Here is a 54,577-nt window from a genome sequence, read left to right on the forward strand (position 1 = left end):
GTCCATGGGCGCCCGGGGGGCGGGGGGTGCGCCGCCGGGGGCGACGACCACCGCACCGCCGCCGCGGCGCTGGAGGGCGGCCGCCCGCTCCACCTCCCGGCCGGTCGCGCTGCGCTCGTGGGCCTTGGCCTCGGCGTCGTGCTCGGCCTGGCGTGCCTCGGCCCGGGCCCGGACGGCGGAGCTCCGATCGCGCCGGGCCGACGTGGTGAAGACGAAGAGCGCCCCCAACACCACCACCACCACGGTGGCGATCAGGACGACGGTGCTGCTGTCCATGACGGTGCGCGCTCCCTACAGGTCGAAGATGTCGTGGACGCCCTGGCGCCAGGGGAGGATGAAGTTGAAGCCCTCGCCCCGGAAGAACGACCCGATGATCACCAGGACGGCCCAGAACATGAGGAACAGCGTCATGAGCCCGATGGCGAACTTCCGGTCCTCGGGCTTGTTGCTCGGGTTCTTGTCGATGTAGCCGGCCGTGCCCAGGACGAACAGGCCCATGCCGGGGATGGTGACGCCCGCCACCATGGGGTGGAACATCGTGAGCAGCTCCTGGAGGCCGAGGAAGTACCACGGCGCCTTGGACGGGTTGGGCGTGCGGTTCGGGTTCGCCATGCCCAGGAGGGGAGCGTTGACGACGGCCGAGAACACCAGCAGGAAGGCGGTCATGGCCATGGACGCCACGAACTCGCCGATCAGCAGGTGCGGCCACGTGTGCACCTTGTCGGTGGGCGTGGCCTTCACGTCCTGGATCGACCCCGCCTTGACGACGGTGAGCAGCCGTTGGGTGTGCCCGGCGGGGCCGGCCGCCGCCGGGGCGGGACGGGCTCCCGCGGGCGGAGCGGCAGCGGGCGCCGCCGTGCTGCGCTCGAGCAGGGCGGTGGGGATCTTGTCGCCGGGCTCGGCCGCGGCCGCAGCGCCGCCGCCGCCGCCACCACCCCCGGCCCCGCCGCCCGAGGCGGCGAGGAAGGCGCGACGGTCCCGCGACCGCTGGAGCAGGTGCTCGGGAACCTCAGGCACGGTGCCCTCCCGTGGAGCTCGACGCGGCGTGCATCACAGCGGCCCGGAGATGCCGCCGTCCTTGCGGACACGCCAGAAGTGGACGGCCATGAAGATGACGATGACGAATGGCAACATCAACACGTGGAGCACGTACCACCGCAGCAGGGTGTCCGTGCCGATCTCGACGCCACCCAGCAGCACGAAGCGGACCTGGTTCCCGAACACCGGCGTGTAGCCCATCATGTTCGTCCCCACGGTCACCGCCCACAGCGCCAGCTGGTCCCACGGCAGCAGGTAGCCGGTGAAGGACAGCAGCAGGGTGAGGGTGAGCAGGACCACGCCGATGATCCAGTTGAACTCCCGGGGCGGCTTGTAGGCGCCGTGGTAGAAGACGCGCGCCATGTGCAGGAACACCGTGAGCACCATCAGGTGGGCGGCCCATCGGTGCATGTTCCTCACCAGGAGCCCGAACGCCACCGACGTGTGGAGGGTGGCGATGTCGTTCCACGCCTGGGCCGCCGTCGGCCGGTAGAAGAACATGAGGAAGATGCCGGTGACGGTGAGGATGATGAAGAGGAAGAACGAGAGCCCGCCCAGGCAGAGCGTGTAGCTGACCTTGACGGCGTGGCGCTTCACCTTCACCGGGTGCAGGTGGTACAGCACCGAGTTCATGATCACGTAGGACCGGTTCCTCGGGCTGTCGGTGTAGCCCTTGCGGAAGATGGACCCCGGCCGGAACACCGACGACCAGAACTGCGACCCCTGGACCTTCTCCATCCGCTCCGAGAGCTTCCTGGAGAACTCGCCCTTCGAGGCGATGCGCTTCGCCACCCGTCTCCCCTTCTAGAACCGCATGCCGTAGGAATAGCCGTACTTGTTGTCCCGCTGGTGCGGGTCGCCCTCGCGGGGCGCCACCCCGGTCTTGCCCATGATGATCACGCCGGTGGGGCAGCGGTCCACACAGAGGCCGCAGCGGGTGCACACGTCCTCGTCGACCACGAACACCACGTGGTCGTCGGGGTCCAGCCCCGGCTGCGTCGTGTTGGGCGCCTCGGCGATCGACTCGGTGGAGAGCATGTGGATGCACTTCCACGGGCAGATGTCGACGCAGCCCTCGCACATGATGCACTCGGACTGGTCGATGTGGAGGAACTGCTTCGGCTTCACCGACTTGGACAGGTCGGCGGGCGCCACCTCGGTGAGGACGTACTCACCGGGGAAGGCCGGCATCGGGGGGTTCGCTTCCGTCTTGGCCATGTCGCCTCCTAGACCTTCCTGACGAGAGGCCGGCCGAACGCCGACGTCTCGATCGCCGGGGGTGGCGCGGTCTTCTTGCCCCGCTTCTGCCACCACAGCCACCCCACGATCTGGCCCACGAACGCCACGATGTAGATGAGCGTGGCGATGAGGTCCCGGATCACCTGGGCGGTGATCTCGAGGCGGCCCCTCCCGAAGAAGGTGACCCCGTCCGGCCACAGCCGTCCGAACGGCGTGGGGACGCCGATGGAGTCGCTCCGCCATCCGAGCTCGTTGTCGGCCCACGCCAGCCACTGGTTGGGGACGATGCCGTAGACCATCAGCATCCAGGCGAACACGAACGTGGCCGCCAGGTAGCCCTCACCCCACGTCATCGGCGTGCCCGGCGCGCGGCGCTTGGCCACCACCACGATGATGGCGATCTGGATGAGGGTGACGATCACGGATGCCAGAAAGGCGACCATCCACTCTCCCGACGGCGGCTGCTCGTGAAATAGATCACAATCGTACCCCACGGGCCGGGAGGCCCGTCGCGGTCGACCGGATCGGTTCTAGCACGACCCCTTTCGTTTCTTCACATCGCCGCCCGGGCCGGTCGCGCACCCGCTTGGTGCTCCGCCGCCGGGGGCGCGTACAGTCGTCGGGTCGGCCCTCGCCCGTCCGGAGGTTCCTGCGTGACCGAAGTCCCCGAGCACCTCCTGGCCCGCTCCCGCGAGCGGCGCAAGGCGCTCGGCCTGGCCGGTGGCTCCGATGCGGGGTCGTCGGCGGAGGCCTCCCCCGCGCCCGCCGAGGCGGCACCGGCGGCGGGGTCGGCGGCGCCCGCCACCGTGGCCCCGGCCGGGGCCCCCGCGCCGGCGGGCGCCCCGGCGCCACCGCCCGCGCCGGTCGAGGAGAAGCCGGTCCCCACCTATCTCCGGCCCGAGGCGAAGAAGGGCCGCATGCCCGTGTGGGTGATGCCCGTGCTGGCCGCCCTGCCGTTCTGGGGCATCCTCTACATCGGCGCCTTCGGTGACCGCTCCCACGAGGAGGCGCTGACCGGCGCCGCCCTGGGCGCCCAGGTGTACCGGGCCCAGGGCTGCGGGTCGTGCCACGGCGGCGCCGGCGAGGGCGGCGTCGGGCCGGCCGTGGCCGGAGGCGAGGCGGCGCTGACCTTCCCCGAGGAGGCGGACCACGCCGAGTGGATCAGGACGGGTTCGGCGCCGTTCCGCGGCCAGCCTTACGGCGCCGAGGACCGGCCCGGTGGGCAGCGCACGGCGACGGGCGGCATGCCCGGCTTCCCCAGCCTCTCCGACGAGGAGATCCAGGCCGTCGTCCTCTACGAGCGCGAGGAGCTCTAGCCCCGCCCGCGCGGCCGGGCAGGAGCTAAGTCGAGGATGGATCGGTGACCACCAGCCACGACGTGCTGGTCGTGGGCGGCGGCCCGGCGGGCGCGTCGTGCGCCTACTGGCTGGCCGAGGCGGGCCACGACGTGCTGCTCGTGGAGAAGAAGCGGTACCCCCGGGAGAAGACGTGCGGCGACGGGCTCACGCCGCGTTCGGTGAAGCAGCTCAACGACATGGGGCTGGCCGGCGCCCTGGCCGGCCACCACCGCTTCGACGGGCTGCGGTCGATCGCGTTCGGCCGGACGCTGGAGCTGCGCTGGCCCGACCACCCCGACTTCCCCACCTACGGCTACGTCGTCACCCGCAAGGACCTCGACCAGCTGGTGGCCGAGCGGGCCGCGAAGGCGGGCGCCACCATCTGGCAGGAGTCCGAGGCGGTGTCGCCGGTGCTGGACGGCGCCGCCGTGCGAGGCGCGGTGGTGCGGCGCAAGGACGCCGGCGGCTCCCTGACCGAGGAGGTGGCCGCCCGCTATGTGATCGTGGCCGACGGGGCCAACTCCAGATTCGGCCGGGCCCTGGGCACCAGCCGCGACCGGTCGCGGCCGATGGGGCTGGCCATCCGGGGGTACTACGAGTCGCCCCGCCACGACGAGCCGTGGATCGAGAGCCACCTCGACATCCGTGACGCGTCGGGCACCGTCCTGCCCGGCTACGGATGGATCTTTCCCGTGGGCGACGGGCGGGTCAACGTGGGCGTCGGGCTCCTCTCCACGTCGAAGCGGTGGAAGTCGGTGAACACCAGCCACCTGATGGAGTCGTTCGCCGCCTACGCGCCGCCGTCGTGGGGGATCCGCCCGGAGACGTCGTGCGGGCCGCCCACCGGCGGCAAGCTCCCCATGGCGTTCTCGCTGTCGCCCACCAGCGGCCCCTCCCACCTGGTGATCGGCGACGCCGGCGGCGCCATCAACCCGTTCAACGGCGAGGGCATCTGCTACGCCTACGAGACGGGGCGCATGGCCGCCGAGGCGGTGGGCCGGGCCCTCGCCACCGGCGACACCACGGCGCTGGAGGACTACCCCCGGCGGGCCCGGGAGGAGTACGAGCTCTACTACAAGGTCGCCTCCGCCTTCGTCCGCATCATCGGCCACCCCACGGCCATGCGCGCCCTGGTCAGCACCGGCATGCGGTCGCGCACGCTCATGGAGTGGGTCCTGCGCATCATGGCCAACCTGCTGCGCCCGGACGAGCTCGGTCCCGCCGAGGCGGTCTACAAGGCCGTGGCCGCCATCGCCCGCCTCGCCCCCGACGGGCGGCCGTCGCACACCGCGCCGTGAGTGCCCCGGCGGGGCGCCGGCGTGGTTGACAGTCGGTTCGCCGGGGAGTCAACTTGACGCGACCCTCGTCAAGAAGGACGAAATGGTGCTGAGCCGGCGACCGGGGCGGGTCGGTGTGGCAGCCCGCGACCGTGCCCACCGCGAGCCGAGGCCGGGGGTGTCGTGACCGCTCCCGTCCGCCGCCCGCGGGCCCGTCGCGGCGAGGGCGACCGGCTGCGCGCCGAGATCCTCGACGCCGCCTCGCAGCTCCTCCTCCGCACCGCCGACCGGGAGGCCGTCTCCATTCGGGCCGTCGCCGACGCCGTCGGCGTGACGCCGCCGTCGATCTACCTGCACTTCGCCGACAAGGCCGAGCTGATCAACGCCGTCTGCCTCCGCCACTTCGTCGACCTGGACCAGTACATCAAGGCGGCGGTCGAGGGCATCGAGGACCCCCTGGAGGAGCTGCTCCATCGGGGGAAGGCGTACGTCCGGTTCGGCCGTGAGCATCCCGAGCAGTACCGGATCCTGTTCATGTCGAGACCGGACCCGAGCGAGCAGCCGCCCGACGAGCAGTTCCTCGCCGCGTGCGGCTTCAACGCCCTGATGGAGACGGTGGACCGGGCCATGACCGGCGGCGCCATCGCCCGCCAGGACCCGGTCCTCGTCGCCACCGGCCTGTGGACCGTCGTCCACGGCATCACCTCGCTCGCCATCTCGATGGCCCACTACCCACTGGTGCCGCTTGAGAGACTGGTCGACCACCTGCTGGAGACGCACGGGCGGGGGCTGCGCGCCTGACCGTCCCCGTGGGCGCGTGGCGGGTGACCGCCCGGTGGGCCGGTAGCATCGGGGCCGTGGTCGCCCCCCTGCAGCCCGGTGTGGCCGAGGTGTTGGAGACCCGCCCGGCCGACGAGCCGCGCACGGGCGAGCCCGAGGCCGCCCACATCGTGAAGGCCGACGGCGGCAACGCGGCGGCCAAGGTCCTCGAGGCCCGGGTCTACGGCACGCCCCTGGAGGCCCTGTGCGGCGTGGTGTTCGTGCCGCAGCGGGACCCCACCAAGCTGCCGCTGTGCGCCACGTGCAAGGACATCTACGAGACCTACCGGGCCTTCAACGACGGCCTCCCCGACAACCCCGAGCCCTGAGGGCTTCGCCCTCACTCGCTCGCTGCGCTCGCTCCGTTCGGGCGAGGCCGACCGGGCTCCGGGTGCTCGGCGGAGCCGAGCACCCTCCGCACTCCGAGGCTCGTCGGCCGGCATCCGGGGAGGCCGCCTGCGGCGGCGTCGGGGCGGCCGCCGGCGGACTGGCGACTGCCGAACTGGCGGGACTTCAGGTCGTTCTCACGTCGGGGGTGGGAGCGCGGCGGCGGCGGCCCTCGCCTGGTCGACGGTGCGCTCGAGGTCGCCCTGGGTGTGGGCCAGGCTCGGGAACATGACCTCGTAGGGGCCGGGCGCCAGGGCCACGCCGCGGTCGAGCAGGGCCCGGAAGAAGCGGGCGTACAGGCCGTTGGAGCAGGCCGCCCGGGCGGCGTCGTAGTCGGTCACCGGCGCGTCGGCGAAGAAGAGGCCGACCAGCGGGCCGACCACCGGCACCTGGACGGGAAGGCCGGCCTCGGCGACCACCTCGGCCAGGGCCGGGCCCAGCTCGGCGGCCCGCCCGGCCAGCATCGTGTAGGCGGCGTCGTCGAGCAGGTCGAGGACGGCGAGGCCGGCGGCGGTCGCCAGCGGGTTCCCCGACAGGGTGCCGGCCTGGTACACGTCGCCGAGGGGGGCGAGCACCTCCATGACGTCGCGACGCCCGCCGAACGCCGCCAGCGGGAGGCCGCCGCCGATCACCTTGCCGAACACCGACAGGTCGGGGCGCACGCCGAAGCGCTCCTGGGCGCCGCCCGGGCCCAGGCGGAAGCCGGAGATCACCTCGTCGAAGACCAACAGGGCGCCGGCCCGGTCGCACGCCGCCCGCAACCCTTCGAGGAAGCCGGCCACGGGCGGGACGAGGCCCATGTTGGCGGCGACGGGCTCCACGATGACGCACGCCACGTCCTCGCCGATCTCGGGGACGACGTTGTAGGGGACCACGACGGTGTCGGCCACGGCGCCGGCGGGCACGCCGGCCGAGGCGGGCAGGCCCAGCGTCGCCACCCCGCTCCCGCCCGACGCCAGCAGCGTGTCGCTGTGGCCGTGGTAGCAGCCGGCGAACATCACCACCCGGTCGCGACCGGTGAAGCCCCGGGCCACCCGCACCGCCGTCATGGCCGCCTCGGTCCCGCTGCTCACCAGCCGGACCAGGTCGCACCCGGGCACCCGGGAGCGGATGGCCTCGGCCAGCAGCACCTCCCGCTCGGTGGGCGCGCCGTAGCTGGTGCCCTCGCCGGCCGCCCGGCGGACCGCCTCGACCACGGCCGGGTGGGCGTGGCCCAGGATCGACGCCCCGTACGACTGCACGTAGTCGAGGTAGCGGCGGCCCTCGACGTCCCAAATCGACGCGCCCTCGGCCCGGGCCACGAAGTACGGCGTGCCGCCGACCGAGCGGAACGACCGCACCGGCGAGCTGACCCCGCCGGGGATGGCCTCGCAGGCCCGCTCGTAGAGCGCCTCGTTCCCCTCAGCCATGCAGGGTCTCGGCCAGCTCCCGGGCCAGGTAGGTGAGGATCACGTCGGCGCCGGCCCGCTTGATGGCGAGAGTGGTCTCCAGGGCGACGGCGGGACCGTCGACCCAGCCCCGCTCGGCGGCCGCCTTGAGCATGGCGTACTCCCCGCTGACCGCGTAGGCGGCCACGGGGACGTCCACGGCGGCCCGCACGGCGGCGATGACGTCGAGGTAGGCCAGCGCCGGCTTCACCATGACGATGTCGGCGCCCTCGGCCACGTCGGCGGCCACCTCGGCCAGCGCCTCGCGGGCGTTGCGGGGGTCCTGCTGGTAGCCCCGGCGGTCGCCCTCGCCGCCGCTGATGGTGACGTCCACCGCGTCGCGGAACGGGCCGTAGAGGGCGGAGGCGTACTTGGCGGCGTAGGCGAGGATGGCGGTGGCCGGGTGGCCCGCGGCGTCGAGGGCGGCCCGGATGGCGGCGACCTGCCCGTCCATCATCCCGCTGGGCGCCACCACGTCGGCCCCCGCATCGGCCTGGCACACCGCCACCCGGGCGTAGAGGTCCACGGTGGCGTCGTTGTCCGGCTGGCCGGTGGCGTCGAGCACGCCGCAGTGCCCGTGGTCGGTGTACTCGTCGAGGCAGAGGTCGGTGACGAGCACCATCCGGTCCCCCACCTCTTCCCGCAGGTCGCGCAGGGCCAACTGCACGATGCCGTCGAGGTCCCACGCCGCCGAGCCGACGGGGTCCTTCTGCGCCGGGACGCCGAACAGCACGACGGCCGGGACGCCCAGCCCGGCCAGCTCGCGCACCTCCTTCACCAGCGATTCGCGGCTGTGCTGGACGACGCCGGGAAGCGAGGCGATCGGCACCGGCGCGGTGGCGCCCTCCCGCACGAACAGCGGGGCGACCAGGTCGTCGACCGCCAGGGTGGTCTCGGCGACCATCCGGCGCAGGGCCGGCGTGCGCCGCAGCCGGCGCAGGCGGCGTTCGGGGAAGGCCATCGGTGGTCAGCGTACGGGGCGGAGGGCGGCCACCACGGCGTCGACCAGCGCGTCGAGCGTGGCCCGGGCGGCGACGGCGGTGACGGGAACGCCGGCCCGGCGCGCCGCGTCGGCGGTGACCGGCCCGATGCAGACGACCACCGGCGGGACGCAGCCGGCACCGGCGGCGGCGGCGAAGCTGGTCACCGACGAGCCCGACGCGAACGCCACCGCGTCGGCCGCCGCCACCTCGGCGAGGACGCTGCCGGGCGGCGTGACCGGCTGGGTGCGGTACGCCTCCACCACCTCCACCTCCCACCGGCGGGCCCGCAGGCCGTCCGGAAGGGCGTCGCGCGCCACGGCGGCCCGGGGCAGCAGCACGGCCCCGCCGCCGTCGGGCGGGTCGGGGAACACCTCCAGCAGGCCCTCGGCGTTGGAGCGCGATGGCACCAGGTCGGCGACCACGCCGAAGCGGGCCAGCGCCTCCGCCGTCCCCGGGCCGATGGCCGCCACATGGGCGGAGCCGAAGGCCCGGGCGTCCCTCAACCGGGGGAGGAAGCGCTCGACGGCGTTGGTGGACGTGAAGACCACCCACGAGTAGCGGTGCAGGCGGGCGGCCGCCCGGTCGAGGGCGGCGCCGCCGTCGGACGGCCCGGCGACGGCGATGGTGGGCACGACGAGGACCTCGGCGCCCGCCGCTTCCAGGCGTCGCACCAGCTCGGGGGCCTGGTGGCGGGCCCGGGTGACGACGACGGTCCGGCCGAACAGCGGGCGCCGGTCGAACCAGCCCACGTCGAGGCCGGCGACGCGGCCCACGACGATGGTGACGGGCGGCTCGAGGTCGACCTCGGGCAGCCGGGCGAGCGTGGTGCGCACCGAACGCTGGTCGGGCCGCGTCCCCCAGCGCACGGCGACCACCGGGGTGTCGGGGGACAGCCCGCCGGCGATGAGGCGGGGCACGAACTCGTCGCGGTGGGCGACCCCCATGAGGATCACGATGGTGCCACCGGCCCGCCCCAGCGCCTCCCAGTCGGTGGGCTGGTCGTCGCCGTGGCGGCTGTGGCCGGTGAGCACCGTGAACGAGGTGGAGAGCCCCCGGTGGGTGATCGGGACGCCGGCGTAGGCGGGCACGGCGACGGCCGACGTGACGCCGGGGACGACCTCGAACGCCACGCCGGCGTCCATCAGGGCCAGCGCCTCCTCGCCGCCCCGCCCGAACACGAAGGGGTCGCCGCCCTTGAGCCGCACCACCTCCAGTCCCGCCCCGCCCCGCTCGACCAGCAGGTCGTTGATCGACGCCTGGTCGACCGGGCCGCCCGGGCGCTTGCCCACGTCGATGCGTTCGGCGCCCGGCGGCGCCAGGTCCAGCAGCGAGGCGTTGGCCAGCCGGTCGTGCACCACCACGTCGGCGCGGGCCAGCACCTCGGCCCCCCGCACGGTGAGCAGCCCGGGGTCGCCCGGCCCGGCCCCGACGAGGTAGACGGTCACGCCGGCATTCTTGTGGCCGGGACCGGCCCTCCACCGCCCGTTCGTGCTACCGGAACGTGAAACCCGCCGGTCAGGCCAGGCCCCGGAGGCTCTCGAGCAGCCACGCCCCGCCCGACTCGTCCACCAGGCGGTCGGCCAGGGCGGTGCCGAGCGCCTCGGGGTCGTCGCCCGAGCCGGTGGCGGAGAGCACGATGTGGCCGTCGAGCGTGGCGAGCATGGCGGAGAGGGTGATGCGGCCGTCGCCCGCCACCCGGGCGTGGCCGGCGACGGGGAGGTCGCACCCGCCGCCCAGGCGGCGGAGGTACGCCCGCTCGGCGTCGACGGCCAGGCGGGTGGGGCGGTGCTCCAGGCGGGCCAGCGCCGCAAGGACGCGCTCGTCGTCCTCCCGCGCCTCCACCGCGATCGCCCCCTGCCCGACCTGGGGCAGCACCACGCCCGGGTCGAGGAGCTCGGCGGCCGCGCCGGTCAGCCCGAGGCGCACGAGGGCGGCGGCGGCCACCACCACGGCGTCGAAGTCGGCCGCCTTCTCCAGCCGGGTCCCGATGTTGCCCCGCAGCCCGGCGAAGGTGAGGTCGGGGCGCAGCGACGCCAGCTGGGCCCGGCGGCGCACCGACCCGGTGGCGACGTGGGCGCCGGGGGGCAGGTCGGCCAGCGCCGTGCCCACGAGGGCGTCGCGAGGGTCGCCGCGCTCGAGCACGGCGGCGATGACGAGCCCGGGCGGGGACGACGACGGCAGGTCCTTGGCCGAGTGGACGGCGAAGTCGGCCCGTCCGTCCAGGACGGCGGCCTGCACCTCCTTCACGAACACGCCCCGCCCGCCCAGCTCCCAGATGGGGACGTCCGGGCGGCGGTCGCCGACGGTCGAGACCACGACCTCCTCGGCCGGCTCGCCCAGCGCGGCGGTGACCCGGCGCGTCTGGGCGAGCGCCAGCTCGCTCCCCCGGGTGGCGGCCCGGAGCGGGCGCACTACAGGTCGAACAGGGCCCGCAGCGCCGAGGAGAGGCGCTCGCCGGAGACGGAGCCGGCGGCCGCCTTGACCCGCACCGTCGGCTCGTGGAGCACCTTGGCCAGCAGCGACCGGGTCAGGGCCTCGACGGCCTCTCGCTCGGCCGGCTCCAGCGACTCGAGGCGGGCGGCGTACCGCTCCAGCTCGGCCACCCGCAGGTCGTCGGCCCGCCGGCGCAGGGCCACGACGAGGGGGGCCACCTGGCGGGCGGTCGCCACCGCCGTGTACCGCTCGACCTCCTCGTCGACGATCTCCTGCACCCGGTCGATCTCGCGCCGGCGGCCGGCCAGGCCCTCGTCGGCGAACGCCCGCAGGTCGTCCATGTCCAGCAGGGTGACCCCGGCGACGCCGCCCACGTCGGCGGCCACGTCGCGCGGCACGGCGATGTCGACGATGAGCAGGGGGCGGTCGGGGCGGGCCGCCATCACCGGCTCGAGGTCCTCGGCGTTGAGCAGCACTTCGGGGGAGGCGGTGGAGGTGAGCAGGAGGTCGGCCTCCTCCAGGGCGGCGCCCAGGGCGCCCAGGGACACGGGCCGGCCGCCCACCTTGGTGGCCAGGGCGACGGCGCCCGCCCAGCTGCGGTTGGCGACCATCACGTCGGAGAGGCCGGGCGTGGCCGCCAGGGCGACGGCCATGCCCTCGCCCATGTCGCCGGCGCCGAGGACCAGGATGCGCCGGGCCTCCAGGGAGCCCAGCCGCTGGGCCGCCATGGCGACGGCCGCCTGGGACACCGACGTCGTGCCGCGGGCGATGGCCGTCTGCGACCGGGCCCGCTTGCCCACCTCGACGGCGTGGCGGAACAGCCCGCCGAGGACCGGCCCGGCGGCGCCCTCGGCCGCCGCCCGCTCCCACGCGCCGCGGACCTGGCCCTGGACCTCGCTCTCGCCCACCACCGCCGAGTCGAGGCCCGACACCACCCGGAACAGGTGGGCGGTGGCGGCGTCCTCCCAGTAGGCGTAGAGGTGGTCCGAGAAGTCCTCGGGCGGGGTGAAGCCGATCTCCGACAAGAAGTTGCGCACGTCCACCACCGCCCCGTGGAAGCGCTCGGTGGTGGCGTACACCTCGGTGCGCATGCAGGTGGACAGGACGACGACCTCGCCCAGGTTCTCGCGGGACGTCAGGTCGGCCAGCGCCTTGGGCAGGCGGGCGTCGTTCACCGTCATCCGCTCGAGGACCTCGAGCGGGACGCTGCGGTGGTTCAGGCCTACGACGAGGACAGACACGCCTGGAGGCGCTCCTTCGCTTGCTGGACGTGGCCGGAGCGGATCAGTTCGAGCATGTCGGACTCCAGGGCCTTCCGCCAGTCCACGTCCTCGGTGGACCGGCCGGCGGCCCTCACAGCATCGCGCTCCTCGGACAGCAGAGCGGCGAGCACCTCGTACTCCGGCCCGATCTCGGCGGCCAGCCGCTCCTTCAGCCACGACGCCAGGGCCGGGCTGTGCCCGCCGGTGGACACGGTGAGCATCACCGGGCCCCGCCGCACGACGGCGGGCAGGGTGAACGAGCAGCGGGCGGGGTCGTCGGCGCTGTTGACCCACACGCCGGCCGCCTCCCCGTCGGCGAAGACGGCGCCGTCCACCTCGGGGACGCCGGTGGCGGTGACGGCCAGCCGGTAGCCGGCGACCTCGCCCGCCCGGTAGGGGCGCTGCTCCCACGTCGCCCCGGCTGCCTCCAGGGCCCGCACCTCGGAGCCGACCTCCGACGCCACGACGTGCACGGCGGCGCCGCACGCCAGCAGCCCCTCGGCCTTGCGGGCGGCCACCCGCCCGCCCCCGACCACCAGGCAGCGCCGGCCGGCGACGACCAGGTTGACGGGGTAGAGGGGGGCGTCGACGGGCACGGCTACGACGCGGTCGTGGTGGCGCCGTCGGCCCCCTGGACCGGGCGGCGCTGCTGGTAGAACGACAGGATCTGGAGCTCGATCGACAGGTCGACCTTGCGGACGGACACGTGCGCCGGCACGGTGAGCACGACGGGGGCGAAGTTGAGGATGGAGCCGATGCCGGCGGCGACCAGGCGGTCGGCCACGTCCTGGGCGGCGCCGGCCGGCGTGGCGATCACGCCGATGGCCAGCTCCTCGGCCTTGGCGACGTCCGCCAGCTCGTCGATGTGCCGCACGATGAGGTCGCCCACCCGCTCCCCCACCTTCGACACGTCGGCGTCGAACAGGGCGACGATGCGGAACCCCCGCGCCATGAAGCCGCGGTAGTTCGCCAGGGCGTGGCCCAGGTTGCCGAGCCCGAGGATGGCGACCGGCCAGTCCTGGGTGAGCCCCAGCTCGCGGCTGATCTGGTAGAGCAGGAACTCGACCTCGTAGCCGACGCCGCGCGTGCCGTAGGAGCCGAGGTACGACAGGTCCTTGCGCACCTTGGCGGCGTTGACCCCGGACATCTCGGCCAGCCGCTCCGACGAGATGGTCCCCGGCCCGTCGGCCAGCTCGTACAGGCTGCGCAGGTAGATGGGCAGCCGGGCGACCGTGGCCTCTGGTACCCGCCGTCGGCCCCGGTCAGCCACGGGGTCATGTAACCACTTCGTGCTCGCATTCACAAAGCCGGCGGCGCGGGCCGAGCGGGCGGCGCCGCCAAGCGTCGGAGTCAGGCCAGGACGAAGAACTGGACCAGGGCGGCGCCCAGGATCAGCGCCAGCAGGATGACGACCACGATGGTGGTCCCGGGTCTCATGCGGCCTCCAGGGTGACGGCGTCGCCGGGCCGCAGGCGCAGCTCCTCGGCCGCCGACCGGCGGTCGAGGGCGACCGACACCAGCCCGTAGGAATCGACCACCAGGCCGATCTCGCCCGTCTTCAGCGCCCCGTAGGTGGGGGCGCGGCGGGCGGTGCGGACCTGCTCGGTGCCCCAGCGCAGGGTGACGCGGTCGCCCATGGCCACGATCTCCTCGGGGGCGACGTTGAGCTGGACGTTGCCGAACCCGTCCACCCACAGCACCTCGCCGACCAGGCGGCCCTCCTCCTCCCGGGTCAGGGGGAGGATGCCGGGCCTGAGGGTGATGGCGTCGACCTCGGGGCCGAGCTCGCCCAGGTCCACCCCGTTGCACAGGTGGGCGGCGGCGGGGGCGAAGACGTCGCGCCCGGCGAAGGTGGGCCCGGGGGCGGGGAGGTGGTACTCGGCGTTGGTGAGCTCGACGGCGCGGGTGGCCCCTCCCGCCATGGCGACGGCCGGCGCCAGCAGCCCGTTGTCGGGCCCGAGGAACGCCGTGGCGCCGTCCCCCACCTCGACCGCCACCGCCCGCCGGTCGGTGCCCACGCCGGGGTCGACCACGGCCATCACGACGCCCGGCGCCAGGTACTGGGCGCTGCGCACGAGGGCGAGCGACCCGGCCCGCACGTCGTGGCGGGGGACGCCGTGGGTGACGTCGACCACCGTGACGTGGGGGGCCAGAAGGCGCACGACGGAGTGCACCACGCCGACGAACTCGTCGACGAGGCCGTAGTCCGAGAGGAACGAGACGGTGTCGTGCCGGCGTCCCACCGACGGCTACGGCCCGGTCCTGCGTGCGCTGCCGAGGGGTATCAGCCCGCCTCGGTGTAGCGGTCGCCGAGGTACTTGTCCACGTCGTCCTCCCGCAGGCGGTACGACTTGCCCACCCGCACGGCGGGGAGCTGGCCGGCGCCGATCAGGCGGTACACGGTCATGTTCGACACCCGAAGCAGGGCCGCCACCTCCGCGACCGTGAGGAACCGGGCCTTCGCATGGTCTTCCCGAGCCAGTGGAATCACCCCTCTCCGCGGCCCGCACTGTACGTCACTGTGGCTGCTGAGGGAAGTGGGACGGATGGGGCGGACGCCGGCCCCGCCAGGGGCGGTGCCGGCCGGTCAGGCCGGGCCCTGCCCGAGCTGGCGCGAGCGCTCGGTGGCCGCCGCGACCGCCTCCAGGAAGGCGGCCCGCACGGCGCGGGACTCGAGGGCCCGCAGGCCGGCCGCCGTGGTGCCGCCGGGCGACGTCACCGCGGCGCGCAGCGCCTCGGGCCCCTGGCCCGACTCGGCCAGCAGCCGGGCCGACCCCAGCAGGGTCTGCACCGCCAGCGCCGAGGCGGTGCCCCGGGGAAGGCCGGCCAGCACGCCCGCCTCGATCAGCGCCTCGGCGACCAGGAACACGTAGGCGGGGCCCGACCCCGACAGGCCGGTCACGGCGTCCAGGAGGTGCTCGGGCACCCGCACGACCGTGCCGACGGCCGACAGCAGGCCCTCGGCCCACCCCAGGTCGTCGTCGGTGGCCGCCGAGCCGCCGGCGATCGCCGACGCGCCCGCCCCGACCAGCGCCGGCGTGTTGGGCATCGCCCGCACCACCCGCACGTCGGGCCCGAGCCACCGCTCGAGGGAGGCGAGCCCGACCCCGGCGGCGATGGACAGGGCACGGGGCGTGCCGGTGGCGGCGACCGCCCGGCACGCCTCCTCGACGTCACCGGGCTTGACGGCGACCACGGCGCCGTCGGCGGCGGCCGGCTCGGCGGCGACGGCGAGGCCCGGGAAGCGCTCCTGGAGCTCGCGGCGGCGGGCGCCGAGCTTCTCCACCACCGCCATCTCGCCCGTCTCGGCCCAGCCGGCGGCGACGAGCCCGGCCACCAGGGCCTCGCCCATGCGCCCACCGCCCACGACCGTCAGCCGGAGTCCCACGCCCGAACGGTGCTCCACGAGCGGCCCGTCCGCAACTCGATCCGCCCCGGCTCCCGTGACGGGACCTACGGCAGGTAGCGCCTCGGGTTCTGGGGCGAGCCGCCGACGCGGGTCTCGAAGTGGAGGTGGGGCCCCGTCGAGTGGCCGGTGGACCCGACGTAGCCGATGACGTCGCCCTGCCCCACGTCGGCGCCGTCGCTCGTCCCGAGGCGGCTCTGGTGGGCGTAGAGGGTGGTGAGCCCGCCACCGTGGTCGATGATCACGCAGTTGCCGTAGCCGCTCATGGAGCCGGCGAAGATCACCTGGCCGCCCTTGGCCGCCCGGATGGGCGTGCCGGTGCCGCCGCTGATGTCGAGGCCGGCGTGCAGGCGGCCCCACCGGGGCCCGAACGGCGAGGTCACCGTCCCCCGCAGCGGCCACACCAGGCCGGCGCCGGAGATGCGCCCGTCCAGGCCGGGGTCGGCCGCGCTCCGCGAGGCACGGGCCTGCGTGCGGGTCTGGATCAGGGCGGTGAGGCCCGACTCCTGGGCGGCCACCGCGTCGGCCTCCGCCTGGTACTGGCGGATCCGGGCGTCCAGAGCGGCGGACAGGCGCTGCTTCTCCTTGCGGGCCTTCTGCAGCTCGCTCAGGCGCGCCAGGACCGCCTCCCGCCGCTCGGCCGCCACGTCCCGTGCGGCGGCCGCCTTCGCCTGCTCGTCGCCCAGGTCCTCCCGCAGGGCGCGCAGGCGGTCCAGCACGTCGCGGTCCTTGTTCGTGACCTGGGCCAGCAGCGAGCTGCGGCGGCTGGCCTCGCCCAGGTCCTTGGCGCCGATGACGCCGACGATGGCGTTGTCCTTGGGACGGACGTAGACGGAGACGGCCCGGTTGATGACCGCGTTGTGCATGGTGGCCATCTCGGTCTCCGTGGCCTTGATCCTGGCCTCCGACTCGGCCACCGCGGCCAGCGCCGCCTGGACCGCCTGGCGGGCCGCGTCGGCACCCGCCTGCTGGGCCGCCACCTGCTGGTCGAGGGTCTTGACCGCCTTGGTGAGCTGGGCGTCGGAGGCGCGGAGGTGGTTCAGCTCCGCCGCCAGCTTGGCCCGCTTCTGGCGGGCCGCCTCACGCTTCTCCCGCATGGCGGCGACCGATTCGCGGGCCTCGGCGGGCGTGGCGAGGCTCAGCAGGAGCAGGGCGACGACCGCGGTCAGGAATGCATGCGCTGCGTTGCCGTGCCTTCGACGCACCCAGCATCTCCCCGCGGGTTCCCGGTTGGAACTCGGGAAACGGTAGTGACCTTCGTCACCTACGCGCAACCATCATCGACCGCAACAGGCGCGCGGCGGCTCCCGCAGAGGAGCACCCGATGGCCCGCCGCCAGCACGGCGGCGGCCGCCGAGGCGGCCCCGAGAGTCCACCGGGCGCCCGCCGCCAGGCCCATCCCGGCCAGTACCGGGCCCGCCGTCTGGCCGGCGCGGGCGAAGCCGACCCAGGTGGCGACCACCGCCCCGCGGCTGCCCGGCGGCGCCTCGCCCGCCACCTTCTCCTGGAGCGTGGCCACCAGCAGGCCCTCGCCCGAGCCGTACAGGAGGAGGCCGGCCGCCACCGCCACGAGCGACGGGACGGCAGCGACCACCGCCAGGCCGGCGGCGACGCCGAGCAGCCCGGTCATCACCACCGTCGCCGTCCCCGTGCGCGCCGTGAGCCGCCCGATGGAGAGCGCCCCTAGGGTGGACGTGGCCGCCGGCAGGGCCAGCACCGCACCGCGTCCTCCGGCGGAGAGGCCGAACTGCTCGTCGAGGTAGACGGGCAGGACGGTGAGGAGCAGGAAGATCAGCACGAAGACGGCGGCGCCGAGGACCATGGGCCCGAGCACCGACCACGACCGCAGGGCCGGTGCCGTCGCCGCCAGCTGGCCGCGCAGCGTGCCCGGGCCGGGCGCCGACGCCGGCAGCCACACCATCACGGCGGCGGCCGTCGCCAGCGCGATCCAGTACGGCGCGAAGGTGGCCCGCCACCCGCCCACCTCGGCGAGCAGCCCGCCGATCGGGGGCAGGACGACGAGGGAGGCGGTGAGCGTCGCCGCGTTGCGCCCGATCCGCCGCGCCCGCTCGACGCCGTCCCAGTGGTCGCCGATGATGACGACAGCCAGGTTGATGAGCCCGGCCGAGCCGATCCCCTGGAGCGCCCGCAGCCCGACCAGCACCTCGAAGCTCGGGGCGAAGGCGGCCACGCCGCCCGAGACGCCGAAGAGGGCGAGGCACGGCGTGAGCACGCGCCGCCGCCCGAACCGGTCGGCCAGCACGCCGATGACGGGCGCCAGGACGATCCCGGGGGCGGTCGTCGCGGCCAGGAGCAGCCCCACCCGGTCCCTGGCCACGCCGAGGTCGGCGGCCACGTCGGGCAGGGCGGGGATGAGCAGGACGTGGCCCATGATCCCCGTGAGGGTGACGGCCAGGACCAGCGCGAACGGCGGCGGCCCCGCCCGCCGGGCCCGTCCCGTCGCGGACGCGCCGAGGCCCGAGGAACCTGCGGGCGTCATTCGCACTTCCCCGAACGAATGGCGCCGTTCCGCCCCTCGGGCCCTGCGGCGCCGATCAACGTAGCGCCCGGCGGCGGGGCCGACAAGGGGGAAACGGAGGCGCCGGCGGGCGCCGGCGGCACCTACCGACCGGCCGTCACCGGCACGCCACGAGGGTGCCGGCGGTGAGGTCGTCGCACAGCCGGTGCAGGCGGCCGGCCGCCTCCGACCACGTGTAGTCGAGGGCACGCACGGCGGCCCGGCCGGCCAAGTCGCCGGCCAGCCTGGGGTGGTGGAGCAGCTCGGCCGTGAAGGCCGCGAAGTCGCCCGGGTCGCGGCCGTCGACCAGGAAGCCGGTGCGGCCGTGGTCGACGAGGGTGCGCAGGCCGCCCACCGCCGACGCGACCACGGGGGTCCCGCACGCCGCCGCCTCCAGCGCCACCAGCCCGAACGACTCGGAGCGGCTCGGCACCAGGCACACGTCGGCGGCCCGGTAGTACGTGGACAGGAGCTCGTGGGGCTGCGGTGCGACCGTCCTGACCCTCCCCTCCAGGCCCAGGTCGGCCGCCAGCGCGGCGATGCGCTGCACCTCGGCGGCGCCCGCGCGCCCGCTGGGCCCGCCGACGACGACCAGGAACGAGTCGGGGAACGACGGCCTCAGCTGGGCCAGGGCCCGCACCGCGACGTCGAGACCCTTGAGGGGCTGGATGCGGCCCACGAACAGCAGCATGGGGCCGCCCCCCTCCAGGCCGAGGGCCCGGCGGGCCTGGGGCCGGTGGCCGGGCGAGAAGAAGGCGTGGTCCACCCCGGGCGCCACGATCTCGATGCGGTCGGGGTCGGCGTGGTAGAGGGAGGCGATCTGCTCGGCCTCGACGGTGCAGGAGGCGAGGACGGCGTCGGAACAGCCCATGACCTCGAGCTCGGCCTTGGCCCGCCGGGCCGGGTCCTGGTCGCCCTCCGCCTTGACCCGCGAGAGCGTGTGGAACGTCGACACCAACGGGAGGTCGAGCCGGTGCTTCAGGGCGTGGCCCACCAGCCCCGACAGCCAGTAGTTGGCGGAGATGGCGTCGGCCGGGTGGCCCCGCCGGACGCGGGTGAGGACCCCGTCGGTGAACTCCTCGACCAGGCCGGGCAGGTCCTCCTTGGGCACGGCGGCGAGCGGGCCGGCGGCGACGTGGTGCACGCGCAGCCCGGGCTCCACGTCGACGACGGCCGGTTGGGCCGGCCCCTCGGCGCGCGTGTACACGTCGCACTCCACGTCCTGGCGGGCCAGCGCGGCGGAGAGCTGGCGCACGTAGACGTTCATGCCGCCGCCGTCGCCCGTGCCCGCCTGGGCCAGCGGCGAGGTGTGCATGGAGAGGACGGCGAGTCGACGCATGGATCAGCGTCAACCCTAGGCGGGGCCCGCCTCTTCCCTCACCCCGGCCCCACCGCCGCCGGTCCTGCTATTCGAGCAGGGACTCCGGGCTGGCCTCACCGGTCTTGTAGCGGCGGACCACCTCGGCCTGGATGAGGTCCAGGCGCTCGTGGAGGGCCCGGCGGTCGCTCGACACGCGGCGCTCGAGGGCCTCCAATCGCTCGGCCAGCCGGCGGACCTCGGACTCGTCCATCTCGGCCAGCAGGGCGGCGCGGCCGACGTCGAAGATCCTGTCCAGATCGGCGGTGAGCATGCGGTGGTTGACGTCGGGCAGATCGACGCTGACCAGGCGACCGGTGGTCGTGCGGGCCCCGCCCTCGGCCAGGATCTCGGGCAGGTGCTCGATGATCTCCGACAGCTCGCCGGTGCCACCATCGGCCCGGCGGGCGAGCTCGGTGCGCACGATGTCGAGGCGGACGCCCACCAGGCGGCGCAGGTACGACAGCGCGCCCTCGGCCCGGCTGCACTCCGCCTTCTTGGCCCGGACCTCCGCCATGGGCATGGTGGACAGCCCCTCCAGGTAATCGTCCGCCACCAGGCGTTCGAGGTCGAGCCCGTCCATGGGAGGCATGGTAACCCCGGCACCCGCCGTCCTCACCGAAGGCGGCCGGCCCGCTCCCGCGGGCCGTAGCGGTACACCACCCGGCCCCACACCGACGGCACCGGCCCGAACGTGCGGCTGTCGGTGCTGGCGTCGGGCGCGTCACCGACCACGCTCACCGCGCCGGGCGCCACCGCGGCGACCCGCTTCACGAGTGTGCGCGCCGCCAGCCGGGGGTCGGCCAGCACGACGAGGTCGCCCGGCCGGGGGCGGCGGCAGCGCACGGCCACGACGCGATCTCCCGGGACGAGCGTCGGCCGCATACTGTCGCCCTCGACCACCACCCGCCGGAACGCGCCGAGCCCAGCGAGGGCGCCCACCAGGCAACCCGCTGTTGCAGCAAGAACCGTTCGGGTAGGAACGGCAGAGTTCCGTCGCCCACGAAGGAGGAGCATCGTCATGCCCATTCTCGTCCGCCTGCTCGAGTTGGCCGACCGGGCCCGGCCGCCGCGCACGGCGTCGGCGCACTGTGACGTCCCGTGCGGCGTCTACGACCCCGCCCAGGCGCGCATCGAGGCGGAGTCGGTCCAGAAGATCATCGAGAAGTACCACGCGTCGGACGACGAGGCCTTCCGGACGCGGTGCCTGTTCATCAAGGAGCAGCGGGCCGATCTCGCCAAGCACCACCTGTGGGTGCTGTGGACCGACTACTTCAAGCCGGAGCACCTCCAGGAGCACCCCGACCTGCACGACCTGTTCTGGAACGCCACCAAGCTGGCCGGCCAGGCCAAGCAGACCAGCGACCCGGCGGTCGCCGAGAAGCTGCTCGCCGCCATCGAGGAGATCGCCGCGATCTTCTGGAAGACCAAGGGCAAGTAGCGCTCGCACCTCCGGCCTGCGAGGTAGGTTGCGCCCGACACGGGTGAGCGTGGGGGTGCGACGATGGAGATCTTCTCGCAGGCCGGGGGCGAGATGCTGTCCCGCTGGGGGCACTACCTCTCCGGGGTGACCTGGATCGGCCTCCTCTACTACTTCAACTTCGTGCAGGTCCCGTCGTTCGCCGAGTTCGAGGCGGCCGGGCGCACCGAGGCCATTCGCAAGCTGGTCCCCCGGGCCCTGTGGTGGTTCCGGTTCGGGGCCATGTTCACCCTCCTCACCGGCGTCATGATCCTGGGCTTCCAGGACAACCTCACCGGCGGCGAGTACTTCAAGACCGCACCCGGCATCGCCATCTCGACCGGGATCCTCCTGGCCCTGGTCATGTTCGGCAACGTCTTCGGCGTCATCTGGCCGAACCAGAAGAGGGTCATCGCCAACGCCGAGCGGGTGGCCGCCGGCGGGGAGACCGACCCGGCGGCCGCGGTCGCCGGGCGCAGGGCCCTGCTCGCCTCGCGCACCAACGCCTTCCTGTCCATCCCGATGCTGTGGTTCATGGGCGTGACGTCGCACCTGGCCGCCCGCGAGTACGAGATCACCCCGGCCGGCGGCGAGCGGGGCCTGTACTGGCTGATCACGCTGGCCCTGGTCGTGGCGTTCGAGCTGAACGGCCTCGGCAAGATCGGCGGCCCGGGGCCCGGGCCCACCAAGGTGTACCTGGAGGAGCACCCGAAGACGATCATGGCCGGGTTCGGCCTGTGGCTGGTCTTCGTGGTCCTCTGGGAGGTGCTCTTCTAGGGCTTCGACGTCATTCGTTCGCTTCGCTCACTCCATTCGTCGAGTTGGATCGTGCTCCGGCGGGCCCGCGGAGCTGGCGCCGTCGGACCTTGCCGCGGCGAACGTTCTGCCCAGGGCACGAGGCGGAACTGACTAGCCCCGGGTGGGCGACTCGAGCACCACGGCGGCGACGAGCGACCACACCGGCGCGAGCACCAGCAGCGAGTCGAGCCGGCGCAGGGCCGGGACGCGCGCCCCGCGGTGGCCGAGCAGGGCCGACCCGACGTACGGGCCGATCGGGGCCAGCACGATGGCGAGCCCGCCGAGGACCCACGGGCTGGCTCCCCGGAACGGCGGCACCAGGACGGCAGCCACGCCCAGGGTGACCGCCGCGATGCTGGCCGCGCCGGCGGCCGGTCCCTCCCACGCGTTGCGGGCGCCGGTACCGACGACGTAGGCGCTGGCGTCGTGGACGGCGGCGAACACGAGGAGCACGAACACGGCGGCGGCGCCGCGGTGGAGCAGGAGCACGGGGGAGGCGGCTGCCAGACCGACCGTCCCCGCGATCGCCAGCGTGAGGACGGGGTCGGCCCGCCGCTCGCCCGCCGCCGCCGCGCCGGCCACCACGAGGCCGACCACCACCACCGCGGTGCCGCCCACCGCCACCGGTCCGGCGGCGGCGGCCAGGACGAGGGCGGCGGCGGCGCCACCGGACACGGGCACGGCGGGCCGGGGCCGCACCCGCCAGGAGCGGGCGGCCTGCACGGCGGCCAGGCCGGCGCAACCGGCCATCAGGACGGCGAACGGCAGTCGTCCGGCGGCCAGCGCCAGCATCGACACCGCGAACCACACCACGCCGAGCCGGGCGTGGGGGCCGACCACCCGGGGCCGCACCTCCAGGGCGCGGACGCGCGCCAGCACGCCGGCGGCGCCGCCCGCCGGGTCGCCGTCGCGCGCCCGGAGGCGCCGCCGGGCGCCGGTGGCGCCGAGGGACCGCAGGCGCACGGTGCGGTCCGCCGTCAACGGGAGCCGCCCGACACCGGCGGCAGCACCGCCACCTCGTCGCCGTCGGCGACGGCGTCGTCCTCGCCGGCGGGTGCCCCGTTCAGCCAGACCCGGCTGGCGGCCAGCACCTCGGCGAAGCGCTGGCCGTGGCGCGCCCTGGCCCGGGCGAGCACCTCGCCCACGGTGGCGCCCTCGACGTCCTCCCGCCCCGTGCCGGCGGCCTCCCGGGCGGCGGCGAACAGCCTCAGCACGGGCACCGCCGGCCCCGCTCTCAGGCCGGGATCTCGGCCCGGCCGTTGGAGATGACCAGTTGGCCGCCGCTGTGGGCCTCGAAGGCGAACACCCGCCGGTTGCCGTCGACGCCCGCGTCGTAGACCGTCGTCGTCACGTCGGCGCCCGGGAAGACGGGCCGGGAGAAGCGCACGGCCAGGCGGCGCAGCCTGGTGGGGTCGCCCTCCGCACCCAGCGCGATCACGGCCTGTCCCGTCATGGCCATGGTGCACAGGCCGTGCAGGATGATCCCCGGCAGCCCGACGGCGGTGGCGGCGGCGGGATCGGTGTGGATCGGGTTGTGGTCGCCCGACGCCTCGGCGTAGCGCAGCGTCTGGTCGTCGTCGACGTGGACGGTGTAGGTGCCGACCGGGCGTTCGCGCGCCTCCTTGGGGAACCCGTGCTCCGGCTTGTCGGGGCCGGCGCTGTCACCGTCGCTCATGCCGCGGATGAACATCGTCCCGTACTGCTCCAGCACGAGCGTCCCGCTGTGGTTGTCGCTGCTGAGGACCCGCACCGTGTACCGGGTGCCCGACCGGCTGACCCGCACGGCGTAGGCCTCCGCCGTGGTCACCAGCTCCTGGCCGGGCACGAGGGGCTGGTGGAAGTGCATGTCGTGCTCACCGTGGACGATGCGGGCATACCACTCGGGCGACACGAGGTCGTGCAGCGGAGCGCTCATCGACTCCCACGACGGGACGACGCCGAACACGGGCGGGGCGACCAGCCCCGACGCGTACACGGGGTTGGCATCGTTCGTGGCCTCCGCGTAGGCCAGGGCGCGCACCGGGTCGACCTTCTCGACCCGCTCGCCGTAGGTCGTCCCCAGCTTCTCGACGGCCAGTGCCATGGCGGCCACCGTACCGTGCGCCCTCTCTCCCGGGCGGGGCCCCATCCCCGCCCTCCTCGCCGAGGCGGGGCCCCCAACCCCAGCTGCCGCCGGCGGCGCCGGCCGTAGGCTGGCGGAATGGGCCGGCTGCTGCTGATCCGCCACGCGCGCTCGACGTGGAACGCCGAGGGGCGCTGGCAGGGATGGGCCGACGCGCCGCTCCACCCCGGCGGCGAGGCCCAGGCCCGTGCCCTCGGCGCCGCGCTGGCCGCCACCGGCGAGCGCTTCGCGGGAGCCGTGTCGTCCGACCTGGAGCGCTCGGCGGCGACGGCGCGCATCGTCGCCGGCATGCTCGGTCTGAGCGAGGTGGAGGTGGAGCCGGACCTGCGGGAGCGGGACGTGGGCGACTGGAGCGGCCGCACCACCGAGGAGATCGAGCTGATCTGGCCGGGCGCCATCGACGCCTGGCGGGCCGGCCGCCTGGACCGGCCCCCCGGCGGGGAGCACGAGCCGTCGTTCCGGGCCCGGGTGGTGGGGGCCGTCGAACGGCTGGCGGCCCGGCCCGACGAGCCGCTCCTGGTCGTCACCCACGGCGGCGTGATCCGGGCCGTCGAGCGCCACCTCGGTGGCGACCCCCGGTCGACCGCCAACCTCTCGGGTCGCTGGCTCGACGCGGTCGACGGCGTCCTCACCCCCGGGGACGTGGTCTCGCTTCCCGTGGGCGAGGACGAGACCATCACCACGGCCCTGTAGTCGGGCCGCGACCGTCGCCCCCGGTGTCGCCGGGCGGCGCTACCTTTCCGGCCCGTGGAGGTCGAGGTCATCCGCAGTCCGCGCCGGCGCAAGACGGTGCAGGCCCGGCAGGTGGGCGGCGTGCTCCAGGTGTCCATCCCGGCCACCATGTCGACGGCCGACGAGCAGCGCCACGTGGCCGAGATGGTCCGCCGCATGCGCCGGCGCACCGAGTCGTCGGTCGTCGACCTGGCGGGGCGCGCCGCCGCCCTGGGAGCCGCCCACGGGCTGGAGCGGCCGGCCTCGATCCGCTGGGTCGACAACCAGCTGTGGCGGTGGGGATCGTGCACCCCGGCCGACGGCACCATCCGCATCTCCACCCGGCTCGCCGCCGAGCCCCCGTGGGTGCTCGACTACGTGATCGTGCACGAGCTCGCCCACCTCACCGTGGCCGGCCACGGCCCGAGGTTCTGGGCGCTGGTCGGGCGCTACCCGCTCGCCGAGCGGGCCCGCGGCTTCCTCATGGCCCGCGGCCTCGAGCACTCGGGGTGAGCCAGCGGTGACCACGAACAACGGCGACGGCAGCGGGCCGGTGCCGACCGAGCAGCCTGGCCCACCCGTCCCGCTGGTGCTGTCGATCGCCTTCGGCGTGCTCGGCTCCGTGCTGCTGGTCGCCGGCCTGGTCGGCGGGAGCCCCGGCCTGGCCGTCGGAGGGTTCGCCGCCGGGTCGCTGTCCCTCGGCGCCGCCCTCTACTGGCGCTCGCTGCTGATCAGCTCGTGGGCGGCGCAGAAGCGGGGCCGCCCTCCGGGCTGACGCCGGGCGCCAGCCGCCGCTCCAGCTCGCCCAGCAACCGGGCGGCGAGCTCGGGCGTGAGCAGGTCACCGCCATGGCCGCCGCCGTGGTACCACCACAGCGCCTTGGGCTGCTCGGCCCAGTCGTGGATGGCCTGGGCGTGCTCGGGGCCGAAGTACCAGTCGTCGGGGTCGTGCACCACGAGGGTGAACGCGGGGGCGATGTTGGCGACCACCGACTGCGCCTCGGGCAGGTAGATGCAGTCGGGCCCCACCCGGGTGCGGAGGGCCGCCGCCAGGAACACCCGCCCGGTGCGGCCGCTCACCCAGCGGCGCACGCGGTGGGTGCCCATGCGGTCCAGCTCCCCGTGGGCGGGGGCGCTGATGCCGACCACGCCGGCCACCCCGCCGAAGGTGCCGGCGTGCATGAACACGGCGGCGCCGCCCAGGCTGGTGCCCACGGTGACGACCGGGGCCCCCGGCGTGGCGGCGGCGACGGCGGCGTCCACGTCGAGGGGCTCGTGGCGCCCCATCGAGCACCGCCCCGCCGACCGGCCGTGGCCCCGCAGGTCGGGGACGATGACCTCGGCCCGGGATGCCAGCAGGTGGGCGAAGCGGTGGATGCCGGGCGAGCGGGACGAGTTCACGAAGCCGTGCACGAGCACGATGGTGCACAGCGGGTCGGGCGGGCCAGTGACCCGCCAGGCGTTCAGGCGCACGCCGTCGGCGGTGGTGAGCGCGAGGCGCTGCTCCTCCCGGTACCGGGGAGGAGCGAGGTACATGCGGTAATAGCGGGCTAGCGCCTGCCCGCCGACGCCCGGCGCCATTCCGCCTCGATGCGGCCCAGCTCGGTGGCCGGCGGCGTCCCCTTGCGGTACTCGAAGAGGATGCCGCGCCACGAGTTCGACGCCTCCAACCGGCTGAGAAGGGCGCTCACGCCCCAGACCACGCGGTCGAGGATCACGTACGACGTCGGCATGTTGAGCTTCTTGATCAGCTCGCCGTACCGGCCCTGCACGTCCACCACCGTCTGGAGGGCCTTTGCCGTCGAGTCCCGCGTGTAGGTGAAGTGGTCCACCATGAACGGCTCGTACGGCCCCCGCACGTACTCGAGCACGAACTTGGGTTCGAACCCGTGGTCGGGCGGGAGGAAGCGGGCCGCCACCGACCGGTCGACCAGGGCCTGGGCGTCCTCGTCGAGCACGGCGTCCAGCAGCGGCGCCAGGCGCTCGAACTCGCCCGGTGTCCAGCGCTTCACCAGCCCGAAGTCGAGGAACGTCACCGAGCCGTCGTCGTGGAAGCGGTAGTTGCCGGGATGGGGGTCCCCGTTGAACATCCCGTGCAGGTGGATCGAGCCCTGGGCGAACCGGCAGATCACCTCGCCGGCGTGGTCGCGCGCCGCCTGGTCGGAGCGCTCCAGGAACTCGTCCCAGCGCATGCCGTCGACCCACTCGCTGGTGAGGACCCGGCGGCTGCTCCGCTCGGGCACCACCCGGGGGATGCGGATGAAGGGGTGGCCCTCGTACAACCCGGCGAACTCGGCCTGGCGGGCCGCCTCGTGCCGGTAGTCCAGCTCCTCGGCCATCCGGGCCCGCAGCTCGTCGACCAGCGCCCGCACCTCGAGGTTCTTGAGGGCGAACTGGGCGAACAGGCCGTAGAGCATCTCGGCGTTGTCGAGGTCGCTCTTGATGGCGCGGTCCACGCCGGGGTACTGCACCTTCACGGCGACGATGCGGCCGTCGTGGAGGACGGCCCGGTGGACCTGGCCGATGGATGCGGCGGCCACCGGCACCAGCTCGAAGTCGAGGAACAGGCGCTCGGGGTCGTCGCCCAGCTCCTCCCGGATGACGCCCTCGGCCAGGCTGGGGGCCATGGGCGGCACGTCGGCCTGGAGGGTGGCCAGTGCCGCCTTCGCCTCGGGCGGCAGGCCGTCGGCGATGAACGACAGCATCTGGCCCGCCTTCATGATGGCGCCCTTCATGCCCCCGAGGACCTTGGCCACGTCCTCGGCCGAGCGGATGGCGAAGTGCTCCTCCAGCCGGGCCCGCTCGGCCTCGTCGGCGCCGCGGCCCTTGATCCGCATGTGGGCGTAGTGCACGAACCGGCGGGTGGTCAGCCGCCACACGCGCAGCTGCCGCTCGAGGTGCACCCGCCGTCCCTCGTCGCGCAGGGCGGTGGCCACGCCCGCCCCCGCGGCCGCCGCACCGGCGGCCGCACCCACGGCGACCGCCCGGCGGCGCGTGCTACGAGCGGCCACCGGGCAGACGGACCTCCCGCTCGGCGCGGGCCTGGTCGTCCAGGCAGAACCGGGCTGCGGGCACCGCCTCCAGGCGGCCCTCGTCGATCGGCTTGCCGCACGCCTCGCACGTGCCGTACCCGCCGTCGTCGAGGCGGTTCAGCGCGTGCTCCACGTCCGCCAGCTCGGCCTGCACCTGCTCGAGGAGCGACAGGTCGGCCTCCCGGTGGAACGTCTCGGTGCCGACGTCCGCCTGGTGCTGGTCCATGGAGGACAGCTCGCCGAGGCTGTCGTTCTCCGACTCCGAGGTCAGGCCCTGTTCCACGAAGTCGTCCCGCAGCTTCGAGAGTCGGGACCGCTCTTCCTCGAGGCGGTTGCGCGCGGCGTCGGTGTCCATCGCGCCGATCGTACCGGCGTTCGGCGCGCTACCCGCTGGTCGGGCGCCCGGTCTCGTGGGGGCGGGGAGGATCGAACTCCCGGCGCCGGGATTAAAAGTCCCGCGGTCTACCACTGACCTACGCCCCCAGGGAGACGGCACCGGACCAGGGACCATCGGCGAGACCTCCCAGAGGCCGCCACCGTACCGGGCGGCCCGGGGGCGTGCCCCCGCAGCCGGTCGCCGATGGCCCGCTCCCGCGGAGAGCGGCGGTGCACCGGTGCCGGGCAGTCGTCCCGACCTCGCCCGGCCGGGTCGAACGGGACGGTGCGGCAGGGCAAGCGACGAGGTGTGCGGTGCGCGAAGCCGGCCCCGCCGCCCGCCCTCGGTGTCGGCGCCGTTCTCGCGGGCACCACCGCGACCCGTCGAGCCGCCCCCCGTCGCTGCCGCCGTCGCCACCGCGCCCGCGCCCGCCGCCCCCCTGGGGCGCGTCGTCGGCTAGGTGAGGAGAAGGATCAGGATGATGATGAGGATCAGGGTTCCCAGGCCGATGTACACGTCGTCTCCTTTGCCGTGGATCGCTCGACGAGCAGACCGTGCCCGGTCGCTCCTGGCGGCAAACCTGGCACCACAGCACGGTTTCCGGCCCGCGGAGCGCGGGAACAGAGCCGGCATGATCACGTTCTTCATCATCCTGGCGGTCCTGATGGTGCTCGTCGTGGCGGCCGGGCAGTGGTCCGCCGCCGGCCCGCGGCGCCGCGTGCTCTACGACCGCGACGTGGTGGTGGACCGGCGGCCCGACGTCATCGAGGAGGAGATCGTCGAGGACCCCTACCCGGTAGCTACCCGGTCGCGCCGGGTCGTCCGCCGGCGCCGCGGCTACTGATCCTCCCGCTGATCGCTGCCGCGGCGCGCCGTTCCCGTCCCGGCGGCGCGACTGGTGCCTGGGGAAAGAACTCGGCGATCAGCTCGGCGCAGTTGGCCCAGGGGTGGGCTCCGGCCGCGGATTGGGGCGCTATGCGCCCGTTCTTGCCGCCGGAACCGCCGGAACGGTTGCTGGCCCGGGCCCACACGACGCCCGGCGTACGGGCGACAGAGATGCTCTAGACGGCGAACGAGAGCGACAGTGCGAAGTCGCCCCGGGCGTCGGTCCACCACGCGGCGGGCTCCAGTCCCGCCCCGGCCAGCTCCGACTCGACGCCCGGCCGCCGGAACTTGGCGCTGATCTCGGTACGGATGACCTCGCCGTCGTCCAGGCTGATCGACAGGCCCGGGTCCGGGATCGTCACCAGCTGGGCGCGCCGGGAGCGCAGGCCCAGGTCGACCCACTCGTCGTCCTCGTCGAAGCGCGCCACGTGGGCGAACTGTGCCGGGTCGAAGTCGGCGCCCAGCTCGCGGTTGAGCACGGTGAGGACGTTCTTGTTGAACTCGGCGGTGACGCCCGCCGAGTCGTCGTAGGCCGCCTCCAGGCGCGCTCGCGACTTCACCAGGTCGGTGCCGAGGAGCAGCGAGTCGCCCGGCTCCATCCCGGCGGCCACGTCGGCGAGGAAGCGCTTGCGCTCCGCCGGCCGCAGGTTCCCGATGGTGCTGCCGAGGAAGGCGACCATGCGCCGCCCGCCGCCCGGCAGGCGGTCGAGGTGGTGGTCGAAGTCGCCCACCACGCCGTGCACCGAGGTACCCGGGTACTCCCGGGCCAGGGCGGCGGTGGCGGACCGGATGGTCGGCTCGCTGACGTCGAAGGCCACGATGCGCCGGAGGGAACCCGTGGCGGCCATGGCGTCGAGGAGGAGCCGCGTCTTCTCGGACGTCCCCGAACCCAGCTCGACCAGCGTGTCGGCGCCGGCGCGATCGGCGATGGTGGCCGCCTCGCGCGCCAGGATCTCCCGCTCGCGGCGGGTCGGGTAGTACTCGGGAAGGCGGGTGATCCGGTCGAACAGCTCGCAGCCCCGTTCGTCGTAGAACCACTTCGGCGGCAGCTCGCGGGGCGGCGCGCCCAGGCCGGCACGGACGTCGTCGCGGAGGGCGGAGGCGATGGCCTCGGGCCCCAGGTGGACGTCGACGCGCACGGGCTCGGGTCCGGTCACAGAGCGGTCCTCCCCACGCCCGCCGCGGCCGACGCCTCGATGACGGTGGCGTCGGGCAGCCGCTCCCACCCGCCCTCCTCGTCGAACGGCTCCGACGCCACGACGACGGCGCCTCCGCCCGCCCGCACGAACAGCGAGTCGCCGCACGCCGTGGCGGCGATGCGCTCGCCGTCGGAGAGGACGAGGTTGAGCCGGCTGGGCCCGGCGCCGCCGGTGGCGGCGGCGACCGCTTCCACCGCGCCGGCCAGGGCGGTGGCGGGCGCGGCGCCGGCGTCGAGGCGGTCGAGGACGTGGGCGAAGACCACCTCGCTGTCGGTCGGCCCCAGGATGCCGGCCTCCCGCCGTTCGGTCAGCGCCCGGCGCAGGCGGGCGGCGGCCCCGTCGTGGAAGCCGGCGACGGCGCCGTTGTGGGCGAACAGCCACGGGCCGTCGGCGAACGGCGGTGTGGCGCTAGCCTCGGTGGGCAGGGGCGGCGTGGCGCTGCGGACGGCAGCGAGCACCGACCCGGCCGCCACCAGTCCGGCCATGCTCAGGAACGACCGGTCAGCCCACAAGGGCAGCGTCGAGCGGTAGAGGGCTGGCTCGGGGCGCCGGTCGCGGTCGTGCCAGCCGACGCCGAAGCCGTCGGCGTTCACGACGCCGCTCACCTGGTGGTGTGGCTCCCAGCACTGGCGCAGCAGCGAGTGGCCGGGCTCCACGAGCAGTGACTCCAGGGTGCGCGGCGCGCCGAGGTACGCCAGGAACCGGCACACCGCTCAGGACCGCCGACCGTCGTCGCGGGCGCAGCGGAAGCCGGAGAAGATCTGGCGGCGGACCGGGAGGTCCCAGTTGCGGAACGTCCCGCGCACGGCGGAAGGCGCCGTCGCCCATGACCCTCCCCGCAGCACCTTGTGGTCGCTCCCGAAGAACACCTCGGAGTACTCGCGGTACGGGAACGGGGCGAAGCCGGGGTAGGCGGCGAAGTCCGACGACGTCCACTCCCACACGTCGCCCATCATCTGGTGGCAGCCCCACCCGCTGGCGCCCTCGGGGTAGGCGCCCACCGGCGACGGGCCGTCGTGGCGCTGGCCCAGGTTGGCGTGCGCCGGGGTGGCTGCGGCCTCGCCCCACGGCCACCACCGCTTGGCGCCGCCGGGGCCGGTGGTGGCCGCCACCTCCCACTCCACCTCGGTGGGGAGCCGCTTGCCCATCCAACGGGCGCAGGCGTCGGCCTCGTACCAGCACACGTGCTGCACGGGCTCGGTCGGGGGCAGGTCGAGGCGGCGGCCGAACCGCAGCACGCTCCATGCACCGTCGCCCTCTCGACGCCAGAACTCCGGGTGCTCGAGACCCGCCTCCATGCGCCACACCCAGCCGTCCGGCGTCCACCACCGGGGGTCGTCGTAGCCACCGGCCGCCAAGAACTCGGCGTAGCGCTCGTTCGTGACGGGAGTGGTGTCGATCCGGAACGGGCCGACGGTGACCTCGTGGGCGGGCCGCTCGTTGTCGTAGGCCCACGGCTCCAGGTCGGTGCCGAGGACGTAGGTGCCGCCGTCGACCGCCACCTCGGCGGGCAGCGTCCCGGCCGGCGCGCCCGTCGCCGGGGGGAGGAGGACATCCAACGGGGCGGCCGCCTCGCCCATGAGCTGGCGGGTGGCGAGCATCGTCTCGTCGTGCTGGTGCTCGTGCTGGATCACCATGCCGTAGACGAAGGCCCGGTCCAGCAGGGCGACCGAGGGGTCGAGCTCCGTCCGGTCCAGCACGGCCAGCACCTCGTCGCGCACCCGAGCGGCGTAGGCGCGCGCCTCGCCGGGCGGGAGGAGCGGCAGGGCGGGGCGGTTGGCGCGGGGGTGGCGGAACGCGTCGTAGAGGTGGTCGACGTCCCGGCGGACGCCCGGGTGGGCGGCGGCGGCCCGCAGCAGCCACAGCTCCTCGTAGTTGGCGACGTGGGCCAGGTCCCACACCAGCGGTGACATGAGGCGGGAGTGCTGGCGGCTCAGGTCGTCGTCGTCGAGGGGGTCGAGGATCGCCAGCGAACGGCGACGGGCGGCGCCCAGCTCGGCGGCGACCAGCGTCTTGACGCCGTCGCTCATGGCGGGCCGATCCCGGTCACTCGTCGTCGGCGAGGCGCTTCCCCACCCAGGTGCGGGCATCGTCGACCTCCTGGTCGCACAGCTCGTGCCCGGCGTCGTACCAGTGCAGCTCCACATCGGCTCCCGCGGTGACCAGTCCCTCGACCAGCTCCTCGTAGTCGTCCATGGTGACCGTCTCGTCGTTACGCCCGGTGGCGCAGAAGATCTCGCGCTTGTCGAGGATGCGGCCCCGGGGAGGCCTGAACGGCTGGCGGGCGCTCAACACGATGGCGGCCCGCAGGACCTTCGGGTGGTCGTAGAACAGGGCGACGGCCGCCGTGGCACCCTCCGAGAAACCCAGGGCGCAGACGTTGTCGGCGTCGAAGCCGAGGCCGTCGGCGGCGGCAGCCAGGAAGGCGGCCAGGCCCGGCGTGCAGTCGTGGACGGCCTGCTCGTGCGGCGTGGGCAGGTCGGGGTCGTGGACGACGCCCTCCTCCTCGACGGGCGGCGGCGGCAGGTGCCGGTACCCGCCGCCCTCGTTCTCCAGCGTGCCTCGGGGGCTCAGGATCCCAGCACCGGGGGCGATGCGCCGGGCGGTGTCGACCAGGGAGCTCTCGCCGCCGCCGGCCTCGTGGAGGACCAGCAAGGTGAGCCCGGCGGTGGGGCCGCCGTCGGCTGCGGCCGGCTCGTACCGGTACGGCACACCGAGGTCGGGGAGGTCGGCCATAGGGATCCGACGCTACCCCTCGAACGTCACGATGGTCAGCGTGCCCAGGCCCAGCAGCCCGAACGACAGGGAGTACAGCACGGCCTTCACCACCGCCCGGCGGGCGGGCGTGCGCACGTAGTCGTCGATGATCCACCGCAGCCCGTTCAGCCCGTGGAGCAGCGCCAGCACCAGCAGGGCCCAGTCGAACAGCCGCCACAGCGGGTTGTCCCAGCGCTGGGCGACGAAGCGGTGATCGGTCTCCACGACGTCGTTGACGATGTGGGTGAGGGCGAAGTGGACGAGGGCCAGGAACAGCAGGGCCAGGCCCGATATCCGCATGAAGAACCACGACCACGTCTCGAAGTTCGGCCGCGGCCGCCGCCCGAACGGCTGGCCCCGGGTCCCGCCCTCGGGTGCCTGCGGCGGCCGCTCGGTGGTGGGCGCGGTCACAGGATCCGCCCGTCGATGAACGGCTTCAGGATGACGTAGCCGCCGACGACGGTGAGGAGGACGCTCAGCACGACGACGGCCCTGAGCATGCGCCTCTCGTTGCGGATGCTGCCCGGGAAGAAGTCGAGCATCACCACCCGCAGCCCGTTCAGGGAGTGGTACACGAGGGCGAACAGCAGCCCGACCTCGAACAGCCGCAGCATCACGTTGCCGTACAGCTCGTGCACCTCGTCGTACAGGTGCGGCCGGGCGACCAGGGCCACGTCGACGATGTGCAGGAGGAGGAAGAAGAAGACGAGGAACCCGGTGATGCGATGGGTGAGGAACGCCCACTGGCCCGAACGGCCCTGGTAGACGCTGCCCCGCTGGTCGGTCACCGTCGCCTCCTCCTGCGCAGCCAACGCCCCGACCACATGGTCGACGACACCACGTACACGGCGAAGGCGGTGATCAGCAACGTGACGGCGCCCAGGGCGATGGCGAACACCGTCTGCGCCGTCGTCATCGACGGTCGACGCTAGCGCCCCACGGGGCCCGGGCGGTCCGTGCCGTCGCTACCGTTCTCGGGACGGACCAGGCCCTCCAGCCACAGCGGCAGGTCGTCCTGGTGGACGCCGAGGCTGACGCCGGTGGCCGCCAGGTCGGCGGGGGGACCGTCGAAGTACACGTGGCCGCGGCGCATGACCACCACGCGGTCGAGGTCGTCGGCCACCGCGCCCAGCTCGTGGGACACCAGCAGCACGGCGGCCGCGTGCTCCTCCACCAGGTGGACCAGCGAGTCGCGGAACCGGTGCTGCGACTCGGCGTCGATGCCGGCGACCGGCTCGTCCAGCACCAGCAGCTCGGGCTGGCCGGCCAGCGCCTTGGCGATGAACGCCCGCTGGAGCTGCCCGCCCGAGAGCTCGCTGACCCGACGGCCCCGGTGCTCGAGCAGGGCGACGGCCGACATGGCGTGCTCGATCTCGGCCCGGTCCTCCTCCCGGAAGCGCCGGCGCCAGCCCGACCTCGCCAGCCGCCCGGCGCCGACGACCTCCTCGACGGTCGCCGGCAGCTCGCGCGCCACCGCCGCCGTCTGGGGGACGTAGCCGAGCCGCCAGCGGTCGGTGAGCCGGCCCGGCTCGGCCCCGAACAGGCGGACCGCCCCCGACGAGGGCGCCAGCAGCCCGAGCAGGCAGCGCAGGAGCGTCGACTTGCCCGATCCGTTGGGCCCCACCAGGGCCACGAACTCGCCGGGCGCCACGGCCAGGTCGACCCCGTCGAGGACCGCCTCGGGGCCGTAGGCGAACGAAAGGGCCTCGGCCTCGAGGACGGGCTGGGAGGAGCCGTTCATGGGAATCGTTCCCATTATGCCGGAGGCTCGAGGGCGTCGGCGGCCGGTGGTCGGTGCCAGGGGCCGCCGCCGGCGACGAGCGCCGCCAGCGCGGTGGTGATGGGCACCGACGCCACGAGCCCGACGCTGCCGACGAGCGTGCGCACGATCTCGGCGGCGACCACCTCGCCGGTGAGGACGTCGGCCACCCGGCGGTTGGCCTCGACCAGGAGGATGAGGAGCGGGAGGGAGGCGCCGGCGTAGGCGAGGACCAGCGTGTTGACCGTCGACGCCACGTGGTCGCGCCCGATGCGCAGCGCCGAACGGTACAGGCCGGCCGGGCCCAGGGTGGGGTTGGCGGCGTGCAGCTCCCAGACCGCCGACGCCTGGGTGACGGTGACGTCGTCGAGCACGCCGAGGGAGCCGATGATGATGCCGCCGAGGAGCAGCCCCTCCAGGTTCACCCGCCCCGACGCGGCCTGGAGGAACGAGGCCTCCTCCGAGCCCATGCCGGTCAGGTGGGTGGCGCCGACGAAGGCGACGGCCAGCAGGCCGATGAGCGCCAGGCTCGCCAACGTCCCCACCACGGCCGTCGTGGTGGCCAGGCTCGGGCCGTGGGCCAGGTACAGGTTGACCAGCAGGATCGCCGACGCCGCCACCACGGCCACCGCCACCGGGCTCTCCCCCTCGAGGACGGCCGGGATGAGGAACGTCACCAGCAGCACGAGGGTGAAGCCCAGGCCCAGCAGCGCCCGCAGGCCCCGCATGCGGCCGAGGACGACCACGGCGACGGCGAAGAGGAGGACCAGGAGGACCATCGGCGTCTTCCGTTGGAAGTCGGCCAGGTAGTACTGGCTCCCCGGCGGGGCGTCGGCCGTGAACCCCAGGACGACCCGGTCCCCTTCCTCGACGGGCGGCGACCCCGGCCCCTCCGCCACCTGGAGGACGACGGCCGTCCCCTCGTCGGGCCCCTCCGACGGCACGACCGTCACCTCCCGGCACCGCACGCCCTCGGCGGCGCCGGTGCCGAAGCACGGCTTCACCTCGACCTGCTCGGCGGTGGCGGACACGAGGTCGGCGGCGGGCCCGAGGAAGCGGGCCACGCCGGTGTCCCGCCCGCTCGGCCACAGGACCGCCGCCGCCACGAAGGTCACCACGGCGGCCACGGCGACGACGCCGAGGAGCACCCGGTGGCTGAGCAGCAGGGGGCCCTCGGGAGGCGGGACGTCGTGCACGTGCGCCACCGGACGGACGCTACCGGAGCCGCCCCGGCGTTCCCGGGACGGGGGCCGCCGCGATCAGCCGGGCGCGGGGATCACCTGCTGGCCGCGCAGGTAGGGCGCCAGCACGTCGGGGAGGCGGACCGAGCCGTCGGGCCTGCGGTTGGTCTCCACCACGGCCGCCCAGACCCGGGGGACGGCCAGCGCCGAGCCGTTCAGCGTGTGGACGAAGGCGGTCCCCCGGCCGTCGGCCGGGCGGAACCGGATGTTCGCCCTCCGGGCCTGGTAGTCGCTGAACCACGAGACCGACGACACCTCCAGCCACTGGTCGACGCCCGGTGAGTACACCTCCAGGTCGAAGGCGCGGGCGTGCGACTGGCCCAGGTCGCCGGTGCAGATGTCGACCACCCGGTAGCCGAGGCCGAGCTCCTGGAGCACCCGCTCCGCCCGGGACAGCAGCTCCAGGTGGACGGCCTCGGCCTGCTCGGGCGTGGAGAAGGCGAGGATCTCCACCTTGTCGAACTCGTGGACGCGAAGCAGGCCGCGGGTGTCCCGGCCTGCCGAACCCGCCTCCCGCCGGTAGCAGGTGGTGTGGGCCATCAGCCGCACGGGCAGGGCCGACTGGTCGAACAACTCGTCGCGGCCGAGCGACGTGAGCGGCACCTCGGCCGTGGGGATGGCCCACAGGTCGTCGCGCTCGAGGTGGTACGCCTCGTCGGCGAACCTGGGCAGCTGGCCGGTGGCCGTCAGCGTGTCGGTGCGGACGAGCGTGGGCGGGCGGATCTCCTCGAAGGCGTCGGCGTTGCGGTCCAGGCCGAGCTGGCACAGGGCCCGCACGAGCGTGGCCCCGGCGCCCCGGTAGACGACGAACATCGACCCCGAGATGCGGGCGCCCCGCTCCAGGTCGAGGATGCCGAGGTGGGCGCCGATCTCCCAGTGGGGGACGCGCTGGTGGGGCTGGAAGCGGTCGGGGTCGTGGCCCTCGACCCGCACCACCACGTTGTCCTCGGCCGAGGCGCCGTCGGGCGCATCGGGCGCCGGCGTGTTCGGGATGCGCAGGAGCAGGTCGTGCAACTCCGCCTCGACGGCGCTCGTCTCCGCCTCGAGGGCGCCCGCCTCCTCGCCCAGCGCCCGGCTCTCGGCGGCCGCCTTGTCGGCCGCGCCGGCGTCACCGTCCCGCCGGGCGCGGCCCACCTGGTGCGAGAGCGCCTTGACGGCGGCCCGCACCTCGTCGCGACGACCGGCCAGCTGGCGGCGGCGCACGTCGAGGGCGGCGGCCCGGTCCACCTCCGCGGCGTCGACGCCCTTGCGGGCCAGTGCCGCCTTCACCTCGTCGAGCTCGGTGCGCAGCCGGCGGACGTCGATCATGAGGGCCGAACGGTAGCGTGCGCCGCCATGCCGGCCGTCGACGTTTCCGACCTGGTGGTCCGGTACGGCGACCTGGTGGCGGTCGACGGCGTGTCCTTCACGGCGTCGGCGGGCGAGGTGGTCGCCCTGCTCGGGCCCAACGGCGCCGGCAAGACGTCCACCATCGAGGCGCTCGAAGGGTACCGCCGGCCGGCGTCGGGACGGGTGCGCGTCCTCGGCCTCGACCCGCGGTCGCAGCGGGCGGCACTCGCCCCGTCCATCGGCGTGATGCTCCAGCGGGGCGGCGTCTACCCCGCCATGGGAGCGCTGGACGTCGTCCGCCTGTTCGCGTCGTACCACGCCGACCCCGAGGGCCCGGAGGCCCTGCTGGAGCGGGTCGGCCTGACCTCGGTGGCGCGGACCCGTTGGCGGCGACTGTCGGGAGGCGAGCAGCAGCGGCTCTCGCTCGCTCTCGCCCTGGTCGGGAAGCCGTCGGTCGCCTTCCTCGACGAGCCCACCGCCGGCGTCGACCCGGCCGGCCGCCGGGCCATCAGGGCGGTGATCGCCGGCCTCCGGGACCGGGGCGCCTGCGTCCTGCTCGCCACCCACGAGCTGGACGAGGCGGAGCGCCTGGCCGATCGGGTGGTGATCGTCGATGGCGGCCGGGTGGTGGCGGCGGGCACCCCCGCCCAGCTCGCCTCCTCGATGGGCGACCGGCGGGTCATCCGCTTCGCCGCCCCCGCCGGGCTCGACGCGGCGTCCCTCGGCGCCGCCCTCGGCGCGCCGGTGACGGAGGAGCGGCCGGGCGACTACCGGGCCGACGCCGAGCCCACCCCGGCCGCCGTCGCCCGCCTCACCGCCTGGCTGGCCGAGCACGACCTGGCCCTGGGCGAGCTGCACACCGGTCGCCCGACGCTCGAGGAGGTGTTCCTCGGCCTCACCGGGCCCGGCGCGTCGCCGGCGGTGCCGGCACCGGAAGCGGTGGCGGCCGCGCCGGTGGACGGGGCGGCGACCGACGACGTCCCGCCGCCGCCGGAGCAGGGCGGCACGCTCCGGCGGCTGGCCGCCCACGCTCGGGCCGAGCTGGTGATGACCCTGCGCCGGGGCGAGTCCGTCCTGCTCGCCCTCGGCATCCCCGTGCTGCTGCTCGTGTTCTTCTCGGTCGTCGACGTGCTCCCGACGGGCACCGACGACCCCGTTGACTTCCTCGCCCCCGGCATCCTGGCCCTGGCCGTGATGTCGACCGCCATGGTCGGGCTGGCCATCGCCACCGGCTTCGAGCGCGAGTACCTCGTGCTCAAGCGCCTGGGCACCACGCCGCTGCGGCGGGGCGAGCTGCTGGCCGCCAAGACGGCAGCCGTCCTGGCCGTCGAGGCCGTCCAGGTCGCCGTCCTGCTCCCCGTCGCCCTCGCCCTCGGATGGAGCCCCGGGGGCGACGCCCTGCTCGCACTGGTGGCCGTGCTCCTCGCCACGGTCGGGTTCGCCGGTGCCGGGCTCCTGATGGCGGGGACGCTGCCGGCCATGACGACCCTGGCCGCGGCCAACGGCGCCTACCTCGTGCTGCTGCTCCTCGGGGGCATGGTCGTGCCCGTCGACCGCCTCCCCGCCGCGCTCGGGGTCGTCGCCCGGGCCCTGCCCGCCGCCGCCCTGTCCGACGCCCTGCACGGGGCCCTGGCCGCCGGCGCGTCGGTGCCGGGAAGGGCGTGGGCGGTGCTGGCGGCGTGGGCGGTGGCCGCGCCGGCGGCCGCGGCGGCCACCTTCCGCTGGGAGTGAGGACCCGGAGCGCCGGTCGCCCTGGACCGTTCCGCTCCCCGCCAGACGGCGCGCCCTCGCCACTGCGTACCCCGCGACGCTCGGGTCCAGGTGATCCACTCCGGGTCGAGCGACTCGCCCGACGGCGGGTCCCACCGGGCCCGCGGAAGGCCGAGGGCAGCGGCCGCCTCCGGCAGTGGCGCCCCCCGCTCTACGAATGCAGCGTGGGCCCGGCCGGTGCGGGCGCGTGGTCCGGCATGGCGGCGCGGCGGCGGCCCCGCGGGCCGGTGACCGCGAACACCACCGCGAACACGGCGGCGCCCACCAGCACGATGGTGGGCCCGGACTGGATGTCGAGGTGATAGCTGAGGTTCATCCCGACGAACCCGCACGTCGCCCCGATGGCCGTCGACAGGACGAGCATCCGGGAGAACGAGTTGGTGAGCATCCGGGCCACCGTCGGCGGGATCACCAGCGTGGCGGCGATCAGGGTGACGCCCAGCACCTGCATGGTGGCCACGATGGCGAGGGCGAGCACGAGCATGAGCAGGGCGTCGAGGCGGGCCGTGCGCACGCCCGACGCCTCGGCCACCTCGGGGTCGAACGTGGTGAACAGCAGGGGCCGGTAGGCGAAGAACACCACCCCGGCGGCGAAGGCGGTGACGAGGCCGACCACCACGACGTCGGCCACGGAGACGCCGAGGATGCTCCCGAACAGCGCGGCGTCGAAGCTGCGCCCCCGGCGCCCGAACACCGCGAACAGGGCCAGTCCGAGGGCGAACGAGGCGGTCGTGACCACACCGATGGCGGCGTCGGAGCCGATGACCCGCCGCCGGGTGACCCCGTTGATCATCAGGGCCGACGCCACGCCCCACGCCCCCGCCCCGAGCAGGAGGTTCACCCCCAGCAGGGCGCTCGCCGCGAACCCCCCGAAGATGGCGTGCGACAGGCCGTGGCCGATGTAGCTCATCCCCTTCAGCACCACGTACACGCCGACCAGCCCGCACAGGGCGCCGGCGAGCACGGCGACGGCCAGGCCGTTGCGGAAGAACTCGAACTCGAACGGCCGGAGCAGGTCGCCCATCAGGCCGTCACGATCCCGACGCCCGCCGCATGCGGAGGACGTCGGCGCCCCGGAGCTGGTCGACGACGACGGGCATGCCGCCGTGCTCGAGCACGTCCAGACCGGCGCCGTAGGTCCGTTCCAGGATGGGGCGGGTGAGCACCTCTCGGGGGGGACCGGCGCCCACCACCTCCCGGTTCAGGCACACCAGGTGGGGCAGGTGGGCGGCGATGCCGTTGAGGTCGTGGGTCGTGAGGACGACGGCTAGGCCGTCGCCGTTGAGCTCGTCGAGGAGGTGGAGGACCTCGTGGCGGGTCCGCACGTCCACACCCGAGGTCGGCTCGTCCAGCAGGAGCAGCTCCGGCCGCTGGACCAGGGCCCGGGCGACGAACATGCGCTGCTGCTGGCCGCCGGAGAGGGCGCCGATGTGACGGTCGGCCAGCCCGTCGAGCTCCAGCCGTTCGAGGACCCGGGCCACCTCGGCCCGCTCCGGGGCACTGGGCCACGGCAGGGGCCGGCCCGACGTACGGCCCATCAGCACGCACTCCCGCACCGTCACCGGGAAGCGCCAGCTCACCGTGTCGACCTGGGGCACGTAGGCGACGCGCAGGCCCGGGCGGCGGACGACGGTGCCGGAGACGGGCGCCACCGAGCCGAGGACGGCGCGCAGGAGCGTGGTCTTGCCCGAGCCGGACGGCCCCACCACCCCCGTGAACTGGCCTTGGGCCACCGACAGGTCGACGTCGACCAGCACCGGCTCGTGCCCGTACCGGCAGGAGACGCGGCGCAGCTCGACGAGGGGCGGGGCGGCGGCGGCGGTCATTGAGGGTAGGTCGCCCGGTCGGGAGCGACGTCGGAGACGTCGAGGGCCTCCAGCGGGGCGGGGTCGCCGCCGAGGGCCCGGGTGACGGTCACGTAGTCGAAGCGCAGCAGCCCCAGCCACGAGTGGCCGGGATCGCCCGGCTCGCCGGGCAGGTCGTCGTCGCGCAGGGTGTCGACGTAGGCGACGCCCGTCTCCTTCCCGATCTGCTCGAGGACGGTGCTGGGGAACACCTCGCTCCCGAAGACGGCGGGCACGCCCGAGGACCGGACCTGGTCGATCAACCGCGCCACCTCCCTCGGCGAGGGGTCCTCGAAGTCCGAGACCTGGATGGCACCGATCACCTCCCACCCGTAGGTCCGGGCGAAATGGGCGTAGGCGTCGTGGTAGGTCAGCAGTCTGCGCCGTTCGGGCGCCACGGTGGCGAATGCCTCCCGCATGGCCTCGTCGAGGCGGTCGACGGCGGCCGTGAAGGCGGCCACGTTGCGCCGGTAGTAGTCGGCGTTGGCCGGGTCGCGGCCGGCCAGGGTGTCCCCCACGAGGGCCGCGTACTCCGCCCCGTACCGGGGATCGGTCCACAGGTGGGGGTTGGGCCGGCCCTCCTCGGCGGGGAACGAGAAGTCGAAGATGTAGTCCTCCTCGGGGAGCACCCGCGTGCCCAGCTCGACCACCTCGGCGCCTTCGCGCACCGACGACTCGGCCAACCGGCGCAGGGGCTCCTCGAGGGACAGGCCGTTGAGGAACACCACGTCGGCGGTCGCCAGGAGCTCGGCCGCGCTGGGCTTCGGTTCGAACGTGTGCGAGTCGGCGCCCTCCGGCACGATGCCGGTGACGTCGGCGCGGTCGCCGGCGACGTTGGCCACGATGCTGGTGATCGGGGCCACCGAGGTCGCGATCTTCAGGCGCCCGCCCGCTCCGGCCCCGCCGGCGGCCGTCCCGTCGCCTCCGCACGCGACGAGGGCGGCCAGGCAGACCACGGCTGCGGTGGTGGAAATCCGCCGCAGGCGTCGGCGACGAATCGTTCCCGGCACGGGTTCCCATGGTACCGGCAACCAGCTCGTACCTGCGTGCAGCTCGCAAGAATTTCTCCGGTAGCCTGGCACGGTGGAGGATCGGCTGGGCGCCCTGTTGCACGTCCTGCGCGCCAACGGCGTCCGCATCACCGTGCCGCGCCGGGCCATCGTGGAGTCGCTGGTGGCCAACGGGCCCCACGTGACCGCCGAGGAGCTGGCCGCCCTCGTACGGGCGAGGCACCCCGAGGTCCACGAGTCGACCGTGTACCGGACGCTCGACCGGCTGAGCACGCTCGGCGTCGTCGACCATGTCCACCTCGGCCACGGCCGGGCCGTGTACCACGTCCCCGGCGACGCCCACCAGCACCTCCACTGCGACGCCTGCGGCGCCGTCGTCGAGGCGCCCGACGAGCTGTTCGCCGGGCTGGTCGCCGCCGTCGACGAGCGCTACGGCTTCGAGCTCGACCTCGACCACTTCGCCCTGGGCGGCCGCTGCCGCACCTGCCGGGAGGCGGGAGTCCCGGCCGGTACCGGGCATCGCCGGCGGTCAGGCCGGCGGTCGGCTCACCAGCCCTCGGAGCCCGGCGCGCCCTTGAACGGCCCCACCACGTCGGGGGTCACCCAGCCGCCGTAGAACCGGCCCGGCTGGGGCTCCACCGGCTGGAGCTCGACGAGGCAGACGTCGACCCGGGCCGGGTAGAACGCCACGTACCCGGCCAGCGCCTCGTAGCCGGGCGACGGGTCGAGGTACGTCCAGGCCGCATCGGCCGACGTCCGGCCCTTCCAGCGGGCGTCGAGGTACGACGCCGTGCCCTTGAACTCGCACCAGCTCGTCCGGCCGTTGGGGACGACGGCCCCCGGGAACACGGAATCGGGCGGCAGGTAGTACACGGGCGGGTGGCTCGTCTCCAGCACGCGCAGGGCGGCCAGCGTCACCGCGATGGTCTCCCCGGCGAAGATCACCTCGACCTGGCGGGAGAACGGCTCGACCCGGGGCGGGCGCGGGTAGTCCCACACCGACTCCTGGCCGGGGCCGGCGGGCAGGGGCTCGGGACGGGGCAGCACGGCCGCCGATCCTACGGGTGGCGGCTGTGCCGGCGGCCGCGGCCCCCGCCCAGGACGGCGCCGGCCGGCGCCCCGAACGCCACGTGGTCGGCCCACTGCGGGGCCTGGGGGAGGGCGCGCACGGCGGGCAACCGACGGGCCACCACGCCGAGGTCGAGGGCGGCGATCCCGAGCCCGGCGGCGGCGCCGCCCAGGGCGCCGGCCAGGCGGCCCCGGGGGCGCAGGACGACGGCCAGGACGGCCGTCCAGAACGCCGACACGGCCAGGTGGACGACCAGGCCGGCGGCGCACTCGTTCAGTTCGCGCCGGCGCGCCAGGTGCTGGCGCGTGATCGCGACCAGAGGAGCGCCGGCGGCCCGGGCCGCCTCCAGCGGGTCGCGTCCCGTCGCCACGGCCCAGGCGGTGGACGGTGCCCCGCTGAGCGCCGACGCCACCGCCCACGCCACGGCCACCCGGGCGACACGACGGCGGGGAGACCGGCTCAGCCGTCGGCCGCCTTGGACGAGTCGTGGAGGCGGTCGTGGAGACCCTCGGCGGTCGTGGGGCTGACGGCCGGCGGCACGTCCAGCCCGTGGACCACGGCGAGGTGCTCGGCCAGCGTGCCGTCCTCGGCGGTGATGCCCCGGTGGTCGTGGCCGGACGACGCCGGGTCGTGCTCGGCCTGCGCGATCTCCTCGTCGGGGACCTCGTCCACGGCCCGTCCCTACCCGCCCGACGCCGCTCGCACCAGCCGGTCCACGTCCTCGCGCCGCAGCTCGCCGACGTGGCGCTCCACCAGCACGCCGGCGCGGTCGACCGCCACGGTCACCGGCAGGCCGGGCCGGAACCCGACGTCGTACGACTCGGCGATGCGCCCGCCCGGGTCCTCGAGGGCGGGCCACGTCGCCCCCTGGTCGCGCATGAAGTCCCGCGCCGCGTCGGCCGTGTCCTCGAAGACCACCCCGAGGAGGGTCGCCCCCCTGCCGTGCACCGCCTTGAGCAGGGGGAACTCCTTGCGGCACGGGACGCACCACGACGCCCAGAAGTTGACGAGGACGGGCTCGCCCCGGTGGTCGGACAGGCGGACGGTCCGCCCCTCCAGGTCGACCGTCTCGAACGCCGGCGCGGCGCCGGCCGGCGCCGGGTCGTCGCCCGCCGGGCGCAGGGCGAGCAGCGCCAGCACCACCACCGCGAGCGCCCCGGCGGCGACGAGGGCCGCCCGCCGGCGCCCGGTCACGGGCCCGGGGCGGGAGGTGCCGGCTCGACCGGGGCCGGCTCGGTGCGGGCCAGCTCGCGCTCGACGTCGGCCCACGTGAGCACGCCGTCACCCGCCTCCCTCTGGTCCCGCGCGTACCAGCGGAAGAAGATCACGACGATCACCGACCACAGCAGCAGCCCGGCGTAGATCTTCATCATGGCGCCGGCCAGGCGCTGGTCCTCGAGGGCGGACATGGCGAACGGCCGGGGCGCCTCGCCGTAGAACGGGTAGAGCAGGCCCTCGCCGAAGGTGAGGAAGGACGCCGGGATGGTGGGGATGACCGACTGGAGGAAGACGTAGACCATCCGTGCCCCGGGCGAGAGCCGGGGGAACTCGGGGAGCGAGTTGAGCACCGGGAACCACATGAGCAGTGCGCTGGTGAAGATCACCACGTGCACGAGGAAGTGCAGGGGGTGGTTGCGCACGGACGCCTCGACGACCACCGGCCAGTGGGTGAGGACCGTCACCACGTTGAAGGTCACCGCCGCCGGCAGCGGCCGGGCCAGCCTGGTCATCAAGAAGCGCACGGCGGCGCCACGGGCCATCCACCGCAGCAGCCACGACGGGAGGCCGAGGATCAGCAGCGGCGCCGCCACCAGGGTGAAGCCGATGTGCTGGAACATGTGCACGCTGAACAGGTAGTGCTCGCCGATGTCGTGGATCGGCCAGTCGGCGTGGAGCCACAGGGCGCCGAGGCCGAGGCAGAACTGGGTGACCTGGCGGCGGGAGGCGACCGGCCGGCCCGGCCCGACGTGCCTGGGCCCGAGGCGGGTGAGCGCCAGCCAGTACAGCGTGCCCAGCCCGGCCACCAGAGCCCACACGTCGGCGTGGGCGTGCCACTCCCACCCCGAGAGCCCGGCATGGGCCAGCATGATCAGAGGAAGACCCCGAGGGTCAGCAGGTAGGCGATGTAGCAGAACGCCGCCAGGACGAACCCGGTGATGAACAGGCGGCGCAGGAGCTTGTTGTCGAACTTGAGGTGCATGAAGTAGGCGGCCACGATGACGAACTTGACGGCCGCCAGCACGAGCAGGACGGCGTTGTTCGCCGCCTCGTTGGAGAAGCTCCAGTAGAAGAGGGCGACCTCGACGGCGGTGACGGCGGCGAGGATCAGGGCGATCTTGATGTACTTCGCCTCGTCGGGGTGCCCGGCGTGGTCGTCGTGGTCGCCCGCCGGCTCCACCTCGTGGTCGGCCTGCGCCGCACCGGTGCTCATGACGCGCTCCTCATCCGGTTCCTAGCTCGGGATCAGGTAGATGACGGTGAAGATCACGATCCACACCACGTCGACGAAGTGCCAGTAGAGGCCGGCGATCTCGACGACCTCGGACCGGGACTGGGGCAGCTTGCCCCGCATCGACAGGTTCCACAGGGACAGCAGCATGACGATGCCGAGGGTGACGTGGACGCCGTGGAACCCGGTCAGCACGTAGAAGCTGCTTCCGAACAGGTTGGTGCGGATGGTGAGCCCCTCACGGATGAACGAGGTGAACTCGTAGACCTGGCCGGCGATGAAGCTGGCGCCCAGCAGGGCGGTGGCCATGAGCCACACCCGCAGCCGCCGGTGGTCGCCCCGCTGGATGGCGGCGAGGGCCAGCACCATGGTGAGCGAGCTCATGAGCAGGACGAACGAGCTCACGGACGTGTAGGGGATGTCGTAGATGTCCTCGGGGGTGGGGCCCGAGGCGCTGCGGCCGCGGTAGAGGAAGTACGCCGAGATGAGGGCGCCGAAGAGCAGGCACTCGGACCCGAGGAACGCCCACATGGCGAGCTTCTCGTTGGAGAGACCCGTGTTGGTGACGTGGGCGTGCCCGTCGCCGTGACCCTCGCCGGCAGCCGGCGGGTGGGCGGCGGAGACCTCCGCGGTCGCCATCAGCCCTCCTTCCCGTCGCCGTCGCCGGCGCCGCTCCCGGAGGACGTCGCGTCACCGTCACCGTTGCCGGCGCCGGTGCCGTTCCCGGAGCGCGGCTCCCCGCCGTCGGCCGGCGCGTCGGCGCCCGCCTCGAGCTCGGCCGCACCGCCGCCGACGAGCACCGGCTGCTGGTCGTCACCGTGGTCGTCGTGGTCGTCGTGGGGCTCGGCCGACGGCTCCAGCCCCCATGCGTAGATGGCGCCCAGGAAGAGGAGGGCCCCGAGGACGGCGACGGCGTAGTTGCTGCCGGAGTCGCGCCCGTAGACCATCCCGTAGCAGATGACCGGGATGGCGAGGGCGGCGATGATCGGGTAGTAGCTGGGCGACGGCATGTGGATGCCGAGCTCGGCGGCGGTGGGGACGCGAGCGGGCGCGGCGCGGTCGCCGCCCTCGCCGTCGGCGACCGCCACCGCCGTGGAGGCCGTCTCCCGTTCGGCCGGCGTGCGCCGCACGGGCCGGCCCTCCTCGTCCTCCGCGTACTTCTCGTGCCACAGCGTGTCCACGGCGTGGGCGACCGGCTGCGTGGCGAAGTTGTAGTCGGGCGGCGGCGACGTCGTCGCCCACTCGAGGGTTCGGGCGTCCCACGGGTCGTCGGGGGCCGTGAGCCCGGTCCGGTGCTTGGCCGACCAGCGGATGTTGTAGATGAAGACCAGCGTCGAGAAGGCGATCACGAACGACCCGACCGTCGCCAGCATGTTGAGGAAGTCGAGGCCCAGGCTCTCGTCGTAGGTGTAGATGCGCCGGGGCATGCCCTGGAGCCCCATCCAGTGCATCGGCGCGAAGGTGAGGTTGAAGCCGACGAACCACGTCCAGAAGTTGAGCTTCCCGAGCCGCTCGTTCAGCTGGAAGCCGAAGACCTTGGGCCACCAGTAGTAGATGCCGCCCATGATCCCGAACAGGGCGCCGCCGAACAGCACGTAGTGGAAGTGGGCGACCACGTAGTACGTGTCGGTCTGCTGGCGGTCGTGTGGAGAGACGGAGTGGGTGACGCCCGAGAGGCCGCCGATGGTGAACATGGCCACGAAGCCCATGGCGAAGAGCATCGGGGTGGAGAACTTGAGCGAGCCCTTCCACACCGTCCCCAGCCAGTTGAAGATCTTCACGCCCGTGGGCACGGCGATGAACATCGTCGATATGGAGAAGGCGGAGACCGCCACCGGGCCCAGGCCCACGGCGAACATGTGGTGGACCCAGACGCCCCAGCCCATGAACCCGATGGCGATGCCGGAGAAGACGATGACCGGGTAGCCGAAGAGGGGCTTGCGGGCGAACACCGGCAGGATCTCCGACACCATGCCCATGGCGGGCAGGATGAGGATGTACACCTCTGGATGGCCGAACAACCAGAACAGGTGCTGCCACAGGAGTGGGTCCCCGCCGGCCGCCGGGTTGAAGAAGTTGGCCCCGAAGTTGCGGTCGAACATGAGCAGGAACAGGGCCACCGTGATGACCGGCATGGCGAACAGGATGAGGAACGACGAGACGAGCGTCATCCACGTGAACACCGGCATGCGCATGAGGGTCATCCCCGGGGCGCGCATGTTCAGCATGGTGACGATCAGGTTCACGGAGCCGACGGTGGAGGCGATGCCCAGGATCTGCAGGCCGAACACCCAGTAGTCGATGTTGTGGCCCGGCGAGAAGGTGATGCTGGTGTTGGGGGCGTAGCCGAACCACCCGCCGTTGGGAGCGCCCCCGAGGAAGAAGCTCGAGTACATGAAGAGGCCGCCGAACAGGAAGAGCCAGTAGCTGAAGGCGTTCAGGCGGGGGAAGGCGACGTCGCGGGCGCCGATCTGCAGCGGCACCAGGAAGTTGAAGAACGCCGCCGACATCGGCATGACGACCAGGAAGACCATCGTCGTGCCGTGCATGGTGAAGAGCTGGTTGTAGGCGTCCGCCGACAGGACGGTGCCGTTCGGCTTGGCCAGCTGGAGGCGCATGAGCAGGGCCTCGATGCCGCCCAGGATGAAGAAGACGAAGGCGGTGACGCCGTAGAGGATCCCGATGCGCTTGTGGTCCACCGTGGTCATCCACGACCACACGCCCTTGGGGTCGGTGGGCCGGCGGAGGAGGCCGGTGTCCGCGCGGGTGGCGACCTCGGGGACCGAGGTGGGCTCCAGGACGGTGGTCATCTCGGCGCTCCGGGGTTCTGGGCGGTCACTTCAGCGTCTCCAGGTAGGCGATGAGATCGGTGATCTCCTCTTCGGTGAGGTCGAGGTTCGGCATCAGCGCCCCGGGCTTCTCGGCGGGGGGGTCGCGGAGCCAGGCGCGGAGGTTGGCGGGGTTGAGGTCGAAGATCGCCCCCGCGAACACCTTGCGCTGCTGGAGGTGGGTGAGGTCGGGGCCGAGCTCGCCGGCCGAGAACCCCTTGACGGTGTGGCAGCTGGCGCACCCCTTGGCGCGGAACAGGGCGGCGCCGGCGGCGGCCTCGGGCTGCGTCTTCTCGTCCGGGCGGGCCGCCTCCTCGGCGTTGGACTCCAGCCACTCCTCGAACTCGGCCGGCTCGTGGGCGACGACGCGCAGGCGCATGTCGGCGTGGGAGATGCCGCAGAACTCGGCGCACTGCCCGTAGTACGTCCCCGGCTCGTCGGCCTGGAGCGTCAGGTGGTTGGTGCGGTTCGGGATGGCGTCCAGCTTGCCCGCCAGCTTGGGCGGCCAGAAGCTGTGGATGACGTCCACCGACTCGAGCTTGACGGCCACCGGCCGCCCGGTCGGGATGTGCAGCTCGTTGGCCGTGGTGACGTCGTGGTCGGTGTAGTCGTACTCCCACCACCACTGGTGCCCGATGACGGTGACGTTCAGGACGTCGCCCTTGGGGACCCGGTCGAGGTCGACGATGTTGCCCACGGTCAGGACGCCGACCACGGCGAGGACGGCGGCCGGGATGATGGTCCAGGTCAGCTCCATGCGGATGTTGCCGTGGACCTGGACGGGCGCCTCGTCCTCGGACCGGCGGCGGAACTTCACGGCGGAGTAGATGACCAGCGCCTGGACGAGGACGAAGACGACGCCGGCGATGATGAACACCGGCTTGGCCAGGTTGTGGACCTGGCGGGCGTAGGGCCCCTGGGGGTCGAGGGCGTCCTGGGGGAGGTCGTCGCCGCCCCCGCACGCGCCGAGCACCAGGGTGAGCCCGACGGCGGTCACGACGACCGGCCATCGCCTCCCCGCCGGCTGCCGGCGCCGCGTCACGGTGTCACCCTGTCGCATCTGCTCACGATGTGCCAACTCCGGATCGGCCCGTCAGGCGGGCCAGTCGACGGTCGAGATCGGCGGCCGACAGGCGGCCGTGGGCCACGTCCGCCACCCGCCCGCGGGCGTCGACGAACACGGTGGTGGGCATGCCGCGGAGGCGGTAGTCCGTCGCCACGGCCCGGTCCGGGTCGTAGCCGGCGGGGAAGGTGACGCCGGTGGCGGCCAGCAGCTCGACGGCCTTCGAGCGTGAGTCGTTCACGTCCACGCCGACGAACGCCACCGAACCGGCGGCCTGCCGCGACGCCTGCTCCAGCGCGGGCAGCTCCTCGCGGCAGGGGACGCACCACGAGGCGAAGAAGTTGACGACCACCGGCCTGCCGGCGGGCAGCTCGACGGCCGGGCCGGTCGAGCGGACGTCCTCCAGCGAGAACGGGGGGGCGACCGAGCCGACCAGCGCGGGCGCTGCCGCGTCCTGCCCCCCGCCGGTGAGCCCGGCGCCGACGGCGACGGCCAGGGTCGCCACCGCCGCAGCGGCGGCGAGGGCGCGCCGCGGTACACGGGCACGCCGGACGCGGGGCAACGGGACGGCGGTGGGAGCGGCCATCACTTCGCCTCGGTGACGAAGGAGCCCTTCATGTTCGGGTGGAAGTCGCAGACGAAGAAGTAGGTGCCCGGCTCGGGAGTCTCGAACTCGTAGACGCGCTCGTCCTCGCCGGGGAAGCCCTCGCCGTTGAAGATGGGGGCGGCGTCGGGCGCCTCGCTCTCGTACACGGCGACGTTGTGGAACACGTCGACGTCCTCGTTCACGAACTCGATGCGGACGTGCTCCTCGGCCGGGACGACGATCTGGTCCTTGTCGAACTTCACCTCGCGGGCGACGACGTGGACGGGCTCGCCGTGCTCCTCGCCGGCGTGGTGGAACTCGCGCTCGCCGGCGGCCACGCCGGTGATGCCGGCGCCGGCGGTGGACAGCACGGCGAGGGCGACGAGGGCGAGGATGGCCGAGGAGCTGATGCGGGGCCGGGCCGCCACCCACGCGCACGCGCCCAGGATGGCGACGGCCGCCACGAAGGCGATCGCCACCGCCCCGTTCTTCGACACGGCCAGCAGGATCCGCGACATGCTGATGGCGATGGTGGCCGCCAGCAGGAAGGCGCCGGCGGGCAGCGCCACCGGGACCACGAGGCGCAGGCTGAGCCGCTCGCTGGCGCGGGGCGACCACACCGGGTCCTCGCTCCACGCCTTGGCGAACCAGCCGACGGCGGCGACGAGGACGGCGAGCACGCCGGCGACGACGACCGGGCCGCCGACGGCGGCGGTGGTGGCCAGCACGGCGAGGCAGAGGGCGGCGAACGCGGGCCAGCCACTCCCCCGGGCCGGGCTCCCCGTGGTGGTGGCCCGGCGCTCGGGCGCCGGGGCGCCGGCCGGGATCATCGGCGCCTCGTCGGGGACGGCGGCACCGGAGGCGACGATGGCCAGCACCAGGCCGGCCACGCCCAGGGCGAGGAGCAGGACCATGCCGGCCCTCTCGTCCACCGCCACGTGGTAGAGCAACCCCGTGGCGGCGCCGGCGGCGGCCATGGCGAGGAGCAGCTTGGAGGCGGGGTTCAGCACCGGCGGCCTACTTCAGGACGATGACCGTGTACCACACGGCCACCGCGGCGACGGTTGCGAAGTGCCAGGCCCAGGCGGTCGCTCGGGGCTGGTCGGCCCCGGGCTCGAGCAGCTGGCGGCCGGCGACCCGGAACAGGGTGAGGCTGACGAAGGCGACCGAGAGGCCGACGACGAGCCCGAGCAGCATCGTCAGCGCCGCCACCACCGTCCCGTAGGGATGGGTCACGGCGTCGAACTCCACGTGCCCGGCAGCGAACGACATGAGGTTGAGGAACGCCAGCCCGAGGCCGAGCGTCACGGCGAAGCCGGCCACGCCCTCCTTGCGCTGGCCCCGGTCGAGGGCGGAGCGCGCCCACTCGACGGTGACCGACCCCATCAGCATGGTGAGCACCATGAGGTTGCCCCAGTACTGGTCGATCTCGGTGTCGGGCGGCGGGAACGGCTCGGCCAGCCGGCGCATGTGGAGGTAGGCGCCCAGGAGGGCGGCGAACATCATCCCGCCCCCGGCGGCGAGGAACAGGACGGCCATGGTCAGCACCCTGCGGGGCCGGGTGCCGCCGGCCGAGGGCAGGGCGAGCGTGGGGCTAGCCACCGGCAGCCTCCGACGAGGTGCGCAGGTCGAGCAGGGGGTGCGCCGATCGGACCTCGGGCACGGCGTCGAAGCCCTGGGGCGGCGGCGGCGACGACGTGGCCCACTCCAGGGTGAGCCCGCCGTAGGGGTCGGCGTCGGTCCGGGCCGTGCGGCGGCCGGCCATGCCGCGGGCCACGTCGAGGACGAAGGCCAGCGCGCCCAGCAGCGTCACCACGCCGCCGACGGCGGCCAGCAGCCCGTACGTGGAGGAGCTGGACGAGAACTCGAAGTCCCGCACGTGGGCGGGCGCCCCGTCGTAACCGGCCAGGTAGCTGCCCAGGCCGAGCAGCAAGAAGCCGCCGAACAGCCCGAGGAACGCCACCCGGCCGAGGCCGGCCGACAGCTCCCGGCCGAACAGCTTGGGCGCCCAGTGGTAGACGGCGCCGGCCAGCAGGAGGGTGGGCGCGCCGAAGGCGACGGTGTGGAGGTGGCCCGTCGTCCACGCCGAGCCGTCCACCTTGGCGGCGGCGGCCACCAGCGCGTGGAGGGCGCCGACGGCGCTGAGGGCAACGAAGCCGAGGACGAACTGCATGCTCGTGTGCATCCGGGGCCGGCCCTTGGCCACCGTGCCCAGCCACACGAGGACGAGCACGGCCAGGGGCGCCGCCACCAGGGCGGTGAGCGGGGTGTAGGTGGGGAGGACGATGGCGTCGGCGACGTCGGTGCCGGCCGCCCACGACCCGAAGGCGAGGATGGTGAACAGGGCGATGTGGGCCCGGGCCGCGTCCAGGCCGAGCAGCGGGCGGCGGGCGTGGGTGGCGACGATGTCGCACGCCGCGCCGAGGCCGGGGACGAGCAGCAGGTAGACCTCGGGCCGACCGAACAGCCACAGCGTGTGCTGCCACACCGTCTGGCCGGCCACGTTGTCGGGGCCGAAGAAGTCGCCCCCCAGCCGTTGGTCGATGAAGAGCAGGAGCAGGCCGCCGAGGAACACCGGGGTGGCGACGATGGTGGCGACGCCGCTCGCCAGGGTGGCCCAGCTGAACATGGGCAGGCGGCGCAGCGTGAGCCCCGGGGTGCGGAGCTTGAGGATGGTGGTGACCAGGCTCACCGAGGCGACGACCATGGCGATGGAGACGAGGGCCATCGACGTGATGGCCAGGGCGTTGGCCTTGGTGCCGCCGCCGCCGGGCATGGGGCGGGCATCGGCGATGCCCAGGCCCTCGGGCGGGCCGAGCAGGTAGGCGGCCACTAAGAGGGCGCCCCCGAACACGAACAGCCAGGCCGCGAAGGCGTGGAGCCGGGGCAGGACCAGGCGGCCGGCCCCGATCTGGAGGGGGACGACGTAGGTGGCGAGCCCGACGAAGGCAGGGCCGAGGAACAGCATCGACGAGACGGTGGCGTGCAGGGAGAAGAGCCGCCCGTAGTTGCCGCCGACGATCTGGACGCCCTCGTCGGCCAGCTCGCCCCGCAGCACCATGCCTACGGCTCCCCCGATGACGAGGAACACCAGGGCGCCGCCCAGGAAGACCAGGCCCAGCCGCTTGTGGTCGGCGGTCGCCGGGAGTGCCTCGGAGCCGGCCGGGCCGGGGGCGGTCGGCGGAGGCGGCGGCGCGACGTCGTCGGGCCGGGTCTCGGTGATGGTCACGGGCGGCTCAAAGGGATCGGAGGAGCTGGTCCAGGGCCATGGCGGAGAACAGCAGGGTGACGTAGGTGATCGACCAGCCGAACAGGCGCATGGCCCGCTTGGGGGTGGGGTCGCGGCGCAACTGGAAGGCGTGGCGCAGGAACACGCCACCGAGCACGGTGGCCGACCCCAGGTAGAGCAGGCCCATGTGGGCCACCGGCGAGAACATGAGGGAGGCGGCCACCAGGGCCACCGTGTAGAGCTCGATCTGCCGGCACACCTCCTCCATGGGGACGACCGCGGGCAGCATGGGGACCTCGGCCGCCGCGTAGTCTTCGCGGTAGCGGATGGCCAGGGCCCAGAAGTGGGGCGGCGTCCAGACGAAGATGATGGCGAAGAGCACGAACGGGGCCAGCCCCAGGGTGCCGGTGACGGCCGACCACCCGACCAGCACGGGCACGGCGCCCGCCGCCCCGCCGACGACGATGTTGCTGGTGGACGTGCGCTTCAGCCACATCGTGTAGACGAAGACGTAGAAGAGGGTGGCGCTGACGGCGAGGACGGCGCTCAGGAGGTTGACCGCGCCCCAGAGGAGGGCGAAGGCGGCCACCTCGAGCACCACGGCGAAGGCCAGGGCGTGGGACGGCTCGATCTCGCCGGTGACCAGGGGCCGGTGCTGCGTGCGCTTCATGATGCGGTCGATGTCCCGGTCGACGTACATGTTGATGGCGTTGGCCCCGCCCGCCGCCAGCGTCCCTCCGACGAGGGTGACGAGGACGAGCCAGGCGGGCGGGAGGCCGCGGGCGGCCACGACCATGGTGGGCACGGTGGTGACCAGCAGGAGCTCGATGATCCGAGGCTTCGTCAGCGCCACATACGCGGACACCCGGGTACGCGGCCGGATGGAGGCGGTGGTCACGGCCATGTCGGGTGGCACATTACGGGGACGCCCGCCGGGACGACAAAAGCAGGCGTTTGGCCCTCGGAAACCACGGCTCCCTACCATCGTTCGATGGCCCGCCGCACGCTGTCACCCTCCGCCTACCGGCGGGTCACCCTGGTCGCCCTCCTCGCCCTCGCCTTCATCATCGTCACCGGGGGCGCCGTGCGGCTCACGGGGTCGGGGCTGGGCTGCCCGGACTGGCCGACCTGCGACGGCGGCCGCATCGTGGCGCCCCTGGAGACCCACGCCATGGTGGAGTTCGTCAACCGGACGGTGACCGGCCTCGTCTCGGTGGCGGTGATCGTGGCCGTCCTGGCGTCGCTCCGGCGCTCGCCCCGCCGCAGGGACCTGGTGCGGCTCTCGCTCGGCCTCGTCGCCGGGGTCGTCGGCCAGATCGTGCTCGGGGGCCTCACCGTGCTGTTCGACCTGGCCCCGCCCCTGGTGATGGCCCACTTCCTGCTCTCCATCGCCATCCTGGCCGACGCCCTGGTCCTCCACTGGCGGGCGGGGCAGCCCGACGGCGTCCCCCGGCGGCCGCTGGTCGGGCCCGAGCTGCGCACCCTGGGCCGGGTGGTGACGGCGGCGACCGCCCTGGTGATCCTCCTGGGGACGGTCGTCACCGCCGCCGGCCCCCACGCCGGCGACAAGGACGTGCCC

Annotated in this window: 66 protein-coding genes and 1 tRNA gene (1 of these 67 cut by a window edge); 13 read left to right on the forward strand and 54 right to left on the reverse strand. The window is 74.1% G+C overall.

All coding sequences use genetic code 11. From position 1 onward, the window contains the following. The 5 genes from VM242_00465 to VM242_00485 form a co-directional block, all read right to left on the reverse strand. A partial coding sequence (locus VM242_00465; GenBank protein HVM03621.1) for a hypothetical protein occupies nucleotides 1-276 on the reverse strand: 276 nt, incomplete at its 3' end. Nucleotides 277-291: 15 nt separating this feature from the next. Beyond that, nucleotides 292-1,017, reverse strand: a complete 726-nt coding sequence (locus tag VM242_00470) for a menaquinol-cytochrome c reductase cytochrome b subunit (protein HVM03622.1) — start codon at nucleotides 1,015-1,017, stop codon at nucleotides 292-294. Between the two features lie 33 nt (nucleotides 1,018-1,050). Further along, nucleotides 1,051-1,830 carry a selenite/tellurite reduction operon b-type cytochrome ExtP gene (extP, locus tag VM242_00475; protein ID HVM03623.1) on the reverse strand — a complete coding sequence of 260 codons (780 nt, stop codon included), beginning with the start codon at nucleotides 1,828-1,830 and terminating at the stop codon, nucleotides 1,051-1,053. 12 nt (nucleotides 1,831-1,842) lie between these two features. Beyond that, nucleotides 1,843-2,256 carry a 4Fe-4S binding protein gene (locus VM242_00480; protein HVM03624.1) on the reverse strand — a complete coding sequence of 138 codons (414 nt, stop codon included), beginning with the start codon at nucleotides 2,254-2,256 and terminating at the stop codon, nucleotides 1,843-1,845. 8 nt (nucleotides 2,257-2,264) lie between these two features. Continuing rightward, nucleotides 2,265-2,720, reverse strand: a complete 456-nt coding sequence (locus tag VM242_00485; protein HVM03625.1) for a hypothetical protein — start codon at nucleotides 2,718-2,720, stop codon at nucleotides 2,265-2,267. 210 nt (nucleotides 2,721-2,930) lie between these two features. On the opposite strand from VM242_00485, the gene VM242_00490 reads away from it, so the two are divergent. The 4 genes from VM242_00490 to VM242_00505 all read left to right on the forward strand — a co-directional run bounded on the left by VM242_00490 (nucleotide 2,931) and on the right by VM242_00505 (nucleotide 6,039). Further along, nucleotides 2,931-3,593, forward strand: coding sequence for a c-type cytochrome (locus VM242_00490; GenBank protein ID HVM03626.1), 663 nt, complete (start codon nucleotides 2,931-2,933; stop codon nucleotides 3,591-3,593). A 44-nt stretch (nucleotides 3,594-3,637) separates the two neighbouring features. Further along, entirely contained in the window at nucleotides 3,638-4,912 is a 1,275-nt protein-coding gene (locus VM242_00495) for a geranylgeranyl reductase family protein (GenBank protein ID HVM03627.1), read from the forward strand. Nucleotides 4,913-5,074: 162 nt separating this feature from the next. Beyond that, entirely contained in the window at nucleotides 5,075-5,692 is a 618-nt protein-coding gene (locus tag VM242_00500; protein ID HVM03628.1) for a TetR/AcrR family transcriptional regulator, read from the forward strand. 56 nt (nucleotides 5,693-5,748) lie between these two features. Continuing rightward, complete coding sequence (locus VM242_00505) at nucleotides 5,749-6,039, forward strand: DUF3039 domain-containing protein (GenBank protein ID HVM03629.1); 291 nt, start codon at nucleotides 5,749-5,751, stop codon at nucleotides 6,037-6,039. A 195-nt stretch (nucleotides 6,040-6,234) separates the two neighbouring features. Here VM242_00505 and hemL read toward each other — a convergent pair whose 3' ends face one another. From hemL to sodX, 15 genes are all read right to left on the reverse strand, one after another. Then, nucleotides 6,235-7,506, reverse strand: coding sequence for a glutamate-1-semialdehyde 2,1-aminomutase (gene hemL / locus VM242_00510; protein ID HVM03630.1), 1,272 nt, complete (start codon nucleotides 7,504-7,506; stop codon nucleotides 6,235-6,237). After that, on the reverse strand, nucleotides 7,499-8,485 hold the full coding sequence (gene hemB / locus VM242_00515) for a porphobilinogen synthase (GenBank protein HVM03631.1): 987 nt from the start codon (nucleotides 8,483-8,485) through the stop codon (nucleotides 7,499-7,501). The genes hemL and hemB overlap by 8 nt, the downstream gene beginning before the upstream one ends. Before the next feature lie 6 nt (nucleotides 8,486-8,491). After that, entirely contained in the window at nucleotides 8,492-9,952 is a 1,461-nt protein-coding gene (cobA, locus tag VM242_00520) for a uroporphyrinogen-III C-methyltransferase (GenBank protein ID HVM03632.1), read from the reverse strand. 70 nt (nucleotides 9,953-10,022) lie between these two features. Beyond that, nucleotides 10,023-10,919 (reverse strand): hydroxymethylbilane synthase, encoded by an 897-nt coding sequence (gene hemC / locus VM242_00525; GenBank protein HVM03633.1) that lies wholly within the window; start codon nucleotides 10,917-10,919, stop codon nucleotides 10,023-10,025. Then, nucleotides 10,919-12,181, reverse strand: a complete 1,263-nt coding sequence (hemA, locus tag VM242_00530) for a glutamyl-tRNA reductase (GenBank protein ID HVM03634.1) — start codon at nucleotides 12,179-12,181, stop codon at nucleotides 10,919-10,921. Before hemA ends, hemC begins: the two co-directional genes overlap by 1 nt. Then, nucleotides 12,163-12,798, reverse strand: coding sequence for a bifunctional precorrin-2 dehydrogenase/sirohydrochlorin ferrochelatase (locus VM242_00535; GenBank protein ID HVM03635.1), 636 nt, complete (start codon nucleotides 12,796-12,798; stop codon nucleotides 12,163-12,165). Before VM242_00535 ends, hemA begins: the two co-directional genes overlap by 19 nt. 2 nt (nucleotides 12,799-12,800) lie before the next feature. Next, entirely contained in the window at nucleotides 12,801-13,472 is a 672-nt protein-coding gene (locus VM242_00540; protein ID HVM03636.1) for a redox-sensing transcriptional repressor Rex, read from the reverse strand. A gap of 163 nt (nucleotides 13,473-13,635) precedes the next feature. Beyond that, nucleotides 13,636-14,445 carry an SAM-dependent chlorinase/fluorinase gene (locus VM242_00545; GenBank protein ID HVM03637.1) on the reverse strand — a complete coding sequence of 270 codons (810 nt, stop codon included), beginning with the start codon at nucleotides 14,443-14,445 and terminating at the stop codon, nucleotides 13,636-13,638. 41 nt (nucleotides 14,446-14,486) lie between these two features. After that, nucleotides 14,487-14,693, reverse strand: coding sequence for a helix-turn-helix domain-containing protein (locus VM242_00550; GenBank protein HVM03638.1), 207 nt, complete (start codon nucleotides 14,691-14,693; stop codon nucleotides 14,487-14,489). A 96-nt stretch (nucleotides 14,694-14,789) separates the two neighbouring features. Beyond that, entirely contained in the window at nucleotides 14,790-15,590 is an 801-nt protein-coding gene (proC, locus tag VM242_00555; protein ID HVM03639.1) for a pyrroline-5-carboxylate reductase, read from the reverse strand. 65 nt (nucleotides 15,591-15,655) lie between these two features. Further along, nucleotides 15,656-16,813 (reverse strand): peptidoglycan DD-metalloendopeptidase family protein, encoded by a 1,158-nt coding sequence (locus VM242_00560; GenBank protein ID HVM03640.1) that lies wholly within the window; start codon nucleotides 16,811-16,813, stop codon nucleotides 15,656-15,658. Between the two features lie 59 nt (nucleotides 16,814-16,872). Then, a complete protein-coding gene (locus VM242_00565) occupies nucleotides 16,873-18,108 on the reverse strand; it encodes an MFS transporter (protein ID HVM03641.1) in 1,236 nt (411 codons plus the stop codon). Nucleotides 18,109-18,244: 136 nt separating this feature from the next. Further along, nucleotides 18,245-19,465 (reverse strand): glycosyltransferase, encoded by a 1,221-nt coding sequence (locus VM242_00570; protein HVM03642.1) that lies wholly within the window; start codon nucleotides 19,463-19,465, stop codon nucleotides 18,245-18,247. 67 nt (nucleotides 19,466-19,532) lie between these two features. Beyond that, complete coding sequence (locus VM242_00575) at nucleotides 19,533-20,066, reverse strand: hypothetical protein (protein ID HVM03643.1); 534 nt, start codon at nucleotides 20,064-20,066, stop codon at nucleotides 19,533-19,535. Nucleotides 20,067-20,098: 32 nt separating this feature from the next. After that, nucleotides 20,099-20,512, reverse strand: a complete 414-nt coding sequence (sodX, locus tag VM242_00580; protein ID HVM03644.1) for a nickel-type superoxide dismutase maturation protease — start codon at nucleotides 20,510-20,512, stop codon at nucleotides 20,099-20,101. Between sodX and sodN the strand changes: the two genes are divergently transcribed. Both sodN and VM242_00590 read left to right on the forward strand, forming a co-directional pair. Next, nucleotides 20,505-20,924: a superoxide dismutase, Ni gene (gene sodN, locus VM242_00585; GenBank protein ID HVM03645.1), complete on the forward strand. Its 420-nt coding sequence runs from the start codon at nucleotides 20,505-20,507 to the stop codon at nucleotides 20,922-20,924. The genes sodX and sodN overlap by 8 nt on opposite strands. A 63-nt stretch (nucleotides 20,925-20,987) precedes the next feature. Then, a complete protein-coding gene (locus VM242_00590) occupies nucleotides 20,988-21,719 on the forward strand; it encodes a urate hydroxylase PuuD (protein HVM03646.1) in 732 nt (243 codons plus the stop codon). 132 nt (nucleotides 21,720-21,851) lie between these two features. On the opposite strand, the gene VM242_00595 is transcribed toward VM242_00590, so the two are convergent. The 3 genes from VM242_00595 to VM242_00605 are packed head-to-tail and all read right to left on the reverse strand — an operon-like array spanning nucleotide 21,852 to nucleotide 23,823. Beyond that, on the reverse strand, nucleotides 21,852-22,721 hold the full coding sequence (locus VM242_00595; GenBank protein HVM03647.1) for a hypothetical protein: 870 nt from the start codon (nucleotides 22,719-22,721) through the stop codon (nucleotides 21,852-21,854). Continuing rightward, complete coding sequence (locus VM242_00600) at nucleotides 22,718-22,960, reverse strand: MoaD/ThiS family protein (GenBank protein ID HVM03648.1); 243 nt, start codon at nucleotides 22,958-22,960, stop codon at nucleotides 22,718-22,720. Before VM242_00600 ends, VM242_00595 begins: the two co-directional genes overlap by 4 nt. A gap of 14 nt (nucleotides 22,961-22,974) precedes the next feature. Beyond that, entirely contained in the window at nucleotides 22,975-23,823 is an 849-nt protein-coding gene (locus tag VM242_00605) for a MaoC/PaaZ C-terminal domain-containing protein (protein HVM03649.1), read from the reverse strand. Nucleotides 23,824-23,940: 117 nt separating this feature from the next. Here VM242_00605 and VM242_00610 point away from each other — a divergent pair, with 117 nt between their 5' ends. Genes VM242_00610 through VM242_00620 form a run of 3 tightly spaced genes read left to right on the forward strand, consistent with a single transcriptional unit; the run spans nucleotide 23,941 to nucleotide 25,348 of the window. Beyond that, nucleotides 23,941-24,555, forward strand: a complete 615-nt coding sequence (locus tag VM242_00610; protein ID HVM03650.1) for a histidine phosphatase family protein — start codon at nucleotides 23,941-23,943, stop codon at nucleotides 24,553-24,555. Nucleotides 24,556-24,609: 54 nt separating this feature from the next. Beyond that, on the forward strand, nucleotides 24,610-25,086 hold the full coding sequence (locus tag VM242_00615) for a M48 family metallopeptidase (GenBank protein ID HVM03651.1): 477 nt from the start codon (nucleotides 24,610-24,612) through the stop codon (nucleotides 25,084-25,086). A gap of 7 nt (nucleotides 25,087-25,093) precedes the next feature. Next, nucleotides 25,094-25,348 (forward strand): hypothetical protein, encoded by a 255-nt coding sequence (locus VM242_00620; protein HVM03652.1) that lies wholly within the window; start codon nucleotides 25,094-25,096, stop codon nucleotides 25,346-25,348. Here VM242_00620 and VM242_00625 read toward each other — a convergent pair. The 4 genes from VM242_00625 to VM242_00640 all read right to left on the reverse strand — a co-directional run bounded on the left by VM242_00625 (nucleotide 25,305) and on the right by VM242_00640 (nucleotide 28,087). After that, on the reverse strand, nucleotides 25,305-26,153 hold the full coding sequence (locus VM242_00625; protein ID HVM03653.1) for an alpha/beta fold hydrolase: 849 nt from the start codon (nucleotides 26,151-26,153) through the stop codon (nucleotides 25,305-25,307). The two genes, VM242_00620 and VM242_00625, sit on opposite strands and share 44 nt — an antisense overlap. Beyond that, nucleotides 26,123-27,583, reverse strand: coding sequence for an AarF/ABC1/UbiB kinase family protein (locus tag VM242_00630; protein HVM03654.1), 1,461 nt, complete (start codon nucleotides 27,581-27,583; stop codon nucleotides 26,123-26,125). Before VM242_00630 ends, VM242_00625 begins: the two co-directional genes overlap by 31 nt. After that, nucleotides 27,570-27,959, reverse strand: a complete 390-nt coding sequence (locus VM242_00635) for a TraR/DksA C4-type zinc finger protein (GenBank protein ID HVM03655.1) — start codon at nucleotides 27,957-27,959, stop codon at nucleotides 27,570-27,572. The genes VM242_00630 and VM242_00635 overlap by 14 nt, the downstream gene beginning before the upstream one ends. Nucleotides 27,960-28,015: 56 nt before the next feature. Continuing rightward, a tRNA-Lys gene (locus tag VM242_00640) sits at nucleotides 28,016-28,087 on the reverse strand. A 524-nt stretch (nucleotides 28,088-28,611) separates the two neighbouring features. On the opposite strand from VM242_00640, the gene VM242_00645 reads away from it, so the two are divergent. Next, entirely contained in the window at nucleotides 28,612-28,824 is a 213-nt protein-coding gene (locus tag VM242_00645) for a hypothetical protein (protein ID HVM03656.1), read from the forward strand. A gap of 217 nt (nucleotides 28,825-29,041) precedes the next feature. On the opposite strand, the gene egtD is transcribed toward VM242_00645, so the two are convergent. The 10 genes from egtD to serS are packed head-to-tail and all read right to left on the reverse strand — an operon-like array spanning nucleotide 29,042 to nucleotide 37,129. Then, nucleotides 29,042-30,022 (reverse strand): L-histidine N(alpha)-methyltransferase, encoded by a 981-nt coding sequence (gene egtD / locus VM242_00650; protein HVM03657.1) that lies wholly within the window; start codon nucleotides 30,020-30,022, stop codon nucleotides 29,042-29,044. Next, on the reverse strand, nucleotides 30,019-30,774 hold the full coding sequence (egtC, locus tag VM242_00655; protein ID HVM03658.1) for an ergothioneine biosynthesis protein EgtC: 756 nt from the start codon (nucleotides 30,772-30,774) through the stop codon (nucleotides 30,019-30,021). The genes egtD and egtC overlap by 4 nt, the downstream gene beginning before the upstream one ends. Nucleotides 30,775-30,777: 3 nt before the next feature. After that, the gene (gene egtB / locus VM242_00660) at nucleotides 30,778-32,094 is read right to left on the reverse strand and encodes an ergothioneine biosynthesis protein EgtB (GenBank protein ID HVM03659.1); all 1,317 of its coding nucleotides are present in this window, start codon (nucleotides 32,092-32,094) and stop codon (nucleotides 30,778-30,780) included. Between the two features lie 16 nt (nucleotides 32,095-32,110). After that, the gene (locus VM242_00665; GenBank protein ID HVM03660.1) at nucleotides 32,111-32,800 is read right to left on the reverse strand and encodes a dienelactone hydrolase family protein; all 690 of its coding nucleotides are present in this window, start codon (nucleotides 32,798-32,800) and stop codon (nucleotides 32,111-32,113) included. Nucleotides 32,801-32,812: 12 nt separating this feature from the next. Next, the gene (locus VM242_00670) at nucleotides 32,813-33,232 is read right to left on the reverse strand and encodes a succinate dehydrogenase hydrophobic membrane anchor subunit (GenBank protein ID HVM03661.1); all 420 of its coding nucleotides are present in this window, start codon (nucleotides 33,230-33,232) and stop codon (nucleotides 32,813-32,815) included. Continuing rightward, nucleotides 33,229-33,609, reverse strand: a complete 381-nt coding sequence (sdhC, locus tag VM242_00675) for a succinate dehydrogenase, cytochrome b556 subunit (protein ID HVM03662.1) — start codon at nucleotides 33,607-33,609, stop codon at nucleotides 33,229-33,231. The genes VM242_00670 and sdhC overlap by 4 nt, the downstream gene beginning before the upstream one ends. Further along, nucleotides 33,606-33,737, reverse strand: a complete 132-nt coding sequence (locus tag VM242_00680; GenBank protein HVM03663.1) for a hypothetical protein — start codon at nucleotides 33,735-33,737, stop codon at nucleotides 33,606-33,608. The genes sdhC and VM242_00680 overlap by 4 nt, the downstream gene beginning before the upstream one ends. Nucleotides 33,738-33,749: 12 nt before the next feature. After that, nucleotides 33,750-34,577 (reverse strand): metal ABC transporter ATP-binding protein, encoded by an 828-nt coding sequence (locus VM242_00685; GenBank protein HVM03664.1) that lies wholly within the window; start codon nucleotides 34,575-34,577, stop codon nucleotides 33,750-33,752. Next, nucleotides 34,577-35,785, reverse strand: coding sequence for a YibE/F family protein (locus tag VM242_00690; GenBank protein HVM03665.1), 1,209 nt, complete (start codon nucleotides 35,783-35,785; stop codon nucleotides 34,577-34,579). Before VM242_00690 ends, VM242_00685 begins: the two co-directional genes overlap by 1 nt. Nucleotides 35,786-35,839: 54 nt before the next feature. Further along, nucleotides 35,840-37,129: a serine--tRNA ligase gene (gene serS, locus VM242_00695; protein ID HVM03666.1), complete on the reverse strand. Its 1,290-nt coding sequence runs from the start codon at nucleotides 37,127-37,129 to the stop codon at nucleotides 35,840-35,842. Between the two features lie 27 nt (nucleotides 37,130-37,156). On the opposite strand from serS, the gene VM242_00700 reads away from it, so the two are divergent. Further along, on the forward strand, nucleotides 37,157-38,881 hold the full coding sequence (locus VM242_00700; protein ID HVM03667.1) for an ATP-binding cassette domain-containing protein: 1,725 nt from the start codon (nucleotides 37,157-37,159) through the stop codon (nucleotides 38,879-38,881). 190 nt (nucleotides 38,882-39,071) lie between these two features. Here VM242_00700 and VM242_00705 read toward each other — a convergent pair whose 3' ends face one another. Genes VM242_00705 through VM242_00715 form a run of 3 tightly spaced genes read right to left on the reverse strand, consistent with a single transcriptional unit; the run spans nucleotide 39,072 to nucleotide 41,774 of the window. Continuing rightward, nucleotides 39,072-39,944: a metal ABC transporter permease gene (locus tag VM242_00705; GenBank protein ID HVM03668.1), complete on the reverse strand. Its 873-nt coding sequence runs from the start codon at nucleotides 39,942-39,944 to the stop codon at nucleotides 39,072-39,074. A gap of 7 nt (nucleotides 39,945-39,951) precedes the next feature. Then, a complete protein-coding gene (locus VM242_00710) occupies nucleotides 39,952-40,746 on the reverse strand; it encodes a metal ABC transporter ATP-binding protein (protein ID HVM03669.1) in 795 nt (264 codons plus the stop codon). Next, nucleotides 40,743-41,774 (reverse strand): metal ABC transporter substrate-binding protein, encoded by a 1,032-nt coding sequence (locus VM242_00715; GenBank protein HVM03670.1) that lies wholly within the window; start codon nucleotides 41,772-41,774, stop codon nucleotides 40,743-40,745. Before VM242_00715 ends, VM242_00710 begins: the two co-directional genes overlap by 4 nt. A 73-nt stretch (nucleotides 41,775-41,847) precedes the next feature. Between VM242_00715 and VM242_00720 the strand changes: the two genes are divergently transcribed. After that, nucleotides 41,848-42,390, forward strand: coding sequence for a Fur family transcriptional regulator (locus VM242_00720; GenBank protein HVM03671.1), 543 nt, complete (start codon nucleotides 41,848-41,850; stop codon nucleotides 42,388-42,390). On the opposite strand, the gene VM242_00725 is transcribed toward VM242_00720, so the two are convergent. Genes VM242_00725 through VM242_00790 form a run of 14 tightly spaced genes read right to left on the reverse strand, consistent with a single transcriptional unit; the run spans nucleotide 42,321 to nucleotide 53,983 of the window. Beyond that, nucleotides 42,321-42,821, reverse strand: coding sequence for a DUF427 domain-containing protein (locus VM242_00725; GenBank protein ID HVM03672.1), 501 nt, complete (start codon nucleotides 42,819-42,821; stop codon nucleotides 42,321-42,323). The two genes, VM242_00720 and VM242_00725, sit on opposite strands and share 70 nt — an antisense overlap. 11 nt (nucleotides 42,822-42,832) lie before the next feature. Next, nucleotides 42,833-43,273 carry a hypothetical protein gene (locus tag VM242_00730; protein HVM03673.1) on the reverse strand — a complete coding sequence of 147 codons (441 nt, stop codon included), beginning with the start codon at nucleotides 43,271-43,273 and terminating at the stop codon, nucleotides 42,833-42,835. Between the two features lie 29 nt (nucleotides 43,274-43,302). Then, nucleotides 43,303-43,515 carry a hypothetical protein gene (locus VM242_00735; GenBank protein HVM03674.1) on the reverse strand — a complete coding sequence of 71 codons (213 nt, stop codon included), beginning with the start codon at nucleotides 43,513-43,515 and terminating at the stop codon, nucleotides 43,303-43,305. 9 nt (nucleotides 43,516-43,524) lie between these two features. Continuing rightward, on the reverse strand, nucleotides 43,525-44,037 hold the full coding sequence (locus VM242_00740) for a TlpA disulfide reductase family protein (GenBank protein ID HVM03675.1): 513 nt from the start codon (nucleotides 44,035-44,037) through the stop codon (nucleotides 43,525-43,527). Then, entirely contained in the window at nucleotides 44,034-44,930 is an 897-nt protein-coding gene (locus VM242_00745) for a cytochrome c oxidase assembly protein (GenBank protein HVM03676.1), read from the reverse strand. Before VM242_00745 ends, VM242_00740 begins: the two co-directional genes overlap by 4 nt. 2 nt (nucleotides 44,931-44,932) lie before the next feature. After that, nucleotides 44,933-45,274 carry a cytochrome C oxidase subunit IV family protein gene (locus VM242_00750; GenBank protein ID HVM03677.1) on the reverse strand — a complete coding sequence of 114 codons (342 nt, stop codon included), beginning with the start codon at nucleotides 45,272-45,274 and terminating at the stop codon, nucleotides 44,933-44,935. 21 nt (nucleotides 45,275-45,295) lie between these two features. Further along, nucleotides 45,296-45,931, reverse strand: coding sequence for a heme-copper oxidase subunit III (locus VM242_00755; protein HVM03678.1), 636 nt, complete (start codon nucleotides 45,929-45,931; stop codon nucleotides 45,296-45,298). Then, complete coding sequence (gene ctaD / locus VM242_00760; protein ID HVM03679.1) at nucleotides 45,931-48,102, reverse strand: cytochrome c oxidase subunit I; 2,172 nt, start codon at nucleotides 48,100-48,102, stop codon at nucleotides 45,931-45,933. Before ctaD ends, VM242_00755 begins: the two co-directional genes overlap by 1 nt. A 25-nt stretch (nucleotides 48,103-48,127) precedes the next feature. Then, nucleotides 48,128-49,162, reverse strand: coding sequence for a cytochrome c oxidase subunit II (coxB, locus tag VM242_00765; GenBank protein HVM03680.1), 1,035 nt, complete (start codon nucleotides 49,160-49,162; stop codon nucleotides 48,128-48,130). Nucleotides 49,163-49,184: 22 nt separating this feature from the next. Next, nucleotides 49,185-49,769 carry a TlpA disulfide reductase family protein gene (locus VM242_00770; protein HVM03681.1) on the reverse strand — a complete coding sequence of 195 codons (585 nt, stop codon included), beginning with the start codon at nucleotides 49,767-49,769 and terminating at the stop codon, nucleotides 49,185-49,187. Next, nucleotides 49,769-50,779: a cupredoxin domain-containing protein gene (locus VM242_00775; GenBank protein ID HVM03682.1), complete on the reverse strand. Its 1,011-nt coding sequence runs from the start codon at nucleotides 50,777-50,779 to the stop codon at nucleotides 49,769-49,771. The genes VM242_00770 and VM242_00775 overlap by 1 nt, the downstream gene beginning before the upstream one ends. A 7-nt stretch (nucleotides 50,780-50,786) precedes the next feature. Continuing rightward, complete coding sequence (locus VM242_00780) at nucleotides 50,787-51,371, reverse strand: cytochrome c oxidase subunit 3 (GenBank protein ID HVM03683.1); 585 nt, start codon at nucleotides 51,369-51,371, stop codon at nucleotides 50,787-50,789. Beyond that, nucleotides 51,364-52,998, reverse strand: coding sequence for a cbb3-type cytochrome c oxidase subunit I (locus VM242_00785; protein HVM03684.1), 1,635 nt, complete (start codon nucleotides 52,996-52,998; stop codon nucleotides 51,364-51,366). The genes VM242_00780 and VM242_00785 overlap by 8 nt, the downstream gene beginning before the upstream one ends. A 7-nt stretch (nucleotides 52,999-53,005) precedes the next feature. Continuing rightward, the gene (locus VM242_00790; GenBank protein HVM03685.1) at nucleotides 53,006-53,983 is read right to left on the reverse strand and encodes a heme o synthase; all 978 of its coding nucleotides are present in this window, start codon (nucleotides 53,981-53,983) and stop codon (nucleotides 53,006-53,008) included. A gap of 6 nt (nucleotides 53,984-53,989) precedes the next feature. On the opposite strand from VM242_00790, the gene VM242_00795 reads away from it, so the two are divergent. Continuing rightward, nucleotides 53,990-54,577: the 5' portion of a COX15/CtaA family protein gene (locus VM242_00795; protein HVM03686.1), read on the forward strand. 351 nt of this gene lie beyond the right edge of the window; the window shows 588 of its 939 coding nt (coding positions 1-588); the start codon lies at nucleotides 53,990-53,992; the stop codon falls past the right edge of the window.

The organism is Acidimicrobiales bacterium, from assembly GCA_035540975.1.
GTDB lineage: Bacteria > Actinomycetota > Acidimicrobiia > Acidimicrobiales.

Coding starts and splice junctions, on each gene's coding strand:
- VM242_00480 (HVM03624.1), bottom strand. CDS start 2,256: ATGGCCAAGACGGAAGCGAACCCCCCGATGCCGGCCTTCCCCGGTGAG.
- VM242_00485 (HVM03625.1), bottom strand. CDS start 2,720: ATGGTCGCCTTTCTGGCATCCGTGATCGTCACCCTCATCCAGATCGCC.
- hemL (HVM03630.1), bottom strand. CDS start 7,506: ATGGCTGAGGGGAACGAGGCGCTCTACGAGCGGGCCTGCGAGGCCATC.
- hemB (HVM03631.1), bottom strand. CDS start 8,485: ATGGCCTTCCCCGAACGCCGCCTGCGCCGGCTGCGGCGCACGCCGGCC.
- VM242_00565 (HVM03641.1), bottom strand. CDS start 18,108: ATGACGCCCGCAGGTTCCTCGGGCCTCGGCGCGTCCGCGACGGGACGG.
- VM242_00570 (HVM03642.1), bottom strand. CDS start 19,465: ATGCGTCGACTCGCCGTCCTCTCCATGCACACCTCGCCGCTGGCCCAG.
- VM242_00575 (HVM03643.1), bottom strand. CDS start 20,066: ATGGACGGGCTCGACCTCGAACGCCTGGTGGCGGACGATTACCTGGAG.
- sodN (HVM03645.1), top strand. CDS start 20,505: ATGCCCATTCTCGTCCGCCTGCTCGAGTTGGCCGACCGGGCCCGGCCG.
- sodX (HVM03644.1), bottom strand. CDS start 20,512: ATGGGCATGACGATGCTCCTCCTTCGTGGGCGACGGAACTCTGCCGTT.
- VM242_00590 (HVM03646.1), top strand. CDS start 20,988: ATGGAGATCTTCTCGCAGGCCGGGGGCGAGATGCTGTCCCGCTGGGGG.
- VM242_00605 (HVM03649.1), bottom strand. CDS start 23,823: ATGGCACTGGCCGTCGAGAAGCTGGGGACGACCTACGGCGAGCGGGTC.
- VM242_00610 (HVM03650.1), top strand. CDS start 23,941: ATGGGCCGGCTGCTGCTGATCCGCCACGCGCGCTCGACGTGGAACGCC.
- VM242_00625 (HVM03653.1), bottom strand. CDS start 26,153: ATGGCGCCGGGCGTCGGCGGGCAGGCGCTAGCCCGCTATTACCGCATG.
- VM242_00635 (HVM03655.1), bottom strand. CDS start 27,959: ATGGACACCGACGCCGCGCGCAACCGCCTCGAGGAAGAGCGGTCCCGA.
- VM242_00645 (HVM03656.1), top strand. CDS start 28,612: ATGATCACGTTCTTCATCATCCTGGCGGTCCTGATGGTGCTCGTCGTG.
- egtB (HVM03659.1), bottom strand. CDS start 32,094: ATGAGCGACGGCGTCAAGACGCTGGTCGCCGCCGAGCTGGGCGCCGCC.
- VM242_00665 (HVM03660.1), bottom strand. CDS start 32,800: ATGGCCGACCTCCCCGACCTCGGTGTGCCGTACCGGTACGAGCCGGCC.
- VM242_00680 (HVM03663.1), bottom strand. CDS start 33,737: ATGACGACGGCGCAGACGGTGTTCGCCATCGCCCTGGGCGCCGTCACG.
- VM242_00685 (HVM03664.1), bottom strand. CDS start 34,577: ATGGGAACGATTCCCATGAACGGCTCCTCCCAGCCCGTCCTCGAGGCC.
- serS (HVM03666.1), bottom strand. CDS start 37,129: ATGATCGACGTCCGCCGGCTGCGCACCGAGCTCGACGAGGTGAAGGCG.
- VM242_00700 (HVM03667.1), top strand. CDS start 37,157: ATGCCGGCCGTCGACGTTTCCGACCTGGTGGTCCGGTACGGCGACCTG.
- VM242_00705 (HVM03668.1), bottom strand. CDS start 39,944: ATGGGCGACCTGCTCCGGCCGTTCGAGTTCGAGTTCTTCCGCAACGGC.
- VM242_00710 (HVM03669.1), bottom strand. CDS start 40,746: ATGACCGCCGCCGCCGCCCCGCCCCTCGTCGAGCTGCGCCGCGTCTCC.
- VM242_00745 (HVM03676.1), bottom strand. CDS start 44,930: ATGCTGGCCCATGCCGGGCTCTCGGGGTGGGAGTGGCACGCCCACGCC.
- VM242_00750 (HVM03677.1), bottom strand. CDS start 45,274: ATGAGCACCGGTGCGGCGCAGGCCGACCACGAGGTGGAGCCGGCGGGC.
- VM242_00755 (HVM03678.1), bottom strand. CDS start 45,931: ATGGCGACCGCGGAGGTCTCCGCCGCCCACCCGCCGGCTGCCGGCGAG.
- ctaD (HVM03679.1), bottom strand. CDS start 48,102: ATGACCACCGTCCTGGAGCCCACCTCGGTCCCCGAGGTCGCCACCCGC.
- VM242_00770 (HVM03681.1), bottom strand. CDS start 49,769: ATGGCCGCTCCCACCGCCGTCCCGTTGCCCCGCGTCCGGCGTGCCCGT.
- VM242_00790 (HVM03685.1), bottom strand. CDS start 53,983: ATGGTAGGGAGCCGTGGTTTCCGAGGGCCAAACGCCTGCTTTTGTCGT.